At 39.8% G+C, this 57,671-nt stretch carries 45 protein-coding genes and 3 pseudogenes (1 of these 48 running past the window's edge); 15 read left to right on the forward strand and 33 right to left on the reverse strand.

Translation table 11 applies throughout. The annotated features are described in order from the left end of the window. Nucleotides 1-121, forward strand: a 121-nt coding sequence (locus CYLST_RS33890) for a tyrosine-type recombinase/integrase (protein WP_015328363.1), incomplete at its 5' end; no start/stop codon positions are given. Nucleotides 122-127: 6 nt separating this feature from the next. Here CYLST_RS33890 and CYLST_RS30330 read toward each other — a convergent pair. Both CYLST_RS30330 and CYLST_RS30335 read right to left on the reverse strand, forming a co-directional pair. Continuing rightward, entirely contained in the window at nt 128-1,306 is a 1,179-nt protein-coding gene (locus CYLST_RS30330; protein ID WP_015328364.1) for a hypothetical protein, read from the reverse strand. Between the two features lie 27 nt (nt 1,307-1,333). Further along, on the reverse strand, nt 1,334-1,576 hold the full coding sequence (locus CYLST_RS30335; protein ID WP_015328365.1) for a helix-turn-helix domain-containing protein: 243 nt from the start codon (nt 1,574-1,576) through the stop codon (nt 1,334-1,336). A 493-nt stretch (nt 1,577-2,069) separates the two neighbouring features. Between CYLST_RS30335 and CYLST_RS30340 the strand changes: the two genes are divergently transcribed. Next, complete coding sequence (locus tag CYLST_RS30340) at nt 2,070-2,891, forward strand: DUF4465 domain-containing protein (protein WP_015328366.1); 822 nt, start codon at nt 2,070-2,072, stop codon at nt 2,889-2,891. 822 nt (nt 2,892-3,713) lie between these two features. Here the strand turns inward: CYLST_RS30340 and CYLST_RS30345 are convergent. Further along, complete coding sequence (locus CYLST_RS30345; RefSeq protein WP_015328367.1) at nt 3,714-4,346, reverse strand: PEP-CTERM sorting domain-containing protein; 633 nt, start codon at nt 4,344-4,346, stop codon at nt 3,714-3,716. A gap of 111 nt (nt 4,347-4,457) precedes the next feature. Continuing rightward, nucleotides 4,458-7,190 carry a calcium-binding protein gene (locus CYLST_RS36235; protein WP_015328368.1) on the reverse strand — a complete coding sequence of 911 codons (2,733 nt, stop codon included), beginning with the start codon at nt 7,188-7,190 and terminating at the stop codon, nt 4,458-4,460. A 335-nt stretch (nt 7,191-7,525) separates the two neighbouring features. Here CYLST_RS36235 and CYLST_RS30355 point away from each other — a divergent pair. Further along, nucleotides 7,526-7,801: pseudogene (locus tag CYLST_RS30355) on the forward strand (thermonuclease family protein); the annotation flags it as partial. Nucleotides 7,802-8,025: 224 nt separating this feature from the next. Here the strand turns inward: CYLST_RS30355 and CYLST_RS30360 are convergent. Then, nucleotides 8,026-8,646, reverse strand: a complete 621-nt coding sequence (locus CYLST_RS30360; protein WP_015328369.1) for a TenA family protein — start codon at nt 8,644-8,646, stop codon at nt 8,026-8,028. 236 nt (nt 8,647-8,882) lie between these two features. Further along, nucleotides 8,883-9,545, reverse strand: a complete 663-nt coding sequence (locus CYLST_RS30365; RefSeq protein WP_015328370.1) for a PAP/fibrillin family protein — start codon at nt 9,543-9,545, stop codon at nt 8,883-8,885. A 235-nt stretch (nt 9,546-9,780) separates the two neighbouring features. Here CYLST_RS30365 and CYLST_RS30370 point away from each other — a divergent pair, with 235 nt between their 5' ends. Beyond that, a complete protein-coding gene (locus CYLST_RS30370) occupies nt 9,781-10,182 on the forward strand; it encodes a nuclease A inhibitor family protein (RefSeq protein ID WP_015328371.1) in 402 nt (133 codons plus the stop codon). A 239-nt stretch (nt 10,183-10,421) separates the two neighbouring features. On the opposite strand, the gene CYLST_RS30375 is transcribed toward CYLST_RS30370, so the two are convergent. The 4 genes from CYLST_RS30375 to CYLST_RS30390 all read right to left on the reverse strand — a co-directional run bounded on the left by CYLST_RS30375 (nt 10,422) and on the right by CYLST_RS30390 (nt 15,339). Next, the gene (locus tag CYLST_RS30375) at nt 10,422-11,735 is read right to left on the reverse strand and encodes a DNA/RNA non-specific endonuclease (protein WP_015328372.1); all 1,314 of its coding nucleotides are present in this window, start codon (nt 11,733-11,735) and stop codon (nt 10,422-10,424) included. A gap of 206 nt (nt 11,736-11,941) precedes the next feature. Beyond that, complete coding sequence (locus CYLST_RS30380; RefSeq protein WP_015328373.1) at nt 11,942-13,720, reverse strand: bifunctional 3'-5' exonuclease/DNA polymerase; 1,779 nt, start codon at nt 13,718-13,720, stop codon at nt 11,942-11,944. 239 nt (nt 13,721-13,959) lie between these two features. Next, nucleotides 13,960-14,514: a hypothetical protein gene (locus CYLST_RS32655; RefSeq protein ID WP_157162741.1), complete on the reverse strand. Its 555-nt coding sequence runs from the start codon at nt 14,512-14,514 to the stop codon at nt 13,960-13,962. A 126-nt stretch (nt 14,515-14,640) separates the two neighbouring features. Then, complete coding sequence (locus CYLST_RS30390) at nt 14,641-15,339, reverse strand: hypothetical protein (RefSeq protein ID WP_015328375.1); 699 nt, start codon at nt 15,337-15,339, stop codon at nt 14,641-14,643. A gap of 129 nt (nt 15,340-15,468) precedes the next feature. On the opposite strand from CYLST_RS30390, the gene CYLST_RS30395 reads away from it, so the two are divergent. From CYLST_RS30395 to CYLST_RS30405, 3 genes are all read left to right on the forward strand, one after another. Then, on the forward strand, nt 15,469-15,777 hold the full coding sequence (locus tag CYLST_RS30395; protein ID WP_015328376.1) for a hypothetical protein: 309 nt from the start codon (nt 15,469-15,471) through the stop codon (nt 15,775-15,777). Nucleotides 15,778-16,459: 682 nt separating this feature from the next. After that, entirely contained in the window at nt 16,460-18,511 is a 2,052-nt protein-coding gene (locus CYLST_RS30400) for a hypothetical protein (RefSeq protein ID WP_015328377.1), read from the forward strand. Nucleotides 18,512-18,790: 279 nt separating this feature from the next. Next, nucleotides 18,791-19,555: a hypothetical protein gene (locus CYLST_RS30405; protein WP_015328378.1), complete on the forward strand. Its 765-nt coding sequence runs from the start codon at nt 18,791-18,793 to the stop codon at nt 19,553-19,555. A gap of 415 nt (nt 19,556-19,970) precedes the next feature. Here CYLST_RS30405 and CYLST_RS30410 read toward each other — a convergent pair whose 3' ends face one another. The 5 genes from CYLST_RS30410 to CYLST_RS30430 form a co-directional block, all read right to left on the reverse strand. Next, the gene (locus tag CYLST_RS30410; RefSeq protein ID WP_015328380.1) at nt 19,971-21,062 is read right to left on the reverse strand and encodes a DUF5895 domain-containing protein; all 1,092 of its coding nucleotides are present in this window, start codon (nt 21,060-21,062) and stop codon (nt 19,971-19,973) included. A 576-nt stretch (nt 21,063-21,638) separates the two neighbouring features. After that, complete coding sequence (locus CYLST_RS30415) at nt 21,639-22,286, reverse strand: Uma2 family endonuclease (RefSeq protein WP_015328381.1); 648 nt, start codon at nt 22,284-22,286, stop codon at nt 21,639-21,641. 484 nt (nt 22,287-22,770) lie between these two features. Next, entirely contained in the window at nt 22,771-24,339 is a 1,569-nt protein-coding gene (locus CYLST_RS30420) for a TniQ family protein (RefSeq protein WP_015207966.1), read from the reverse strand. A gap of 1 nt (nt 24,340) precedes the next feature. Next, nucleotides 24,341-25,510, reverse strand: a complete 1,170-nt coding sequence (locus tag CYLST_RS30425) for an AAA family ATPase (protein ID WP_015207965.1) — start codon at nt 25,508-25,510, stop codon at nt 24,341-24,343. Between the two features lie 2 nt (nt 25,511-25,512). After that, nucleotides 25,513-28,227 carry a TnsA endonuclease C-terminal domain-containing protein gene (locus CYLST_RS30430; RefSeq protein ID WP_015207964.1) on the reverse strand — a complete coding sequence of 905 codons (2,715 nt, stop codon included), beginning with the start codon at nt 28,225-28,227 and terminating at the stop codon, nt 25,513-25,515. A 287-nt stretch (nt 28,228-28,514) separates the two neighbouring features. Between CYLST_RS30430 and CYLST_RS34980 the strand changes: the two genes are divergently transcribed. Next, nucleotides 28,515-28,766 (forward strand): hypothetical protein, encoded by a 252-nt coding sequence (locus CYLST_RS34980; protein ID WP_015328382.1) that lies wholly within the window; start codon nt 28,515-28,517, stop codon nt 28,764-28,766. After that, nucleotides 28,720-30,585, forward strand: a complete 1,866-nt coding sequence (locus CYLST_RS30435; protein WP_015328383.1) for a type IV secretory system conjugative DNA transfer family protein — start codon at nt 28,720-28,722, stop codon at nt 30,583-30,585. Before CYLST_RS34980 ends, CYLST_RS30435 begins: the two co-directional genes overlap by 47 nt. 216 nt (nt 30,586-30,801) lie before the next feature. Here the strand turns inward: CYLST_RS30435 and CYLST_RS30440 are convergent, their stop codons facing one another. From CYLST_RS30440 to CYLST_RS30495, 12 genes and pseudogenes are all read right to left on the reverse strand, one after another. Continuing rightward, a complete protein-coding gene (locus CYLST_RS30440) occupies nt 30,802-31,986 on the reverse strand; it encodes an ARPP-2 domain-containing protein (RefSeq protein WP_015328384.1) in 1,185 nt (394 codons plus the stop codon). 256 nt (nt 31,987-32,242) lie between these two features. Then, the gene (locus CYLST_RS30445; RefSeq protein ID WP_041234100.1) at nt 32,243-33,700 is read right to left on the reverse strand and encodes a hypothetical protein; all 1,458 of its coding nucleotides are present in this window, start codon (nt 33,698-33,700) and stop codon (nt 32,243-32,245) included. 363 nt (nt 33,701-34,063) lie between these two features. Then, nucleotides 34,064-34,714 carry an N-6 DNA methylase gene (locus tag CYLST_RS30450; protein WP_041234101.1) on the reverse strand — a complete coding sequence of 217 codons (651 nt, stop codon included), beginning with the start codon at nt 34,712-34,714 and terminating at the stop codon, nt 34,064-34,066. Nucleotides 34,715-34,976: 262 nt separating this feature from the next. Next, nucleotides 34,977-36,518 carry an IS66 family transposase gene (gene tnpC, locus CYLST_RS30455; protein ID WP_015328387.1) on the reverse strand — a complete coding sequence of 514 codons (1,542 nt, stop codon included), beginning with the start codon at nt 36,516-36,518 and terminating at the stop codon, nt 34,977-34,979. A 63-nt stretch (nt 36,519-36,581) separates the two neighbouring features. Continuing rightward, complete coding sequence (locus CYLST_RS30460; RefSeq protein WP_015328388.1) at nt 36,582-37,247, reverse strand: hypothetical protein; 666 nt, start codon at nt 37,245-37,247, stop codon at nt 36,582-36,584. Between the two features lie 42 nt (nt 37,248-37,289). Beyond that, the gene (locus CYLST_RS30465) at nt 37,290-37,946 is read right to left on the reverse strand and encodes a hypothetical protein (RefSeq protein WP_015328389.1); all 657 of its coding nucleotides are present in this window, start codon (nt 37,944-37,946) and stop codon (nt 37,290-37,292) included. Nucleotides 37,947-38,351: 405 nt separating this feature from the next. Next, a complete protein-coding gene (locus CYLST_RS30470; RefSeq protein ID WP_015328390.1) occupies nt 38,352-38,714 on the reverse strand; it encodes a hypothetical protein in 363 nt (120 codons plus the stop codon). Continuing rightward, nucleotides 38,695-38,998, reverse strand: a pseudogene (locus CYLST_RS30475) (DUF5674 family protein). The gene CYLST_RS30470 and the pseudogene CYLST_RS30475 overlap by 20 nt, the downstream one beginning before the upstream one ends. Before the next feature lie 210 nt (nt 38,999-39,208). Then, nucleotides 39,209-39,844 (reverse strand): Zn-binding domain-containing protein, encoded by a 636-nt coding sequence (locus tag CYLST_RS30480; RefSeq protein WP_041234102.1) that lies wholly within the window; start codon nt 39,842-39,844, stop codon nt 39,209-39,211. Beyond that, nucleotides 39,823-40,323, reverse strand: a complete 501-nt coding sequence (locus tag CYLST_RS30485; protein WP_085960646.1) for a transposase — start codon at nt 40,321-40,323, stop codon at nt 39,823-39,825. The genes CYLST_RS30480 and CYLST_RS30485 overlap by 22 nt, the downstream gene beginning before the upstream one ends. Before the next feature lie 59 nt (nt 40,324-40,382). After that, nucleotides 40,383-40,769, reverse strand: coding sequence for a helix-turn-helix domain-containing protein (locus CYLST_RS30490; RefSeq protein WP_041234091.1), 387 nt, complete (start codon nt 40,767-40,769; stop codon nt 40,383-40,385). A gap of 32 nt (nt 40,770-40,801) precedes the next feature. Continuing rightward, entirely contained in the window at nt 40,802-42,814 is a 2,013-nt protein-coding gene (locus CYLST_RS30495; RefSeq protein ID WP_245587555.1) for a DEAD/DEAH box helicase, read from the reverse strand. A gap of 263 nt (nt 42,815-43,077) precedes the next feature. Between CYLST_RS30495 and CYLST_RS30500 the strand changes: the two genes are divergently transcribed. Then, the gene (locus CYLST_RS30500) at nt 43,078-43,884 is read left to right on the forward strand and encodes a sacsin N-terminal ATP-binding-like domain-containing protein (RefSeq protein ID WP_015328392.1); all 807 of its coding nucleotides are present in this window, start codon (nt 43,078-43,080) and stop codon (nt 43,882-43,884) included. 3 nt (nt 43,885-43,887) lie between these two features. Here the strand turns inward: CYLST_RS30500 and CYLST_RS30505 are convergent. After that, a pseudogene (locus tag CYLST_RS30505) lies at nt 43,888-44,911 on the reverse strand (IS4 family transposase). Between CYLST_RS30505 and CYLST_RS30510 the strand changes: the two are divergent. Then, entirely contained in the window at nt 44,889-48,497 is a 3,609-nt protein-coding gene (locus tag CYLST_RS30510) for a protein NO VEIN domain-containing protein (protein ID WP_157162742.1), read from the forward strand. The pseudogene CYLST_RS30505 and the gene CYLST_RS30510 overlap by 23 nt on opposite strands. A gap of 461 nt (nt 48,498-48,958) precedes the next feature. Here the strand turns inward: CYLST_RS30510 and holA are convergent, their stop codons facing one another. Then, nucleotides 48,959-49,912: a DNA polymerase III subunit delta gene (holA, locus tag CYLST_RS30520; RefSeq protein ID WP_015328394.1), complete on the reverse strand. Its 954-nt coding sequence runs from the start codon at nt 49,910-49,912 to the stop codon at nt 48,959-48,961. Continuing rightward, nucleotides 49,909-51,408: a DNA polymerase III subunit gamma/tau gene (dnaX, locus tag CYLST_RS30525; RefSeq protein WP_015328395.1), complete on the reverse strand. Its 1,500-nt coding sequence runs from the start codon at nt 51,406-51,408 to the stop codon at nt 49,909-49,911. The genes holA and dnaX overlap by 4 nt, the downstream gene beginning before the upstream one ends. 157 nt (nt 51,409-51,565) lie before the next feature. Between dnaX and CYLST_RS30530 the strand changes: the two genes are divergently transcribed. Next, nucleotides 51,566-52,213: a hypothetical protein gene (locus CYLST_RS30530; RefSeq protein ID WP_015328396.1), complete on the forward strand. Its 648-nt coding sequence runs from the start codon at nt 51,566-51,568 to the stop codon at nt 52,211-52,213. Nucleotides 52,214-52,230: 17 nt separating this feature from the next. Here the strand turns inward: CYLST_RS30530 and dnaN are convergent, their stop codons facing one another. Further along, nucleotides 52,231-53,691 carry a DNA polymerase III subunit beta gene (gene dnaN, locus CYLST_RS30535; protein WP_015328397.1) on the reverse strand — a complete coding sequence of 487 codons (1,461 nt, stop codon included), beginning with the start codon at nt 53,689-53,691 and terminating at the stop codon, nt 52,231-52,233. A gap of 281 nt (nt 53,692-53,972) precedes the next feature. Then, nucleotides 53,973-54,404 carry a helix-turn-helix domain-containing protein gene (locus tag CYLST_RS30540; protein ID WP_015328398.1) on the reverse strand — a complete coding sequence of 144 codons (432 nt, stop codon included), beginning with the start codon at nt 54,402-54,404 and terminating at the stop codon, nt 53,973-53,975. Nucleotides 54,405-54,626: 222 nt separating this feature from the next. Here CYLST_RS30540 and CYLST_RS30545 point away from each other — a divergent pair, with 222 nt between their 5' ends. From CYLST_RS30545 to CYLST_RS30555, 3 genes are read left to right on the forward strand one after another with little or no spacing between them, the layout of a single operon-like run. Beyond that, nucleotides 54,627-54,857, forward strand: a complete 231-nt coding sequence (locus CYLST_RS30545; protein ID WP_015328399.1) for a hypothetical protein — start codon at nt 54,627-54,629, stop codon at nt 54,855-54,857. Next, nucleotides 54,854-55,732: a hypothetical protein gene (locus CYLST_RS30550; protein WP_015328400.1), complete on the forward strand. Its 879-nt coding sequence runs from the start codon at nt 54,854-54,856 to the stop codon at nt 55,730-55,732. The genes CYLST_RS30545 and CYLST_RS30550 overlap by 4 nt, the downstream gene beginning before the upstream one ends. Continuing rightward, complete coding sequence (locus tag CYLST_RS30555) at nt 55,729-56,229, forward strand: hypothetical protein (protein WP_015328401.1); 501 nt, start codon at nt 55,729-55,731, stop codon at nt 56,227-56,229. Before CYLST_RS30550 ends, CYLST_RS30555 begins: the two co-directional genes overlap by 4 nt. Before the next feature lie 132 nt (nt 56,230-56,361). On the opposite strand, the gene CYLST_RS33895 is transcribed toward CYLST_RS30555, so the two are convergent. After that, nucleotides 56,362-57,671, reverse strand: the 3' portion of a protein-coding gene (locus CYLST_RS33895; RefSeq protein WP_015328402.1) for an AAA family ATPase. Its footprint extends 1,153 nt past the window's final position; only the last 1,310 of its 2,463 coding nucleotides appear in the window; its start codon lies off the right edge, out of view — the gene reads right to left on this strand; it ends in the stop codon at nt 56,362-56,364.

The following is a 57,671-nucleotide window of genomic DNA, read 5'->3' on the forward strand; positions in this document are numbered from 1 at the left end:
AGCAGCCCAGGGTCATGATACCAGAGCAATTCAAGATTACTTGGGACACAAGAATATTCACCACACCGTGCGTTACACGCAAATGTCTCCCCAGAGATTTGAATCTTTTTGGACGGACTGAATATATCTACAATCCTTTGTGTGTAACCATTTCACTCAATATGGCGGAATTTTTTACGAATCGTTGCAATACCCCGCTTTGCCCCCTTTCTTCAGCGACCAGCATATTCTCAAACACCTTACCCAACATCTCAGGGTCAACGGCTACATCCTCATCATCAGCAACGTTCTCAGCAACGGTAAAGTTGTAATCGTTGAAAAATCCTAAAATGCTATTTTCTTCACTGGGGTCAAACAAAGAGTTGGGTAACTCAATTTGCGCCGGCGTAACTCTACCTGCTGCGTCTTTAACTCCTTCCCCATAGTCCCTGTCAAACAGACCACCGTTGAGATAAGGAATCTTTCCCCAATCTGATGCAAAGTTGGGGCGTTCTTTATTCAGAGTCTCAAAGAATAGTTCTTCTAATAAGTCTGCATAGTAGTTGGTATCATCTGGTTCTGGCTTGAGTTGCTTGTACTGTTGCGTTAAAAATCGCCTATCCCCTGCTAAAAATTCTTTTTTCTGAAGGAAGTAGAGAAACATAATTCTCCCCATGAGGCGCTGAGAGAATTGATGTAGGCGGCTGGAGTCTTCAAAATAAGGGTCTGGGTTATACTGCTTGATAACTGTCTGAACCTTTTCAAACAAAGTCCTGTAGCCTCTGTAAAAGCTTTTAGTCAGCTTATCAACATCAAAGGCTTCACACTGAACCTGATACAGTTCCTTGGGGTTGAAACTACGAACTGCGATCGCTTCTAATCTATCGCGGTCGTAATTAGTGGGGTTGATGCGGTCAATCAACAGTTTTCTAATGCCGATTTTGGCGCTCATCTGCTGCTTATCAAAGTCACGGCGCGGATTGACCAGCATTAGTTGCTTGTAGTCTTTGGTTCCCAGCAGTAGAAAATCAGTCGGACGCTGACATACACTGTTAGCGATCGCTTTCATTCGACCACTAGCTTTACTGGGAGAATTCCACTCCTCTGGTTTGAGGTGAAACAACAAAACTTGTAGTTCACTATTACCTTGATTGGCAATCATGTAAGAGTGATAAATTGCCTCAAAACTACGGGATGATAATTGAAGGTCTTCTGTATTTAGCAGTTGGGCAGCAGAGTTGTAACCCAGTTTTTGAAACAGAGCAGCTATTTTTTCCGGACTGTTTATAGTTCTTACATCACCAAGCTGTAATAAACGCTCTGCCATCCTCACTCCTCAGATGAATTACCTCGATTAGCCAAAATACTTCTGCTTTAAATCCTGACCTTGTTCACCAAATTCCTGTAGCTTCTGGTAAATCTTTTCCATTGCCATAGGTGATGGTTTATAGTGTCCATTCTCCCAACGGTTAATTGTGGGGTAAGTGACACCTATATGTGCTGCAAACTGCTCTTGTGTAAGTCCAGTCAAGGTGCGAAACTCACGTATCAGTCTCCCGATTTCCGGCTGTTTGACCACCAAAAGTTTGATTGTCATCTGCCTCAAGACTTAATTTAACAAGTGATATATCACACAAAACAATAGTTGCAATTATGAGTAATCACGACAAATAGTTTATGAAACTTTACGCAGATATTTCATCGTTTCTCAGTAAATACCCCTCAGCAAATACCGCAAAATTATAAATTTTAGATAAATTGATGTCTATTTTCAATCATAAAAATAACCCATAGATAGCACAAAATTGACCGTCGTCTATTAAGCTGTTTAATCTTTTTCCAGAGAAAAACATTTAACCGCCGAAAGAGAGGCCACAACTTGCTATGAACAGAGTTGTCTGTGTACTTATCAGGGCTAAATCAACTCTTTATGCAAATTTCTGAAAAAAGATCGTAGTAGTTATTTTGTACTACTAATAAATTAGACATTCCCACAATTAAGAAAGCAAATTAAACTGGTAATATTAGGCAATCTGCGCCATCGCGCCCGCCACGGTACAATTTGTATAGGTTGTATGGAGAAAAACTTTATGAAAATTAAATGGCTCTATTTCTTACCGGTTTTTTGTTTAGCAACTGTAGCTTCGCCATCAGCATCTTCTGCACAAGTCGTTGATTTTGAAGATTTAACCCTTTCATCAGAATCTTTCTACAATGGTGCTGATAATGCTGGCGGTTTCACAAGTCAAGGCGCATTTTTCAACAACAACTACAACTCAACATATCAAAGCTGGTCTGGGTGGTCTTATTCCAACACTACTAATACGACCACACCAGGATACCTTAACCAATATAGTGCTTATACTGGAGGTGGCTTTAATGGTTCGAGTAACTATGGAGTTGCTTTTACCTTCAATCCTGGCAGTGCTTATATCGATTTACCAACAGGTTTAAGTGCTAAGTCGGCTCAAATTACCAATACAACTTATGCCGCCTTATCAATACTTAACGGAGACCAGTTTGCCAAAAAGTTTGGTGGTGCTAGCGGTAACGACCCTGACTTTTTTCTATTGAACATTACGGGTCTTGATGCTGCAAATCAACAAACAGGTAGCGTCGATTTTTATCTAGCAGATTACCGTTTTACAGATAATTCACAAGACTATCTTGTTGATACATGGAATTTTGTGGATCTATCGAGTTTGGGAGGAGCCACAAGGCTTTCTTTCGCAGTCACTTCTTCAGATATTGGGCTATTTGGTCTAAATACTCCAGCATATTTTGCCTTAGACAACCTTACTTTGGAACCCTCAAATGTGGCAACAGTTCCTGAACCGTTTTTCGTGCCTAGTTTATTAGGTTTTGCTGCTTTCGGTATTGGTTCACTCAAACGCAAGCTGAAACAGAGTTAATTGCAACAGGCATGGGGTTGAGCCACAGCATTAAATCAATTGCTCACAACCATTTTAGGCGATTGCCTCCGGCACAACCGTATGCCAATCGCCACTTCGTACTCTTGATGAGGTGATGTCTACTGATGCGGCACGAAAGCTGATATAAATTGCCGCAACAAATAGTCGGTGAATATGGGAGCATCAAGGGTACATAATTGCTGTAACGCTTGAAATATCTGGTGTTTAAGGACTGTTAGTTGCGATGGCGTTCCGCCCGCCTACGGCGCTCGCTCGCGGCTGTTTTTGGGGAATTTACACTATTGATTTTGACTTTTACCAACTTTTGATGATTGAATAGTCTCTTTCCTTATACCCAAAACCCCTAAAAAATCAATGTTACTCTGCTCTCAAATACCAACATTTGGGTGAAATTTGGTATTTGAGAGAGTAAAAACCACTTTTTTAGTAAAAGCGTACTAAATTCTGACTCCTTGTTGCCTTCCTATAATTGCGTAAAACAGGAGTTCCTCAAAACGCTGAAAGCTATATATAACAAGCTTTTCTAGCCCCTATTTCCGCATTTGCAGGGATCTCGGCTCAATGCCTACAAAAGTCAAAAAAACGGACGTATTCATTCCGTTTCTACAGGCGTTGAACCCTCGTAAATTGGCAGAGGTATTGCAATCGTTAAAAAGCGTACTTCTTTACGTAAAGCTGAACAGAAACATGCTTGATTTGTAACTTTTCTACTTTTTTACTTTGGTTCTTCTCAACTCAGCTTCCCTGAGTTATTTTGTGCTTCTTAGTCTAAAGTCCAGTTATTTGGCTAAAATTTTTTATTTATTTTCTTTTTAACATAACTCCAAAGCAGCCAGCCAAAATAGAACCGAGGATAGTTGAAGGTTCAGGTACTGTTTGATAAACAGTATTCGTCACCGTTAATTTTGAGGAGCCAATATTATCAATTACATCGATCACACCGATGCCCACGTTATAATTACCAGAGTTGGCAAAGGTATAGCTAAAAGAAGAATTTCCGGTTAGAGGGATAACTGAGTTGCTAATTGTCACAAAAGCACGATCACTGGAGAAAGTATCATAGGTTAAGAAGGAATAGTCGAAACTGATAACATCCCCAGCCAGAATATTAAAAGTTTTCTTGATAGCAGAACCTTCGGTAGCATCAAAACCAAGGTCTCCTGAATTGAGACCTAAAAAAGTTTCTAGGGAGTTAATATAAGTTGAGTCATTGCTGGAGACATTGTAGTTGTAAGCGTCATCACTGCCATCGGCAAAGGCATTGGTTAGCGTCACCTTACTAGGAACTGCAATAACATCACCTGACCTGCCCCAACTACTCAAATCAAGACTGGCAGCAAAAGAGGGGGAGACAATGGTGAAGCTGCTCAAACTCAACAAGCTGAAAATCACAGCCTTGTGAATTTTTCGTGGCATAAAAGTTGTAATTAACATATCAAACTCCTACAGTTAAACTGAAATAGGTTGTGTGTAAATCTACGTCTAGATACAAGCCTTTCTATTACCATCCAAAGTAAAGGAAAACTTAGAGGGTAAAGTAAAGCCCTAAAACGCGAAGTTGCTGGGGCTATCGAGGATGCCTGGATTTGTTAAGTTCACCGTGATAAAAGGTCTGAAGATATCACCAGCAGCGAGTCCATCACTGTCAATTTGCACGCTGAAATTGCTAGCACTATTACCCAGCACAACTTTCACATAGTTATCAGCTATGGCGTTAGTGCCGTTGTAGCCACCTGCAACTAGGCTATCGAGCAGTTGAGTGAAGACAATATTATCCTTGCCAACCTCAAAATCTGTAATCGTGTCTCCGCGATCGCGAATGCTAGTGTAGACAAATTGGTCATTACCGCCACCACCTGTAAGTTTATCTGCACCTTGTAAGCCGATGAGGTGATCGCTATTTAAAGTGCCAGTCAGTTCATCACGACCTGACGTACCAAGAATTTCAGTTTTCGTATCGAGCTGGATTGTTCCATCACTGAACTCTATAGTTTCAATAGATTTCAATACATCAATACCAAGACTAACATCACTTAAATCTTGTAAAAGATAAGAACTATTAGACTGCTTTATCAGCGATATTTTTGATTGGGGACGGGAAATACGTAAAGTATCATTTCCAGCGCCCCCATCAATAGTATCATTGCCAAAGCCACTGTCAATAATGTCATCACCTATACCACCGTTAATGATATCATCACCATTATCACCGTACAGAGTGTCATTACCCGCGTTCCCATTAATAGTATCGTCTCCACCAGAACCAAAGATAATATTAGAAAGATTATCTCCCTCTAAGAGTTCTCCATCATCAGTTCCTGTTTCAGGTTCAACAAAGAAAAAATCATCGCGGACGCTGAAAACAGAATTGCCATTAAAAGAAGCAGGAATAATATTACCAGTAGATGGAGCAAATAACTCTATTGTCCAGGTTTCTTCTCCTTCTTGTAACCCGTCTTGTTTTAGACCCCAGTAATCATTAATAGGTCCAATTATATCCAAAACTTCTTGTGATAAACCAGTTGTATCCAAACCTTCAAAATGTATATCAACGGTTGTCTGAACACTAGGTAATAAAGTCAGTACACCTTCAGGCAGAGTACCAGACTCAAAATCATTTGCGGATATTGGACTATCTCCTGTAGGTTTGACACGCCATCCGATTTCTTCTGTCTGATTTGTATCGCCATTCCGATTAATACTGAATCTGATGGCTTGCCCGGTATCATAAACTTTACCTTCAGTAAGAACAGAGCTAGTATATGTATTAACTACCCACTCTGGTTGAATAGACTTAGCTTCCAGATAAGCTTCACCTTCACTAACAATAGAGCTAGTATATGTATTAACTACCCGCTCTGGTTGAATAGACTTAGCTTCCAGATAAGCTTCACCTTCACTAACAATAGAGCTAGTATATGTATTATCTACCCGCTCTGGTTGAATAGACTTAGCTTCCAGATAAACTTCACCTTCACTAACAATAGAGCTAGTATATGTATTATCTACCCGCTCTGGTTGAATAGACTTAGCCTCTGGAGTTACAGCTAATGGTTCTGGTTCTTCTAACAAAAGAGGTGAAAAATTATTTAGTAATCGTTGATTTCTGGGTGCAAACCCGCCTGAAACTAAGGAAAAGTTCCAAAGTGTCCCGCCTAAAGCAGCCTGGACTGTAACAGTAATATTACCTTTACTATTATCAGGGATTCTAAAATCAATTGGCATTCCAGTAACACTAACAGTTCCTGTATCAAGGAGGGTTGTATTACCATCTTTAATAATTAGTCTGTCTGGAATAGAATATGATGTAAATTGACCTGTAATAATTTGTTTGGGCGCAACTGGTGCAGTAAATGTAAAGTTTCCTTGACTGCCACTTTCTATAAGTTTGTCAAATATTTTTTCTTGATTTTTTAAGTCAAAATTAATAATATCATTACTACCATTAATGGGAAAAGATCCTTCTGATTTATAAAAAACTACTCCTGAAATATTAGATTCTCTACGAATGACATAGTTATCAATAGTCACTTTGAATGTTTCTGTCTCCTCTTTTAAATCGTCGAAAATAGAACTAAGAGCAACAGTTACTTTTTGCTGACCAGCACTAAGTTTTATCCATTGGTTATCATTTTCTAAGCCCAAACTTCTTGCTGGGGATGGCAGACTAGCTAAACTATTTGACTTTAAATCGGATTTAAAACTGCCTGTGCCGCTAAAATCAAGATGAAACCAAATATCTTTTGATAGCCCACTAGCAGCACCAGGACCCGTCAGGGAAATTTCGAGTAAGATATCTTCGCCCTCAATATAACTTGACTTACCACCGTTTATGGAAAGCTGAACACCATAGCTGAAGTCATCGGTTACTTTTATATCTATTGGGGTCCAGCTTTTATTATAATAATCATTAGTTACTCGACTTGCCAGCATTGCTGGATATTCTGGTGCTAAATCTTGGACTCGTAAATATTCATATACTCTGCCTACAAAATCATCGGCATCAACAAGGCATCCTTCGGTATTACCAGTATTTATTCCACGATGAAAAACAATTGATTTACGGTTTGGTATTGGATCAGGATTTGTCGGCGTTCCAAAACGAAAAGAACTAGAAAATCTTTCAAATAACCAATAGCTAGCTTTGTAATCTCCAGCAGCCCAAGGAGTAGCATCATCCCAAAAGCCACTTCCTGTGATTATTTTACTTCCGTCAGTAAATGTGTACTCAGCCAATCCATTATCTTTGCGTGTTACTGTGATGGTTGGATTTGCCATAAAATTTGCAGTAAAATTTATCTTTCTTAGATAAATTTACTGAAAATTTTTGAACAAGTCAATAATTTTAGATAAATTAATAACTGCTTTTCAATAATAAAAATAACCCATAGATACCACAAAATTGACCGTCGCATATTAAGCTGTTTAATCTTTTTCCAGAGAAAAACATTTAACAACCAAAAGAGAGGCTACAACTTGCTATGAAGAGAGTTGTCTGTGTACTTATCAGAGCTAAATCAACTCTTTATGCAAATTCCCGAAAATAGATTTCAGTTGCAAGATATCGCCCCCTCTTTCCTCGTTTCCCCTAAGAAAATTTCCCAAACCAGCCAGGGCAACCTCACGGTAATGAGGCTTTTGTGAAACTGCGATCGCTGGTGGCGAAGGCAAAGAACCAAATAATTATCATACCTGTGGGAACAGACCCTTATGGGCGAACTGTGGCTGAGGTAGTGGCTGACGTTTCCGATCCTTTGGGAATTGAGTTGAGCTTCCAAGAAGAAATGCTCAAATCTGGTAATGCTTACTTTGATAGTAAGTATGCTCTTAATTGCCCCAACCACGATGCTTTTGAAAATGCTGAAAAGATAGCGATAGCGTATCCCTAACGGGATGCCCTGCACTCAGCGCTCCGCAGGAATCGCCAATGGTGCTGGTGTATGGGGAAAAACCGGAATGTCCAAGCCTTGGGATTACCGCAAACGATTGAGGGAAAAGTAACCTGGAATAAAGGTTCAAACGGTGACTATGCCTGCAACCACCCTGAAACGGTTGGGCAACAGCAATCATCTCATTTTTTCCTGGCCCTCTATAGCAAGTTTCCATAGCTCGTCTAACCTGCCCACGCAGCTTGAAAAAAGTCACGCTCACAAAGCATAGCGTAGCGGTATGTTGAGTAGACTAATGTTGTAGCACTAGCGTAATTTTCGACTAAACTTTCTAATTGTTGTGCCAGCGGTTGAAAGTCTGCACTGCTGTAAGTGCGAATCCAGTCTGCATAGGAGTGATTGGGGATGTTATCAACAGCTAACTGCTCTCCCAAAAAAGCATACAAACGCATACAGGGGGACATCGCCGCAGCCGTTAAACCCACGTCTCCACCCCAAGCAGTAGCTAACAAAAAGTCAGTGTAGCGACGGGTGGCGGTTCCCGGTTCTACTGAGCGCAAATTGACTCCCCACTGAGTAGCATAGCCTTCATGTAGACGTAGTTCTTCCATAACTCCACCAGCTAGGTTGTGAAATGTAGTAAACCCTAGCCAGTCTGGCGCTTTAGCAGCAGCTACACTGTAAGCACGAGCAAAAGCTTCCAAGAAAAAAGCATCTTGTCCAACGTAGTAGGCAAATTTATCAGGCTCCAAAGTACCATCACCAATACCCTGTACAAAGGGATGCTCTAGGCAAGCTAGGGCCAAGTCTTTATTTGCTGCCCATAATTCAGTAAATAGAGTCATTAGTCAGTTATATTCTCCTTTGAGGAATAGCGGGCGGGTAGGCGATCGCTTTGCACCATCGCGCTCCATCCCCTAAGAATGATTTGCAGCACCACCAAAAATCAATTACCCTGATAAATCCATTCTCTCCCCGCCTTCTCTGCCGCTAAATATAGTGAGCGGTTTTTGCTGTCTACCTTAATCAAAGCATAGTTAGTTGAAAAAATCAGTCAGGATTGCTTGTGTCTGCTAAATTTTTAATAACATCTCTTGCCATCACCCAAGGAATTTGGTAGACCATTAGTTTTATTCAGAATAAATAAACTTTCATCTCCACCACGCCCAATTCGTAAAGTTTCATCTAAATAAGTAATATCGAGAGTAGCAACTCTACCTTGAGAATTATTCGCCGCTACAACCTTAAATGGATTTAATTTAGGCGTATCTATGCCGAGAATCTTTTCAATTGCTAAATAACGCTTATCAAAATCAACATTAATCCGTTTATCTGCTAAACCTGATATATCATTTATCGCAGGCTCAAAGCTAGCTGTCACCTTAACATATCCCGATACTAGCCCCAGAGGATGGGTAACTTGAGCTAAATTAAAAAACAGTTTGTCTGCAATATTAATCACTTGATAAACCTTACCCACCCGTAAACCCAATGGCAGAAAATCTAAAGAACGAATTTCTCTAGCGGTGGAGTATTGCAGTTGCCAAGACCCTTCTAACAAAGCAGTAGCATGGAGGAGAGGTTGAGGATGAGGATTGAGACTTTCTAGTTCCGTTGTCAATTGTTCAATTTCTGCGGCTAAAGTTTTATCTAGCTTCAAATTAGTCACAGGAGAACCATCACCGTTAGGTTGAATCTTCTTAAGTAGCGCTTGTAATTTATCCTTCAAGAGTTGATTATTCATCAGACAAAATAGTTATAGTTGTGGAATACGAAAGAAAAGTGTAACCCAAAACCGTCATAATATCCTTGGTGATTGCTTTGGGAGAGAGAAGGGTAACAGCTATATCGTCGGGCACTTTGCACCATCACCTTTCTCGTGAGTCGAGCGCCAATTGCACCTTAATTACCTACTAAAGACGCATGGAGTAAAAGTCTAGATGTGATAAATTGTAGACGTTGCTAACAACCAATAACCAATGACTACCGAAGTTGTCCAAAAATTGGAGCAAGCCAGCGCTGGTCTGTTAATGATGAGCGAGTCTGACTATCCTTTTAAAGTAGTTTCTTGGAAAGGTACGGTTCAAGAGGCTTTAACCCCTGCAAAACTTTTAGAACTGACTGGTCATTCTCAAGATGCACCTGTTGAAATAGTGGATATAGATTATTTCTTCCGCAACTGTGCAGTAGAAAAAGAGTGGCATAATGAGCAGCTAAAAGAACAAGTTAAGCAATTCAAAATTTTAGTAGATACAATAAAATCTGAGTTAAGTGATATTAGTGTTTACCGTGTAGGAACCATTAGCATTGATGTCTACATAGTTGGAAAAACTGCATCTAATGACCTAGCGGGGCTGGCTACAAAAGTTGTAGAAACATAGTTATTAAAAGTTTAACATTTTATTTCTAATAAAAAATCCAAAACATTGGTAAATCGTTAAAGAACAGGACTTACGCACAACTGCATTTCTGTCACTGCGAGGCTGACGACGCCATCCCAAACCCCTATAAAACCGTTATCATGCGTAAGTCCTGAACAATTCAAAATTCAAAATGCACAAATAAATAAAAAAGCCTGTTCTTGAACGTGACAGGCTTAAAAATGTGAAATAATTAAGAGTTACAAATTATCTACTCTTGCCTCAATCATATCTTGAGTAGATACAGGAACATTGGTTAAAAAGTTATAGCCAGTGTTACCTTCAATTGAATCAACAGAAACTCGGTAGGTTTTCCAGTCGTTGTTTCTGATGCCTTGTGCATTGGGCATATCAACAGCAATAACCCGTGTGTTTGTCGTCACCCCACTTACCCCAGACCCTGGAGTGTCTAAGACAACGATGACCTTCCAGGTTCTTGCAGGCACTTGGATTTTGCCACTAGCGATTGTGCTGGCAGAACCATTGGAACCTGTACCTCCAACACCGTAACCACCAGAGATTATATAAAGCTCCTTGCCTTGAGCTACCAAATCCCTAGCGTAGCCTTCCAGTATTGCCCAAGGGCCCTGATTGTTATCGGGTGCTTGGGGAATCATGTTTGTCATCAGAAACGTACTGGAGTTAACAGCAACTGTGCTGGTTCGGTCGCCGGAAGGAGTCATGTGTCCCCTATCAAATCCGCTACCTTGATAATCAGTTGCCAGCACCTGATACCAACCACTGGGCAAGGTAGTATCATTGCGAAAATCATCTTGGCGGGGTGTAGTTCCTAACCAAGAATTATTTAATTGCCACGACACCCAGTTAGGGATTCTCGTAGTGTTGTTGTACGATAGCGCGTACTGGGCTTTTTCCATCAGGTAATTCCCAGGATAGGAAGTGCTAGTTACCGCACCGCTGGGATTACCCATAGTTAAATGTACACTTGCACTACCACCACCAGAAGTCCCGTAATCAGTGATAGTAATATCATCAATGTTGGTTCTATTGGTAGTGCCATCAGTCTTGCGGACTTCACAGCGCACCGTGCCAGATAGATTCGGCGTAAAAGTTGCTGTGGCTAGTGTTGTGGAACTAGTGGCAACTGTGGAACCTACTTGCGACCATGAACCACCGCTATTAGTAGAACACCACAAACTCCAATTGGTACTAGCATCACTACCATACTTGCCGTGTTTAATGGTTACTGTACCAGCCCCGGTGGTACGGTTAAACTTCATCGTTGCTTTGCCGCTGTTGCGGATGCGGACAGATTGGGTTCCGCTTTTAGCATCGGCTGCTAAATTACCAATCAAAGCATCATCTAAATTCCACACGCCTGTGCTGAGGGTGACATCAGCCGTTGCATAACTGCCCTTTGAACCAGTTTCAAAACCCTCAACAGTGGTGGCACCTTTTGCACTAAATAGCGTGTTGAAGGTAACTAGTAAAACTATTACTATCCCCGTCAACCACCCACTACGATAGACTTTCCGCCAAAAATTTGCTAACATAGGTATGATTTAACCTGCGTTTGTCCAGCAGTTTGATTCCGATAAACACAGCAGGATGATAACTAACGGCAAAGAGGATGCAGGTTAAATTCCTATTAGGCTTAGATTATGGTGGTTCTTTAAGCGTTGCGCGTTGTGTACCGTTTTTGGAGAGAAGATTCCCCCCAAAACTTGCCGAGTATGGGTGGCAAGTTGGGGTAGTTCACTTACCAGCTATTTGATGTTTTAATATCTATAACAACTGGAATATGGCTGAGAAACTTTTGGGCAGCAGCAACCATACAATTGTGTAGTATGTGGCTAACTTGGTCAACTTCAGTTTCTGGACATTCCAGTACAATTTCATCATGTCTTACACAGATGAGTTTTGTTCCGAATTTAGCTAAGGTCGTTGAAAGTTTTACCATAGCTAATTTATTGATGTCGGCATTTAAACCTTGTACTGGATGGTTAAGTAGCTCTGATAGTCGGGGCTTGTTTGCCCATCTCCGTCGTCTACCTGCTAGTGTACGACTTTCCTTAATGCCTTGGATGTATTTACGTTTGATGTTTTCATGCCACCTAGCTATTCCAGGATAAGCCTCAAAGAATCGTTTTCTGAAAGCTTTTGCTTGTTCTAATGTCATTGCCACTCCATATTTTACTTGGGCGTAAATTTGGAGTTTGGCAGCGCCCATACCGAAAATCAAGCCAAAGTTAATGGCTTTTGCTAGTCTGCGGTCTTCCTCGGTCACTTCATTGATGGATTTCCCGGTTACTAGAGATGCTGTTAATCGATGTAAGTCAGCACCCTGACGATAGGCTCGGCACATTTTTAGATCACCACTAAGCCGAGCCATAATTCGTAGTTCTATTTGGGAATAATCGGCTTTGATAATTTTGTAGCCAGGGGCAGCAATAAAGCAGCTGCGAGCTGCTTCATCACGGGGAAGAGTTTGCAGCGGTGGGTTACGACAAGAAAATCTACCAGACCTAGCTCCTAATTGATAATAGTTTGGATGAATTCTACCAGTTTTAGAGTGGATATGTTGGGGTAGTTTGTCGGTAAAAGTGCCGAGAATTTTGGATAAACGGCGGTAATCCAGCAATGCTTGAATTATTGGATAATGTGCAGCTAAAGGAACTAATGCATTTTGGTTAGTTGATTGTAATGGAATACCAAGGGATTGGAGAGATGCTAGAACTTGCTGCGGTGAATTTGGATTTATTGTATCTGTTAGCTCTGGTAGCAAGGACATTTGAGAGCTAGCAATACGCAGTTGCTTAAGTTGGTTTAAAGTATCTGTTTTTTCAGTCTCTAATTTTGCACCTATCGTTTGCCATCGGGACAAGTCAAATAGCATCCCATTAAGTTCCATTTGAGCCACAACGGGCATACATCGAAATTCTAGTTGGGCAATTTTGAGTAACTTTGCCTGCTTTAATTTTTTGACGAGAATTGGGTAAAGGTCAAGCAATATGGCAGCATCTAGGGCAGCATATTGCAATTGAGATTGGGTTAGAGGTTTACACCAATCGCTGATTTGTTGAGTTTTATCTAGTTGAATCTGTAGTAGCTTTTGCACTATATTTTGTAAGGATGAGCTTGTTTTTAAGCCGGATGTCAAAACTTTATAAGCAAGTTGGGTATCGAATAATCTACCGGAGAGATGAAGTCCTGCCTGGCTAAGAAATTGCCAGTCAAACTTGGCATTATGAGCAATTTTCAGAGCAGAGTTACTGAGCAATTTTTTGAGCAGCAAACGATTTATTTTGGGAATAGCTGGTAGCTCAATCAGCACTACCGGATAGTTAGGTGCAGCTATTTGAATCAGTTTAATAGAGTCAATAAGAGGGTCGAGTCCTGTAGTTTCACAGTCAAGGGCTAAAACTTCTGCCTGAAACAAAGGTTTGAGTGCAGAATTAAGAGTTGAAACATTGGATACTAAAGTGTATCGCAGTGCAGAATGGCTAGGATTATCTATATTGATTAAGCTTCTAGACATAGCAAATTAAATTTTAATTTATCATCTAGGAGCGATAGCTTGTTTATCGGCAACAGAAAACACTAATTTTAGTTATACATGAGAATAAAAAGGTGAAACAAATAGAGGTAATAACCCTCTTTCATCAAAGTAGAGTCAAACCTTAAATCTTCGTTATCTGTATCCTCAAACAAAAATTCGTAGATTTATCCAAAAGTGATGAAAGAGGATTACTATAAAAGATTCCTCTTGTTATGTGATTAGCTAGCTTGACGCTTACTTACTTTTGCAAAGTTGGAATGCTTAATATCCTGTTGTTCAGATATTGTAAAAGCAGTAGGAGCGAATTCTCTAATAATTGGTGTGATAATTTCTGGTGCAAGCTCTAAACGATGCTTAATTTGTGCTTGCAACCAGGCTAACGGAACGCTTTTACCGTTGACTTTTTGTTTGATAATTAAGTCAGAATTTGGTTTTGAAGCTTTTTTTAAGGCACTAGCGATTTTTCTGGCTGTCCGTAGGTCAATTTTGTCTATGTCAATGCTCACAAAATTTTGTGGCTCAGGTTTTAGTTCTAATGACAAGTAGTTAGGTTCTTGATGTAGATGTTCATGTTCTCTCTTGATATGTTTATCAGTATCACCAGATTCTAAATCAGATTGAGCAGATGTTGTTTTGATGGTTGGAGATTGTAAATTTAATGGAACTTGATGCCATAAATACACCAATCTACCAATTAAATCAATTACCATCAAACAGCCGTATAAAGTAGTAATACCAATGATGAGAAAAGTCAAAATCTGTTGAGTATTCATCTTATTTGTTTTGTAACCTTTGTTGACCATTTAATTCATAATTAAAGAAGCGTTCGCTTCTGTTAGCTTCTATTAAACACAAATATCCCCAATCTAAGATTCCAGACTGGGGATAGATGGTGAATTTTAGAACAAGCTGATTTGCACCGTTGAATTTGATGAAGGTTGAGAAGTTGGAGTGCTTTGGGTCGAATCTAAATTTGGCTTGGCATTTACACGACGTTTACCCCATCCCTCTTGTGCTGCGTGTTTAACTACACTGCGTCGAATCGACTTACTCAAATAGTTGAACTCGTTTTGAACCTGATTGAATTGGACAACGCGATTACCCCCAGCACTGTAGGTAGCACCATCACCTACTAATTCAAAAAAGCTGTTGCAACCAGGTGGTAACTTATTGTGTTTGATTAGCACTTCATTACCAACCCAAAGATAAAGGTCAGCATAGTCCCTATGTAAAGGTGCGTCGTAAGTTGCAGGCATCATATAAGTGAGAACTTCTGTAGGTGTACTGGAAACACCAACTTGATTTTGTTCGTATTCTGTGCAAATCAGTTCTAAACGATCTTGAATACAAGCAAACTTGAGCCATTGGGGAACAGTGTCACTCCAGGAACTGCCATGAATAACTAACGGGCCTGCTAGATAGCGAATATGGTGTAGGGAAAATTCAGCTATTTCCAAAAGGCACGCTAATAATTCTTTAGGTGTGTTTAAACTTGCCAGAATTTGCACCATTTTTAATGTGTTGGATGGCAGTTTAGCACTGTGAGCATCACTGATAGCAGCCATCATTTCTGGCGGAATAAAATTTATTTGCTCCATTTGTCATCTCGATATAAGCGCATCACCAAAAATAGCCAATCGGCTAAAAATTTCATGTCCAATAGGTTGATGCTGAGGTTAGGTGAATCCTTTTATGCTGGCATTAGTGGAGTTTTTTAGGTGATACCAATGAATAATGAACCCACACTTAAGCAAAGTCTCGATAATGAAGACAGTGGTGGTTATCAGTCAGCCGCTGGCTATCAATCTGAAGGCTACGGTATTGAAAAAGCAAGTTCAGGAGATAGTAGTAATCCCTGGCAAACAGACCAATTTAGGGATGGTTATCAAGAGAATGTTTTTGAAGTTAACTTTGGGGATACATCTTACACCGAATCGGCTGTTAACCCCAATCCTCAATTACCAGGATATAGTTCTAGTTCGGGGTACAAGTCCAAGACTCGTCAACAGTCAGCATCGCCAGAGTTAGAGTTATAAATCGTAAGCATAGTATACCTAACGGCAGGCTCTGTCAACATCTATCAGCACTCAGCTAATACCCAGTAATTGCTCAATTCAGAAGTGTTGCTCTAAGAAACCTGATACTAAGCAATTAGCTATCATTGGTTAGATTTCAGCCTTTTTGTTTTGCTGCACACCACGTCGTTGCCGTTAGGAATAAGATATTGTCATACCTGCTGCTAGGCATAACCTGACGTCTGAATGCTTACTATAAATCATTTTTTCACTGAAACTTACACTCCACAATTGAGATCAAATATAGTTTTGATTTCAATACCATTCAGCTAAAACACTAAAATCAACATTTGCATAGGTTGGTTTGACGCCAGGAGACCCAATATTATCAAAACTTTTGTTGGGTTACACTATCACTTAACTCAAATTACCATTTTATTAATTGAATCGAATTGGTTATTAGTCTATCAAATACTCTCAAATACTCTGCTGATGGATTTGGGGAAATTATCTGGACAAAACTAGACAAATGTCGCCTGAACAGCGGGTTTTGATAGTCAATTTGTTGCAAGAATTTTATTAATGATTCCCGTCAAAATGCACTCCTAATTTCTGTGCAGCATAGAGGATTTTAGATTCGGCTGTCTAGTTTTATTAAAACAAATTAAGCGGGTGTAATTATTGTGATTTTAGAATCTGAATTATGAACATTCCAAAGGCATGGATATTTGTTTTAGTTGTCATTAGTTTTATTATTTACAGTGTTGTTGCACAAGCTACAATCAACACATTTGGTGATGGCAATTTACCGACTCGAATTGTAGAAGTTGCAAATCCTCAGTCTCGACTACCCGCTACTAAAGTTTTGCTACCAGACTGGAGCCGCATTTCTCTTAGTCAACTGCCAGGTATTAGTCAATCTGGTACAATTGATGGCAGCCCCTACAGTCAAGCACTGGGTTATGACCTGAGTCGCACTTGGAATGTGGGTATGACTCCTGACCAGTATTTGAAGCTGGGAGATATCAGTGAAGCATTGCAGACAGAAGAGTTTTCTTTGCAAGCAATTGCTCTACGCACAGTACCAGAGGCGAACGCAGACATTAATAGTACAAATTTAAACGAAATTGCCTTGAGTGAGTTTCCCCTGGCCGGGGAGCAGACATTAAGTCATTTAGCTCAGGTTGTTCCAGGGTTAGATCAGACAGAAGTAAAAGATATTGCACCTGTTACCACCCTACTCAAATCTAAGGGAATTGCTGCATCTAATTTAACACTATCTCAGGTGCTGGCACAGTATGAAGTTGGGCAAATGAAGCTGGAAGAAATCGACTTATCAAAGTTTTCTATCTCTTCAATTCCTAATTTAGACGCCGTACCAATCCAAGATTTTACCAATTGGATGAATAGCAATGTTTCGGATATTCCTGGTTTGGGACAAGTGCCTTTAGCATCGATGCCTAATCCCATCACTGAAATCGGTAACTTGGTAATGCGGATTGATGGGGTTTATGGGCCAGCAGAAAATCGGCGTAACAACACGATTTCAGGTTCAGACGTGCAAGGGTTTTCTCTGCCTTGTAACCAAAAATACTGCGCTTACTTAGAATTGGATGATTTGGAAAATGCAGGTCGTAGCGATCACCGAAGGTGGGCGTTCCGCCATCGCAATTTACTCGAAGGTAAGCAGTGGATTTCCGGGAAATACCAAGAGGTTGAGGGCGGACGGGGTATCCTGAAGGCAGTTAACAACGGTCGGGAACCAACAGGACGTTTACCGTTTGGTAAAGCTTTTAAAGTTGTGGTGATGGAACCGGATGAAACCACAGATACAGTAGATACGGCTTTATACTTTCGTTTCTGCGCTTGGCGAATGGGTTGCACACCTTATTTTATCGGGCCTGTTCCTTTTTTCAGCTACAAGGTTAATGCTTTGATGTTTGTGGGCAATTTAAACACTGGGAATAAGCAGAGTCTCAAGAATAGTTCTACACCAACAGGTGCAAAAAGGGAGGTGCGAAGCAATCCTAGTCACAGTAGCACGGTGACAAGTCAAATTAATCATTGCACATTCAGCAGTGCTAATCGTCCTATTGTCAATCAATCATTTTACGGTATTAATTTGCGCTTACTAGGAAATGCAATTGCCCAAATTGAAAGTGCTGGTAGTGGGGATTACAAAGCTATCGGTGTGCATACTTGCGCGGATGGCGGTTTAAACTGTGGTCGCGCTCTCGGTCGCTACCAGTTCATGAGTTACAACCCCTATGCAGTGCGGTTAATTGCTGCCAAGCCAGGAGGTGAAGAGTTTCTTAAGCGAGTGAAACAAGGTTATAAACCTACTGAAGCTGAACTGTTTGAGTTCTTTCCGACCGCTGACCAAGATAGGGCATTTATGGCTGATATAGCCAATAAAATTCAAGTAACTCAAGGGGAAATCGACCCCACGACAGGACAACAATTTACTGGTAAACGTCTGATTGAACGAGTAGCTCAAAAGCATTTCGGTGGTGATTACAGCAAAGTTGATGCAAGTAGCTCGGATGTTTTTGGTCGTCTTAGCCTTAAAGATTACGGCAAAACTGCTTTAGCTCTCTATGACAATAATAACAGCGATAACGGAACGTTGACCTGCATTCCTAGTTTCACTTCTAGTAACGCTTCGCAGAATTTAAAATTCAAAATGCACAAAGCTTATGATATAGGCTTTTTGTTTTTTTTGAATGGTAGCTTTATTTCCGCCGTGACGTACTAGATACTTTAGCGATGCTCAAAATCCTGTTAGAGGATGTTTTAAAAGGGTCTTTTTGTCTTATGGTGGGCACAATGGCGTATCTCAGTACATGGCTAAAACCTTGATTTAACGTTGGGTTTGACCCAAGTCGGAAGGGTAGAATTATACCTTCAAGGACTTTTAAAATATCCTCTTAAGGAGAGGTAGAAAATAACTTTTCACGACAAATAAATTAGCCTGAGCAGTGTTTCCTCCGCGCTCTAAAAAGTTGCGGTTTCCATACTTAACACAGTGATTTTTATGACTAATTTATCCACAACCTCTGTATCCTATGAGCAAGAGACAAAGGAAATTTTTGATGCTGAGTTGCATTCAAAAATGCAGTTAGGACAAGCGGCGGAAAGAATGGGGGTTTCTCCTTCTTTAGTCTCTTCTAGCCAGTCTCAACAACTGAAGACAACGGCATATCAATTACCTGAACCTCCCATGAGGGTGCGTTACTGGGTGTATTGGTTTCGCGTTGGTTTAAGTATCTTTTTGCTGCTTTCGGTTCTGATTAGCTTAGGGGGCTGTAGCTTAAATGCGGCAACCGTTACTTGGAACAAAGCTGTTAACGTTGTTTCCACTCCTGTCGTGGAACAGGTGATTGTAGAAAATACAGAGTTGAATGCCAAAGTATCTGCTAAAAATATACTGGCTTGGAGTGTGGAAGGAAAAGACGGCAAGTTCACAGTTTTTAATTTTAACAATCCTGATGTTTGCGGTGCTTTAGGATGCCTGTATACTGGTTATTGGCTAAGACAGAATCAACCAATTACTAAGGTATTCTTGAGTTACTTGAATCCCAATCTGCCACCAGGTAAGCATTTATTACAAGTGGGAGAGAACCGAGGTCAGGCATTACCGTGCATTAAGGTACTGCAAACAGAGCAAGAGCAACTACGCCAATTAAATTTTTGTTTCAATGGCGATCGCTATCAACTTGCTGATAGTCAGCTTTTCACAAGAAAATCGCCAAACGGCAACCAAGCCACTCAATACGGTTCGGATCAGGTTGATAATTGACATGGTTATCAAGAATTGAACGTAAGAATCGACCTTTTGGGAATTCTAAAAGGTCGATTTTTGGTGAACCGAACGATATTGGGTGAAAACAAGATTCTGAAAGCCGCTCTCTAGCGTTAGCTGACCAATTTTGGACAGTTTTTTCCCTAGGGTAGCCTAGCCACTTGGCTTGATTACAGTGGAGTTCGTGCCAACAACGGTTAAAACCGCAGCTAGGAAAAAACTCTGCCATAGTCTTTAGGACTAAAGCTGCGTGTCACAATAAACATCGATTGTAGGGTGCGTCAGACTCGATAAATCTGGCAAATAAACAGATTTTTGACATCTGACGCACCCTACTAATGTGCCAGTTGCGTAAGTCCTGGTCTTGTTAGCTAAGGCAGGGTATTTTTATCCGCACTATAGTTGCATTGGGCTATTCCTCATCATCCAGTTCATCGTCTTCCTCATAATCATCAACGTCTAACTCAGCTTCCAAATCGTCGGTTTCATCAAGGAAATCTTCATCGTCAATAAGTTGAATTTTCCGAGGTGGCTTGGTTGCTGGTTTAGATTTACGGACGCTTTGAGTTTTGTTCCTGTTCTTGTTTGGTGGCAAGACTTCCACGTCTACAGATACCGATTCTCCCGGTAAAGTAGGTAGAGATTGCGGTTCATTGAAACCTGCGATCGCATTATGTTGTTGCCAAATTAAACTTTTAGCTGTGACTGTACCCAAATACAGTTGCGGCAGATTTTCAACTGTGGGTTTAGTGTAAGCTACAGTCTTGCAACAGTTGTGTTTATTCTTACCTTCACCTTCTTTTACCGCTTTAAACTCAACTTCCAGTACACCTAAACTCCGCCATTTATCACTTTTACCACTAAATGGCACTTGGAAATAATCAGCGAAGGTTTTCTCTAATGAACGGTAAAATTCCTCACGTACTGATTTAAAACTCCAAAGAGCCACGTTTTTAAACCGGACTACAACAGGAGTAGTATGTAATGGCTGATTCTTGTCATCAAGAAGCATTAGTGCGTGTTCTGAACACACATCCATCGTTTTCTTGTCAAGGCTATGTTTATAATCATCATAAAGTCCAACAAACGAACCACCCAAGTCTTCAACATCTGATTTATAGCGGATATACTCTGGTGCAAAAGCTAAAACCAGTAACCGACCTTCAGTAATTAATAGTCCGGTAACATCTTCAGTTAAAGTGACAGTAGTTAGGTCGTCTTCTCCAGGCATTTCAAGCCAACCAGCTTTTTCTAACTGGTCTTCTGGAATCAAAAGTCCAGCAGGTTTATCGTTAACGACAATGCCATAGGGAAGAATCGGTTTGCGAACCTGGTTATAATTATCATTGAATAGTTCTGGGTCTATTTCAAATTCTGTTCCTTCAAAGTCATAAGCGTCAGTATCAGTTGCTTTAGCTTTGGCAGATTTAGGTTTGGAAGCAGCAGTTTTGGCTGTAGATTGATTGGTACGATGAGAATTATTGGTAGCTTTTGATTTAACCATTGGACTGCATAAATATCATTGCCCAAAGCATGAGGCGTTAGCCTCAAAACTTAGTTGCTACCTTGCCTAAAATTGTAGCAGTTTTAAATGCTGAAAAATGCAGAATCTTTCCTAATTTAATTCGTTACGAACTTATAAAATCCTTGTTCAGACTCTTTCTACACAGATTCTCATACTTCTCGGATTCGGATAAGGATTAAGCAGTACTGATATTATTGAAAATAAGTGACTATTTTATGACTCCAGTTATCTGTAAATTGGTTTATTTGAAGGGAACTTTGAACCAAATTTTTTAATACCTCTAAGATTACTTCTATTTAGGATAGTGGTAAATATCTAATGATACTAAAGCCTGAAAACCTTATTTGGCAAGAGTTGAACAGCAAAACATCACTATATTCTCTACCACTATAGGAATAATATTTGATTCCTGAAATTATTTGCATAGGCAGGCAAGAGGCACTCATGCAAGAGGCAAAGGGATTCTAGACGATTAAGGTGTACCGAGTTTTTTTTAAATCAAATATGAGTCCTATATTCACAATCTTTTCGAGTAGGCAGTTCTGATAATTGCAACTAAATTGCTCCTATTTGCTGCCTAACCCACGCACGAAATGCTTTCATTGTCGCATTTCTACCATCAGTTTTACTCAGCATCAAATATTTAGGAATTGCTTGACAAATTGGTAGATTTGTAAAAATCGAACTGGTATTTGATTCTACATACTTACCATCTACTAACAGGTTTATTTCCAACTTTCTTCCATTCCATCGCCACAGTTCCGGTACTCTTAAAGCTTGATAATTATTGAAACGAGTGCGGGAGGTAATATCAATTTCAATGGCCAAATCTGGAGGCGGGTCTGTTTCTAAATTGATTCTATCTTGTCCCCTAACCCTAGCTTCATTTTGGATATAAAAACAATCATCTGGCTCTACCCCAGCATCCATGTTTTCTCTATCAAAAGTTGTAGAACCCAAACTCCAAAATTCCAGATCGAGTTCTTCTAATAAGGCTTTTACCAAGTCCCCAATAATAACTTTAGCTACTTCATGCTCTGGTAATGGAGCCATTATTTCCAGCACCCCTTGACTGTAACCTATCTTATAATTGCGATGCTCTCCAAATTCTGCCAAAATACGTTTGTATGCAGACCAAGAGATATCTTTAATCAACAACTGATGACCGGGTTTAACAATTAGTTGGTTGAGTTCAAGTAACATACTCAATTTTTTCCTTTTTCTTAACCTAACTTAGCCCAATCAGTATTTCTCCAGTATAGTTCATATTTAAGATGAAGTTAACATTCATGTTCAGTATGTAGCTGAAAATAGAGTATATTTCTTTACTGTTGCAGTTATCTAATTTCTCCCATAAGGATTTATTGGACAGGTTTAACAGTAACGACTCATAAAGCTGTCATGTATCTGACACTCCTCTAGAAATAGAGTTTCTAATACCAATTCTATGTGAAGCTGTGCCAAATAAATTTTGTAGAGACTTTCCATGTAACGTCTCTACAACAACGGATAAATTGGGGTAAAAGTAGCGAAGCTGTCACCAGCCGCCACGTAATGGCTGAAAAGATTACTGTTGTCGGTGGAAGGATAAGATTGCCGTTTTTACGTGCTTATGCTTCCAATTGATTTCGGCAAAATTATGCTTCCAAATAAACAAGCGTGCCATTCATTCCGGTATAGATCATGTTCATTCATAGCCGAGAGAGCTTTGAACATCACGTAAAGTCTTCTTAGCATACCAACTCAGCATGACTCCTGGCCTAGTGAGAAGCTTAGTCACCCTAGCTTGAGTCGGCTTGTGTCCTGTTTCATGAAGAAATTGAGCAATATCAATAATTTCTTGGCATATGCGTTCTCTTTTCTCTTGCCCACTAGCTTTCTGGTACTCTTTATACCGCTTAGAGATTTCGCGAGAAAGTTCAGAGAAATATCGGTATAAATAGCTGTTATTTTTATAGCCAAGTCGTCGATTAATGGAAAGAAGTGAAGGAGGTGGAAATTCTTTGAGTGCTGCTTCCAGAATAGGTTGTATTTTTTGCTGTTGACTTACCTTTCTGTACTCAGTATGTCTAATTTTTATTTCCTCACATAAAGAAGGAAAATGATATTGTAGAACTAAAGGACGATATCTCAAACGAAGTGCCACATTTTCCAAAGAAGGTGCAAGATATTCCTTGAGTACCTCTGTTAGAACTACATTTAAAACTTGTTTTCTCTCCAAATCTAAGTGCTTATAAGATTTTCTTGGCTGCTTAACTACATTCAGTTCCGTTTCCAGAAAAATGTTTTTTGAGTCAGCTAATAATACGTCTGTTGTTAAGAAATCTAACAGCGATATTTCCAAATAGTGAGTTAAAACCAAAAGATTATCAATTTGAGGTATTACTTCTCCTTTACACCACAAACCAATTGTTGCCTTATTCATCCCAGATTGCCGAGAAAATGCAGGGATACTAGATTTCAAAACTTGCAAAATGTAGGTAGAAATTGTATTACTAACTTTCTGAAGATTAGGAGGAGAATTGAGAGTAGGTGTTACTGCAACTAGCTCTCCCAAATTGTTAACTATATTCAATTGCCGATTCTGTTCTGCTTCTGACTTTATCTGGCTTGTGACAACAGTTTTGTGTCGGTTATTTCCCAGCCATTTACCACATTTATTACAGTGTCCGGTTCGGGAGTCCCCAGAAATTGTCAGTTGTTGTTGATGACAGTAAGGACACTGCTCTTGCAACGGTTGATGATGGTAAGGACAGACTTGGGCAGTATTGATAGACCAGAGAAGTGGTTCATAAACGCTTGTGTGATTGTCATGCCATTCTTGGTAGCATTTGGGACACCAAGCCCGGTGACGACGGAGCAAGCCTCTTTTAGAAATGACCTGCGCCCAAGGTAACAGGGTAAGGTAGTGCAAGTCCAAACGCCTAGTTAGAGCAGACATTGCACCCACAAGATTAGTTGCCATCAACCCTGTTCCATTAAACGCTGTTCTATCTCTGCCAGTCCCAAATACTTTGCTAATACTTTCATCTTGCAATTTTGCTTCTTTGCCCATAAGTGGGGCAATTTCGGTTATAGTCAACCGTCTAACAGTGACGCAATGTTCATGAGCAAGTCTTTGCACATAGCCTGTTAAGCTTTCTACATCAGGAGTTCCTATACCAATTGGCTCTAGATGATATAAGCGACTTCTTTGTGGGATGGCAGTTTTCTCAATATCCCACGACGGGTAAAGTTTGAGCGTCTCGGAGAGCATATTACTGATTGCCTACTTGATGCCGCTTGGGTTTGGGTTGTCCAGGTTTTCTTCTTAAACGTCCTTTTTGAGTACCTAATTGTAGAGTTTTCAATGTCTGTGACTCCGAATCATCTGCAACGGCTCCTAAAGATGGCAAACCAAGTTCTGCACGCAGTTGAGAAACTTCTGCTTCAATTTGTGCATGATTGTTTTCACCTTCCTTAATTTTCTTGAGAATGTTCCGGCATTGGGCAACAGATAGGGCACGCCGTTCTAAATGTTGAATTTTAACGGTGTTCGCACCTTCAGTCATGGCATCGAAGAGCGCATTCTGAAACCAATTTTTGAGAATCCCTACGCAGCCGAGACTTCGCTCATAACAGTAATCCCAATGAGAAACTAAATCCGGCTCCTCAACAAGGGGCATATTCAGTTGAAAACCCCACACCACGCTTTGAAATATCTCCCTGTCCTGGGTGCAGTCAGCACGGTAGCGGGGAAAGTGTACATAGGCACTACGCCGACTCAATTGATCCCCTACATCGTGTAAGGTGAGCAGTTCATAGGTGCCAACTAACCCATGCACAACACTTGTTCTATTGGCAAGGGACTTAATAGCTTCTGGTAAATCTGTGAGCTTGCGCCCGGAAGCTATCATCAGCATGTGATGAGCTTCATCAATAAAAAAAATTTTGGGTTTACGATGCTTGAGAGCTTGTTCTAATGCCCATCCCAAGTCAGTTTCAATAACTTTTGATTCAATAACAATTTGCCCATTGCTATTACGATATATACCTCGCGTCCCATAGTCTATTTTCTGGTCAATTAATGGTTCATGAAGGGCAAATAAGCAGCGTTTGATATGATCTTTTGAATTGAAAAGTCCAGATTTTTGAACTACTGCCTCAACTGATGCAACTGGCAACCAACCTCTGTCAGCTTCTAATTCGTGTTGGTTCGTCTCAATCAGCCACTTTTCAATCAGCAGCCGCAGGGTTGTTTTACCAACTCCAGTTGGCCCGTAAATAAAAATAACTCGTGATTCACCAGAATTACTAACCAAAAGCTTGAGTAAATTGAAGGTTTCTTCTAACCGAGGGTGTGCCATTGTATAGTTATCGAAGAAAGCCAACCGCACTAGCGGTGATTGCAACAGTAGAGATTGAGGGAATTTAGAGGATTTAGACATGATTAATAAGAATCGAAAGATTGAAGCCGATGAGGTTTAATCGCTATATTTTCGGATGTAGGAGACGATTCTGAGTTATTATTGTTAATCTCTTCTGCGATATTCAATTGCTCCAAAAAACTTTCTTTTTGCCTGACTCCATTAATAACTTGAAATACTTCCTTACCTTGAGCATCTCGCAAACGTTGCGTGAGTAAAACTTCCTCTGCTTCAGCAGTTGATAAAAATTCCGCTAACTTTTTAGCTCTCACTGTTAATTGTTTGTCATGGTTAGAGTTACGCTTTTGTAACTCAGCAGTCGCCAGCCAAATTTCTTTTTCTGAGCGTCCTTTGAAAATTGCATAATATTCACTAATACATTTAACCCATTGACCACGGATATAGGCATAGGCAATTCCAACATCAAACGGGTCATATCTGGCTTCTACATCAGTTTTCTGGATTAAAGGGTCACGAAAGGCTGAATTCCAGTAGTGAATGCTCCTTATTTGTATCCCTTTAGCTGGATGCACTTTTACCTTCCCGGATTGTGTCGTTGGTAAGGTTAAAATTCTCCAGGTTTCGTCATTAGGTATTAGTCGGTGAGCGCGACTTCCGTACTGGGATATTCCTGAAGTAAAAGCCTGTTTTGGAGAAATTCCTAATGCCGGATGTTCTGTTGTGTCGTACTCAGAGTAAGCCCATTCGCAGAGATATAAATACAATAAGCCAAGTGTCCAAACTGCCAAATTTTTAGGATTGACAGATTTGGTCATCAACCTAATTTTTTTAGTAATCTGTGTATTACCAGCCAAGTTGTAGAGCAACTGGGTGTTTGCCGTTCCAAATAGGCGTTCACAAACTCCACTAAATCGAGAAGCAGCAGGAGGACGATGTTTGAGTGTACACTCAAACAAAGCCAACAAGCTCTCAAAATAGTTACTGTGAAACTCTTTGCCGTTGTCCGTCACAATTATTTGGGGTAGGCGAGAGTGACGCATCACGCAAATCCGCAGCACCATCATGCAGCTGCGGTAGCTGGGAGGGTCAAAAGTCAAATAAACCGCCAGTATTGAACGACTGTAAGCATCCACCAAAAATGTTGCCCAAGGTCTGCCAAGAACTTGACCTGTAAGTGAACACCGTAACTCTATATCCATTTTTGTGTGGTCAATATGACCAACCTCAAAAGGGCGGTCTCCGTGACGCGGTGTCGTTAGCTCTAATTCCCAGTAAAAAGGTTTTTGTGGGTAGGCAGCCCGATGTCCAACGCGTGCCTTTGTCTGTTCCCAACCACTACGCCGTTTTATTTCGTTAATAAATGTTTTGTAGCTGGGAATTTGGTCTGGGGAAATTCCGGCGCTTACACAGGCATTGCTAAAAGCTCCATAGACTTCATACTTGCGCTTCTGTTTGTGCGTTTCGTAGGCTTGTGTTATGAACTTGTCTATTAATTCTAAGGTCTGTTGGGGTAGCTTTCGGTTGCGGTTGCCTTTTTTATTAGAGCAACTCAAAAGCCCGATATACCCATAGCCGAATTTTTGTTGTGCTTGCCGATATTTGGTTAACCAATCCCTTAAGGTACGTTCTGATATTGTGGAATTCTCTAGTGGTTGTCCCAGCAATATTGGTTCAATACTTCTGTAGCGGTGATTAGCCTCTTCTAAATCTTTTGAACTGGCTTGGAGCAGAATAGACTTTATTTGGTCATCGTTACAGTTGGACTGTTGGAGTTGAGAAGCTGTGATTTTTCCTTGCCGAATTTTACTTTCAAACTCAGAAATGGGCAAATCAATAAAGTCTCCTTCTCTGGCACGCAAAGTAATCTCGGTATGACCAATTTGAACCACGTTGTAGCTTTGACCATCCCAATTAATTGGCGTGTTGGGAATCAAATTTATAACTGGGGAACTGATAGAATCAGCGATGGTCTGCGACGAAACCATCAAGTTGTAAGTTGTTCCCGAAAGTTGGTCACAAAAAACTCTGCACCGTTCTGGCTCAACCAAGAGGGTTGCCTTTAAATCCACATAAATTTTTTCAGTGGCAACCAGTTGGTAAATTTCATCTGCACTAACTTTATTAGCTTTATATAGCAATTCCCGAAGAGTTATTCCAGGTTGTTCCTGAATTATTGCTCTTATAAGTTGTGTTTGATTCGGATTTATACTATCAACACAATTTCGGTAATAGTCTTCTAGGAAGGTAATGTTGCGATATAGAACCCAATTAATTTGGTCATCTGACTGGATGTGAAAGTCAAATCCAAACTGCGCTGCGTGTTCAGATGCTGGTGGCGAATACCACTTCAAATCTTCTCCCTTACTGTAACGATGGGGGTGTTTAAAAATCAGCGATTTGAGTTCACTTAGAGTTTTACACTCTACCCAACCAGCACTGTTTGTTCTGATGACAAAAAAGTCTGGGGTGTAAAAGAATCCAATATTTCGCCCAGAGACTCCTTGATAATTAATCTTGAATGCAGGGGGTTGGTCGTAAAATTCTAAGATATCTTCATCATGCTCCAGTGAGTAAATGAAGGGAAGCTCGACTTTGTGGGACTCAAATTGGATGGTTTGCCCCATCTTTTTACTGGGGTAAAAACCTGACACATTTTTTCTCCCTCCTCCTACACGCCGTGCAGGTTCTTTTGAACGGATGTCGGCGAGAGTTTTGCGCCCTAGTAGCGATAGGTTTTGACGACTACACCAGCTATCAAACTCGTCAGGTGTGAGCATTTTTTCTCCCCCTGAAATTTGAATTGAAGACGCAACTCACAACATATGTCTTGTTGTTATAGCAGTGGTAGGAGTGCTGTCACCCAATTCATTGCTCTCGACACTGGTCTGAGCGCTTCAGTTCATTGTAATTCTTACTACCGATTTGAAATCTTAAGAAAGTACATTTTTGGCAAGCTTATGGTAACAATTTTGCTTGACGGCAATATTATGGTTCTAATTGCTGAAAAATGACTAAAAGTGTCTAACGGACACATCAGCATTTCAGCCACTGTAGCGGCAATATTATGGTTCCAGGCGTGGCAATCTTATCCTTCCACCGACACAAAGGTTACAGCCGTCGCGTGGCGGCTGGTGACAGCTTCGCTACTTTTACCCCAAATTGCATCTTCATCAAGAAACGGTATAACACCTCAAAAAAATATCCAAAAGGTCAATTCCCTAGCTTTGACTTGGTAGCTAAAATTTCTGGTAAACGCAATTTTCATCGTTATGAGCCTTTACCAGAAAAATCTACCAGACAACCAGATGACGGCTAACTCGACATTAATTGAGGTGTCATCTTTAAGAGCACCCCTAGCCAGTATTGACTTTGGCAAGTTATTTCAACAGTATAACAATCCCCAAGGTTGGATGATGGTTGGCGGAATGTTGGTAGTTTTACTGTTGTTGCAAATCAGTGGTACTGGTAAAGGCAAAATCACTACTGGTAGGGTGTGCGGTACTGCCGAGAAACTAGCAGCAACTAACCTAGCACTCAAGCACATCGAGGAGCATAAACACAATAAAGTTACTCTGTGGTCTGGTACTCCTCGCTATTGGGTAAAAGGCAAGTGGCGGGGGTTGCTGGCTAATCTGCAAACTATGCTTGGTGCTGCACCTACAGTTTGGTTTCCCAATGCCGAAAGGGGAACACTGGTAATAGGTGCGCCTGGGTCTGGGAAAACTTACTCAACCATAGACCGGATGTTAGAAAGTGCGATGCAGCAAGGTTTCCCAATTTTACTTTACGACAAGAAGGGCGACCAGATGCGATTACACGCACCCCTAGCTGCACGTTATGGCTACAAAGTACGAGTATTTGCCCCCGGTGAACCCTTTAGCGGTGTTATTAATCCCTTGGATTATATGCGTGATGCACGGGATGGGGTGATGGCGGGGGAAATTGGACAAGTGATTAACCGCAATGCTGCTAGTGGTGGTAAAAGTGATGAGTTCTTTGCTAAAGCTGGGGACTTGTTAGCTAAAGCACTATTGCAGTTAGTTAAGGGTTCACCTTACCCAGATATGGCGATGCTTTATGCTGTGCTGCGGTTGCCAAAATTGGTGCAGCGTCTTGACCATGCGGTACAGTCTCAAAGGTTGGATGAATGGGTGGCAACTTCGTTTATTCAATTTTTGAGTGCCAAGGATGCAGAGAAGACTATTTCCGGGATTTTGACGACAGCAGCAGGTACTTTCTCATCTTTCATTCAAGCTGACTTGCTGAGGGCATTTATCGGTAAATCAGATATTCCCACTAAGTTGTCAGGTAGAGAAATGGTGGTGTTCAAGCTGGATGATGAACGCCGCAGTGTGGTTGGCCCTCTGTTGGCAGCTGCAATGCACTTGATGATTGTTGGTAATTTGAGCCGTCCCCGCAAAGACCCGTTGATTATTTCTTTGGATGAGTTGCCATCAATTAAGCTAGACCGGCTGCCACAATGGATTAATGAATATCGTTCTAATGGTGCTTGTTTTATTCTGGGTATCCAAAGTTTAGAGCAACTTTACGATATTTATGGGGATAAAATGGGAAGTGCGATCGCATCGGCTTGCAGTACCCACGTTTTGTTCAACCCTGGTAACTACAAAACGGCTGAGGATTACTCAAAGCGTTACGGTGAGAAAGAAGTGCTGATTAAAAATCGTACCACGGGGCGATCGCTTGGCGGACAAATGAGCCGTTCCATTAGCTGGAGTGAGAATTTGCAAAAGATGCCTGTCATCAGTGCTGACGAAATTTTGAAGTTTCCGCAAGGTAAGTGCGTAATTACCAGTCCTGGGTATGGTTCAGGGGGACAAGCTTCTATTCCTTATCCTTTAATTATTCCTGTGTCGAAAGCCGATGAACAACGAGCCAAGGAAAGTGAGGCTCTTTGGGACACACAAGTTAGACCTGCTTTGTCAAGTCAGGTGACAATTCCTGATATTAAAATGCTAACACAAGCATTACATGAACGGATTGAGGAAGCAGGGCGGATGTTGCCATTGCCAGATGAAGATGTAGCAACAGCACAGGAATCTAGTAGTAGTGAACCTGATGTTTTGGACAATTTTACTAGGCGAGTTTATCAAACACCAGGATTGCAAGGATAAGAGGTTGGTAGCTTTTTAAAAGCAAAATATTGTTGGATTTTGGGTTGCTCACGGCGTAGAATATTCAGTGCTTGCTGCTGGATTTAGACAGATTTTTTTCGCTTGTTTAGGTTGTATTTTCCCAGTTTAATTCGGTGTTATAAGCTATCGTGTCTGTAATTTTCCAAAGCATTACAGAGTTACCAAAAATTAATACTGAATCTCATTAAGAGAATATCACCTTTTGCTCTTAACTTTCTTCAGTGCTGCTTGTCGTATTTCTGCATTGAGCAAATAACCAAAACCTACCTTTTCTAAACGCAGCACAAATTCCTCTCGTGTATTGCCCAATTTACTAGCTGTAGCATCCAAATTCCAATTATGCTCCGCTAACTGACTCAGCAAATAAACTCGGCGAGTCTGCATTCCTGATAATCGGTAAGTCTTCAAGTACTCCAATTCACCATTTTCTCGAATAATCGCTTCCCCAATATGATTTTCTTCCTTGGGGTTGAGGTCAGTAATAAATCGTTGTAACATGAAGGAACCAGCAGTATAGACTTTTTGGGAAATTAACTTGCGTCCTAACAGTCCATCTGCCATGAAACCCTGAAACGATGCCCAATCTGAACGCATATCTTGTACTGCTGCTCTCAAAGCTGTTAAATCATTAATTTTCGACTCATCTAAAGATACACTCATGGGGAAAGTAGTATCGTGCAGTAAAGCGTATTGATATAATAATTCACCATAAAAATCTTCTAACAAGCTATTGTGCAAAAGCCGATAATCCTCTGGTGTCGGGACTACAAAAGCTGATGCTAATGCTTCGGCAACAAATACCAATACCCCAACCTGTCCTGAGTGAATTTCAAATACCCGCAAAGCATCTTCAAGTCCAGCAATATAACGTCCACTAAAAGAGCTTTCCATTCGGCTACCTAGCCCATGAGAAAGGGCATATTTAGAATATTCACTCCAGGCAATATCAGGGCCAGAAAAAAACATTGATAAAAACCCTTCCATTGCCAAGTGCAGTGGCAAAAATCTCAGTTGATTACTAGATTCCCGCTTCACCATCCGGTGCATCAACCGCACACTGGCACAACCATAGTTGAGCTGCTTACCATCTGTTTTAAAAAGCTGTCCCCCAAAAGCCCCCACAGGACTGCCGTCATCAGTCCAAGACAACACTAGTCCGTGAGGAATATAGGAAAAATATTTCATGCCTGGTGCTGTCATTTCTCCTGCTAAGGAAACAACTGCTAAATCTTCATCGTAGCTACGACGCAGCAAGCGCAAGTCGTTACGTACTTGATGGCGCAATAATGGCACAATACGCACTGCTCCGCGTATTTGAGAAGGAGCAATTTCTAGCCCTTTGAGTGATATATCTGCTAACAGTTTGCTTTTGGATGCCATAAGGTAAGTAAAATTACTCGTATATTTCCTTTTTTTTCTTCTCTCTAGCAAATCAAGGATGCAAAATCAAAAAATGTTTAATTAATTTTGCATAATTAATTGTCAATCAAGATTTAATTTTTAATTGTTTAAGTAGGTGAACGTGAGATAACCAAAATGTGTAACATTTTGTAAAATTGCCTTGATGCGTTATTCTGGTTGAGTTTTAGCTATTTTACAAAACGATATATATTTTGTTTTTTCTCCGTCTACCTACTTAACAGTCCTGGAGTTTGGGAGTTTTTGTTGCTGTACCGCTTAACATCTGCTTTACTCGCTCTGCTAAATATGCTTCCAGTTCGGCTAAAGATGCAGAACCTTCAGCAAACCGAGCAAAACCCAACATCGTAGGTAAATCTTCTGCATCTCGTAATCCTACTGTGGGAATTGCGGGACTCAGGGGATGTAAAGAAAAGTCATCAGCATTGTAGACAGGATTGCAATGAATAATGGAAGTTTTTTGTTTAGAGTCTAAACGATGACGATATACACGCAAAATTTCCGATGCTCCACTGGGAGGGTCGTTTTCCCAACCATCAGTTACAAGTACTACCAAATCTGCACCCCAGTCCAAAGCATCCAGTAGTGGTGTAGCTAGGTCTGTTTGTCCACAAGGTAGAATCAGCAGTGGATCACTGGTTGATGCTGTCCAAAACGCTTGGTATTCCTGGGATGCAGCTTTTAGTAGGTAATGAGCAGCTAAGGCTACCCCTAGAGGACGACGATGTTTTTCGGTTGAACCTGAACTGGAGTAACTGCAATCCAGGACTGCGGCTACTCGTCCTAGTTTGAGGGGTGATTTTCTTAATGTGAAGGCAGCAGATTTCTCTAATGCTTGGTTTAAGATATCCCACTGTTGTTTGCGAGTATCCAATGGCAAGGATAGGATATAGAGGGCCAAACGAGTTAGAGGGAGACGACCTAAATTGATGTCGATTTCTACTTCTGTGCGGTTGGCTGAACTTTGAAAGCGCAATTTTTCATTCAAGGTCATTTGCTCTTGAATACGGGATAAAAAGACCTCTCGCTTAATTCCATGTTTCGCTGCTAAACCTTCGGCAACTGTAAAGGGTAGTTGATAAATTGCTTGAGCGCTATAGTGTGCTTGGCGAAATGTCTCGAATAATTCTGTTTGATAAACTTGCTGCTTCCATTTTCCAAAGAGAAAATTACCTAATTCCCCTGGTAGGCTTAGGTGAGCATGGGAGGCGATCGCTCGAAATTTGGAGCGATACTTTACAGCATCAAAGTTTATGTCACGTTTTTGCTGGAGATAATCACGTGCGATCGCTCTGCTACGACGATTATTAATACTTCTTTTCCGTAATTGTTGCAGTACGTCCCAACCTCGTTGTGGTGGTAAGGCTGTTAATGCTGCGGCAATTAATGCACCTTCTTCTTGGCGATGTTCTGGAGGTGTATGTTTTCCTGTTGCTAGTAACTTGAGGATAATCTGCGCTTGGTTGAAGTGGTTAATCCCTGCTGCCAATGTTCGGGTATAGAGTAAGCGGTAATTACCTAAAATATAGTCGTGCAAAAAGTCAATAGATACGCGCTGCCCATAACTATCACCGTAGAATTCACGCTGTCCTGTGCAAGCGAGGCAGGCATTAATGAACATGACTAAATCTTCCCTTGCCACTTGCTGATGTTGGTTAGCCCAATTAATGTCCATTTTTGGCATAGTGGCTTTCTTTGAAGGGGGTACTGTTCGGGGAATGACGGCACGACAAGCTAGGATAGCATTACAGGCTAGGTTCGGAAGTCGCACCAAAGTCCCGCAAACAGTATTAATCACTATTTTACGTTCTCAATTAGAAAATGGCTATAGGAATCCAACTTGAATCTTACTAAGTATACTGAGGTTCTAAGCTCTATCACGCAAGGCTTCGATTTTCTCAGATGCATCAAAAATTCATTCAATAGAAATCCTATAGTAGTTAAAGTAACGGGAGCAAATTCATGAGATACGCCCTGAATTTACCCATACGCAACTTGCACAGATAACTTTTACGGCACTAGTACACAGCAAGTGCTGTTATTTATCAACATTGTTTTGCCACACCTCTTTGAGAAACTTTTTTAACTCTTCTAAAATCACAGGTAAATCGCTATCAATTTCTTGGGTTTCTTGCCCCTTTGTAATTCGATGGAATAGACGACCTCGACTGTCAAAACCAATTTTATCCGCAACTGCCATAAAGATTGAGTAGTCTTTTGGTACTGGTAAATCCCCACCTTTACGTTTAAGAATCAAAAAGCTGGTGACAATTCCTAATCCACATTCTACCTGAAAATTTTCAGAAGGTAACTGAACGGAAGCAATTAGCAAAGCCATATCTTCTAATAGCCATCTGCGAAAATATGCTTGGTTAGATGAAGAAAGAATCCCGTTAGACACCAAAACACAGACGATTTCACCAGGTTGCACTTGATTTAAGCATTGTTCTACAAATAAGCATTCCTGCTCTACTTGGGTTTTCAACTTAGATGTGATAACGTAGCTTCCGTTTTCTTGTTCTTGCCATTTGTAAGCCATTTCAAATCGAGCTAGTTCTAAATCTGAAGCAGGATTAATTTTGCAATAAGGAGGATTGGCAAGTGCTACAGTAGGTAAGGAAATTGGCAGAGGAGGATTAATAACACAATTTTGAAACAGTTGTTTCCAATCATTAATTGTACTTTTCATCAGAATAAACTCCCTTGCAACGTATTTACTGTTTTGTTTTTTTCGTATTTAATGCCATTAATAATTAAGCTATTACTTCGCCGAGGCTTAGGTGTCGATGCTGGAATTTCGTATGTTAAATTTGGTCGTATAAAAGAAATACCTCTACCAGTCAAGGTGTCACCTATTATTAAATCTCCACCTAAACTAGGAATAGGCAATGCGTAACCGTTCAGGGGGTATAAAGAAGACGAAAAACCATCCTCAAAATCAAGCAATAAAATTAGGCCGCATTCAACAAGTCAGAATCATCAGAACAAGTAGCAGTTTCTGGAAGTAAAGAAGGTGCAGTTTTAGCACCACGAGCCGCAACAACAGCCTGAGTCATAAACTCCAAAACATTGCGCTTTTGGGACTTGAGAGTTGTCAACACAGTTAACATCCGAGCCACAAAAACACTACCAGCCTGAGTTTGAGAGCCAAAACTAGTCCGTCGCCAGATTACAGCAGGACGAATAGCTCGTTCAGCAGCATTATTAGTGGGTTCGACACTAACAGTTGTCACAAATAACCACATCGCTGACTCAACTTTGAGCAGTTGACGACAAGTGCGAACTGTTTTTGCCAAGGGTGTTTTTTCCCGTGCTGTAATCTGGTATTCGTCAGCTTCAAGCAACGTGGCTCTGATGGATGAGCGAATCTCCTGAACCAACTCCACAAAATCACCACGAGATAAAGTACCATCTCGGACTCGATGCCAAAGTTCAAACAACTTCTCTTGTTGTTTCACCAGAATTGTTCCCAATTCTGCCGAGACTCCAGAACGTTCCGATATTTTGATAAATTCCCGACGCAGATGCGCCCAACACAATTGCCGTCGTTCTAAATCTACCCAGTTGTAAGCCCCATGACGGTCAGAGTTCAAAATTCCCCTGAAGTTTTCACCCAATAAATTTTTTGCCCCTTGGGTACAACGGGTCAGGGCTATTTCAAAAAATGTAACTAGGGGGGTGACTGCAACCCATAACCAGGCTCTTCGTTGTTCAGGATTAAAGCCGTCAATATTTCCTTGATTAAAGCTGGTTTCATCCGCTCCGACGATGTTTGCGTTTTGAATATATAGTTTGGCTTCATCTACACAGGTTGCCACGGCATTACTCGCTTCCAGCCGCAGTCTGTTGACGGTTCCCAATGATATTGAGATTCCAAATACTTCTTGCATGGCACTTTGTACCATTCTTTGACTATTGCGGTACACTCCACTCAGAAGTGCCACTAGTGCTACTACTCTGACTCCGTAACCACTTGGGTTCACATCTTCTGGTAATATGGCACGGGTCTTAGTGCCACATCCTATACAGGTCAATTGATGCAAACGATGCTCGATGACTATGGGACTAATGGGTGGAATTTCTACTATCTGATGCCGATAGGGGTTTGTGTCAACTCCCGTAAGGGTGGCTCCACAATTACCGCATTCTTCTGGATGATGATCTATTACTGAGCTACATTCTTCGATTGGGTACAAGTCCCGACTATTTCCTTTGTGACCGGGCTGACCCCCTCGCTTTTTACCGCTTTTTGTCTTTTGCCACTTTTTTCCAAATCCTGGTGGGTCACTTGAGGGTGGTGATGATGAGTTAACGGAAGTCCGATTGATTTTTTCTAATAATTGTTCTTGAACACTCAGGACTTCCGTTAGTTTCTTTGACTGTTGTTCTATTTGCTGCGCCATCTCCTCCACCAGTTTTTTGACACTGGTTGGAGTCTTTCCCCAATCTTCTGCGGGTATCTGCTCTACATGATTTAGGCGCTTTTGTTCCATATCTCTGAATTTATCAGATTTTGGGGTCATCTTTAACGATCGCTCTTCTAACCCCCTGAACGGTTACGGCAATGCAAAATAGGGAGCATAAAGCATGAAGTTTAAACTCGCTATTTTCATTAGCAGTACATCCAATTCCCAGCCTGTCAAACTAATGGCATAATTTGACATCTCCAATGCTAATCTTCCCGTACCTAGTGCAGGTTCGTAAACATGAACTGGTGGTCGAATAGTAGAACTGGAAACTGTTGCAATAGCCATTGCTCTTGCTGTCCAAGTAGGAGTAGGATAAAACTTCGCTCTTGATTGCCCGTAGCGTTCAGTAGCTAATAAATGACCTAAATAGTCGAAAGGACAAGTTATTAAAAGCTTTAATTGCAATTCTTTCACAAGGCGGTTTTCTGCACCAGCACATCCTTCTGGTTCTGGAGAATTTATAGTAATACTGGGATGCCCTAAAGCATAAAGTAACCAGTCAGTGAAATAGGGAATGAACCTGACAAAACTACCATATCCACTTTTGGGAATAGCTTGCAGACAGCTTTTTACCATCTGCAAAGCTTGAGGATGCCCTAAGTCTAAAAACTCAGTTTGTGGGATTTCTGTAGGTAGTTTTTCAGTTTCCATTGTCCAGCGCCATTGTTCCCACCTACCCTGATATTCATCGTCTAGTTTGAGTAGTTCTGGTAGTAGCCACCCATGTTCACAAGATTTGAGTATCATTGGCATTAGTTATAATCTGTATTTGCCAATGAGTGAGGCATTAGCCTCTTAAATTTTGACTTCCGCAATATCTTCTAAATCAATCATTGAGGATAATTCAGGAATAACTAAATTTGATTGTGGTTTATTTTTTTGAGATTGACTCAGTAATTTAATTAACCATTTTTCAGTCTGCCTATGAGCCTTTTTATTCCAACGTACATCTAATCTTTGGGCTGGTTTAACAGGATGTAATGCTAAAACCACGAGTTGTATTTGGTTAGGTTCTACTGAGTATTGTCTAGCCGTAGTCCACAACTTTACCCGGTCTTGCCAGCTTAAATCTGGATGGCGTGCAGCCCATTCATAAAGTCTAGGGATACCTTGTTTGAAAGCTATATTTGTTAATACTTGAATAAAGTGGTTTTCGTTATTAATCGTTAAAGGTGCAATCACTGGATTATCGACTAATAGCTTCTTGCGAGTTTGAAATATTTCTGGTGCAAGTTCCTCTACTTGAGAAACCCACAAAGCTATTTGAGGATAGGCTTTGAATAAAGGTTCTATAGGAAGTCCTAGAAATATTTGTCTCATCACTAATTGGAAGTTGGTTGCAACTGTAGGGTCGAATGCAGAACTATTTGGATGAGATTTTTGACTTGGAAATAAGAGTGATTGCTGTGTTTTAGTAATTTGTTGAATATCAGCAAGATTAATTATCGGCATGGTTGGGATAAAATTACATCTCTCCCATGCAGCGATAAGCTGCTGTGTTCTTTTTGTGTAAGCATTCAGCTATCAGCAGTCAGCTAAACAGGACAAGTTAGGCTACCTGCTATTAAGAAACTTGATGATTTTAGCTAAGTACCTGTACAAAATTAATTTCCTATCTTTTCATTCTGTGTCCTTCATTAGATAAGGCACACAGGCAAAAGAGAGGTGCAATTTATTTGGCATGAGTACTTATCAGAACTCTTCAGGGCTACTAAAAAATCACACCGGACTGACAGTACAGTGTGGGTAGTTTATTAAGTACCTGGACAGCATTAATTACATATTAGTTATGTACCAATCCTTTGCCATTCAAGGATTTCAGACGAGATTTTTGTGTAATTAATTTCGTCCGATTACTTATGTTAAAGATTCAGACAGCAAGCCCGACATATCTAATACTCGCTCAGACCAAACACCAGACTGTTCTGCAACTTCAGTACGCACTTTTTCATCCACCCAAATGTCATCCCAACTTAATTCCCACATTGCCAGTTGAACTTGAATATTCACCAATTCCTCAGCTTGAAGAGGTTCTATTTCTGCTGCTGTCCACTCGATAAACCACTTGGTTTCTGAAATTATACTGGTCACTGCTTCTTTATAAGCAATATGAGAAAATGATCTAATACGTGCTAAATTAGCAGCTATATGTCCTAAGCGATTTGGTATATTGTTGTCGCGTTGAAAGCGTGCTTGTTTTTCATCTAAATTCTGGTTCATGACCACCTATTAGTCTTTGAGTAATTTGCGTCACACGTTCTCGTATTGCAGGGTCTTGAATTATCATCGAGCGATTATTTTGACGCTTGGCGAATATTAATAATTAACTCGTAAGCCATTTTTTGTGTAAATGGTATCCAGTCTGCACCCCAAATGTCTTTCTGCTTGCTACCATCTTTCAATAATGCTGCTTCGCACTCAGCGTGTTGCTGTCCACCTCCTGCAAGAATCCCTTTCTCTACATCTACTGCTATTTTGATATCAACTTCCAAAGTTTGCAGCATTTCCTCAACTTGTTTGAGAGTCGCACGCTCCTTGATAATAAGTATCAATTTTTTACCTCATTTTCCATATTGTTACTATTTTTTACAACACAACCATAAGATAAAAGGTTGGTTATTTTCGCTTTGCTACAATAGCTCTTTAAATCCTACCCTGTGAGTACGTTGTCGAGGGTAGGTATTGCCGCGAAATAATTTAACAACTAGAAGATGTTAAGTTGCAGGTGTAGAAACTGCATCTAACAACACTAAACCCATTTGCTTCAATAAAGCAGTGTTACCGTCAGGGCAGCCATGTTGAATTAGGCACTTAGCACAGCCAGTATCGCAATTGCAATCTCGTGCTATTACCCCAGCAACCTCAGCAAGTTTTGGCAGATGCTTAAACACAGCCTCAGCCGCACCATTCCCGCCATCACTGGTATCATAAAAATAACTAGTGTAATTGTTATTTTCCCCTATTTCCTTCACCACTGTAAAATTCACCTGTTTGGGGTCAACTCTAGCTATAAGCTGTAATGCTCTCATAATTTGATGCCCAAAGCTGTGGATGGCAATTAAGGTACTGGAATATTCCCACAATTGTTGATAACCAGAAGGAATTGGTTCTTTACTGCGGGTTAAACTACTTCTAGTTTCTTTAGCAAACTCCTGGATGTATTCCCGCGCACTTGAGTTAATTCCTACTTTAACCATTGGGGCTGAAAACTGGGTCCGGAAAGGCTGCTCAAACTTCTCTTCTGACAGGGTTTTGACAATTACGGCTTTGCGGGTGACTTTGCGACACAGGGGACAACGCGGTTGTTTAGATACAGCGTTTCCGGCTATTATGAGGTACAGTAGCAGCAACTAGCAAACCAGTTTCTTAATTGTTGAGGATTTATTAAGTCGAGTGCAACTGAGATTAGTTTATCAACCATTTCCGTTGTAGTTGGAGCGAAACGGCGTAGAAAAGATTTAAGTTGTGACCACCATAATTCAATTGGATTAAAATCGGGAGAGTATGAGGATAAACAAATAACTTTCGCGCCTACAGCTTCAATCATTAGCACAATTGAATCTAGTTTATGTGCGGATAAATTATCCATGACTACTACTGCTCCTGACCATAAATTTGGCACTAAAAACTTCTCAACAAATAATTCAAATGCCCTGCCATCCATTGAATTATTCATTGTCATTAATGCAACTACTTTGTTAATACTAATTGCTCCAATTACTGTAACTTTTGAACCTCTATAGAAGGGGTTAAGAGAGTAAGCTCTTGTTCCCATTTGTGAACGGGCATGAGTCCTCGTTAACCCAAGTAGAACGCCAGTTTCGTCCAAAAATACTAAATTTTCTGGCTCTATATGTTTGACCTTTTCCCAATAATCTAATCTTAAATTTAAGACTCTAAGAGTCCCGGCTTGGGTACTCCGCTTTGTTTTTTTTTACGATTTAATCCTAATTTCTGTAAGGCCCGACACATTGCACTTCGACCCACCCAATTACCAGTCTTGTCTGCCAAGAATTCACATAACTCTATCAATGTTGCATCTGGATGTGCTTCAACTAATTCCCTTAACTCTACTTCCGCATTTGTTAAATGACTAAATTGTGGTTTCCCTCGCGGCTTTGGTTGTAAATTTCCTTCAAGTTTTTGTTGCTTTACAAGCTTTTGCACTAAACTCTTTGAGACGGAAAATATGTTAGCTACTTTCCTGATTGAGATGTTTTTTTGAAGATGTGCTGCAACTATTTTTTCTCGAAACTCGACAGAGTATGACTTCATTTAAAGGTATTTATATTTTAATTTAGTGTACCTCATAACAGACGCAAGTGCTGTAAGGGTTCTTTGTAGTTAAGACAGCGTTTATTTAAACAAGTCTGCTCGTAAATTTGCGTCATTAAACTGTAACCACTGGTAATGTGCTTAACTTCACCAAAACTTAGTTCCAGGGTTAAATATTCTTTACAGTCATCAACTTCACCATCTGGAGAAAACAGCAATGGTAAATTCACTGGGTCAGTCAGCACGGTGAGGCTACTGGTTTGTGATTCTGTAGTTGCAACTGTAAAAACTGGGCTATCTGCTGTCTGTTTTAATATTGCTCGTTTACTGTTGAGGTCTAGCGAAATACACTGATAAGTTAGCATTTGTCCATTGGTATCTTGTCGTTTGTAGATGGCTTGGGGATGGACTTCCCGGTGAGCAATATCTTCTGAGATTTCCTCTAGTTCTTTCCCGGATGTAGCATCTACTAATTTGATGGTAGTTTGAGATAAACCACCACGAAAGTTAACATCTTTATGGGGATAACCTTTAGCCCACAAGCCATTGCGACCTTTATGTAAATGTCCTTGGGCTAACAACAACTTTGCTACCTCAAAAGCTGCTGTACCGAAGTAGTGTTTGATTTTGTTGGTGGGGATGCCTGTTTCTGCGGCTGCACACATCAAATGTTTGGCTGCAAAGATGGGATATTCGTCGTTAAAGAAGACTTCCTCAGATTCTCCAGATACGAGCATTTCTGGATGTTCTGCTACGTAACAGTCTATGGGGTTCAAAGCATTGGGAAGTAACACTGTTAGTCCTGGTTGTGAACGTCCGGCTCGACCACTGCGTTGCTGATACGCCATTTTGGAACCAGGCCAGCCACGCAATACACAACATTCTAATTCTGGTAAATCAATTCCTGCTTCTAATGCTTCTGTGGCAATAATCCACTTGATTATACCAGACTGAAGTTGATTAACTACTTCGGCTCGACGCTCGGCAGTAATGCCACTGTAAAATGCGGTGACTTGGTTTGATTTTAACAGTTCTGTTAATTCTCGCACACTGCGCCGGGAATTACAAAAAGCGATTCCTGATTTATTTTGATTGAGTAAAAATTGAATTATCCGCGCGGTGTCAGCAGTTAAATTGTAACCGGGTTGAGTGACAATTACTTGTCTTGGTGGTGAAGCTGCTCCACTTTTACGAATCCAAATTAAGGGTTTGGGGTTGAGTTTAGTTGGTTTTAAACCGGAGATTTTTAAAGCTAATTGTTTAGGATTACCACAAGTAGCACTGAGGAATATAAATTGCAGTTGTTTGGAGTCACCACCGTAATTATCTACTGCTAGTTTGATGCGCCGAATTAACCAAGCCATATTTGCGCCATAACTACCGGAAAGGGTGTGAGCTTCATCAATTAATATGTAGCGCAATCGCTGATAAAAGTTTGCCCAACTTTGAGATTTCCAAACTTGTTTGAGTTGGAAATGAATTAATTCTGGAGTTACACCTAATATATGCGGTTCACTTTTGAGAATTTGTTCTCGTTCTTCTGATTTAACATCTCCAGTGATCATCGCCAGCACTGGTCGAGATTTTTGGGGTATGGTAGAAAGGAGTTGTGAGATTTTATGAAATTGGTCTAGTGCTAAGGCTCGCAGTCCATAAAATGCTAATGCTCGGTGTTCTTGATTGATGCAACCTTCGATAATGCCGGGGTATGTGCTGAGGGTTTTACCACTGGCTGTAGGGGAGGTGAGGATTAAACTTTTACCTCTTCTAATTGCTTGTAAGGCTTTGATTTGATGGGAGTAAAGTTGGGTAATTCCTAATGATTGCAGGGCTTTTATTAATTGTTTTGGTAGGTCATTGGGGATATTTTTTAGGTTGGGATCTGTGGCAGGGATAGTTTGTTGCCAAAGTAATTCTTCACCTAGAAATTCGGTGATATCTGTAGGTTCAGGGGCATGGTGATTTGAGTGGGAGTTTTCGGTAATGAGTGTAGTGGGTGGTGTCCAAAGGCTTTGCAGTAATAAGCTGTAATTGGGCGTGTTCATGGCGGGGTTTTTCGCTCTTTGCCCTAATAAATCCCCCAGTGGGGGAGTGATGTTGAATTAAAATACATAGTATTGTTTGCTACTATGGTTTTCGAGTAAATTATTTGTTCTCCCATCAGCATCTGATGACTCAAAATTTTTTGATGCGTTTCTGGAATACAACATTTGCGTGTAGTAGTTAAGTTGAGAGATTGCACGAGTCGATCTCTACCCCAAAGTAAATTTTGAGTTTTGTATCAGAAATTAGACAAAAGAGTCAATAAATGATTAATCCCAAACAGCTTATTGAAGATATCCGTAAAAACACTTATGGCATTGGTTTACAGACTGACCAAGCAGCTCAAGGAGTTATTGACAATTTTAGGAGAAGTCTGAACAGCGCACTCGAACGACTTTCAGTAGACCTTTATTCTAAAGAAACTCATTTCGTTTTAGAACTTATTCAAAATGCAGACGATAACCAGTATCAAAGTGGAGTAATTCCTACACTAAACTTGACAATAGAACCGCAAAAAATTATTGTTCAAAATAATGAGCTTGGATTTAGTGAGGATAATGTCAGAGCAATCTGTAATGTAGGACGTAGTACAAAAACTAAGGTAGAAGGATACATTGGTGAAAAAGGAATAGGATTTAAATCAGTATTCCGCATCAGTGATGAACCTCAAATATTTTCCAATGGATTTCAGTTCCATTTTAAGCGCCAAGATAATGAGAATCAACTGGGATTTGTTACTCCTTACTGGATTGAAGCAATTCCTAATTATGTTGATTCAACTTTAACCAATATTATTTTACCACTTCGAGAATCAGCTAAAGATGAGTTAAGTAAGTTAGGTGAAATTGAACATACATTAATTTTCTTTCTCCGCCAACTTAAAACTGTCACAATCGAGAATAGAGTTAATAATGAATCTCACCAAATCACACGCTTAGATAAAAATGGAAATATAGAGATAGAAGAAACTAGGGAACTGATAAGAAAAAAATATTTAAATAAAAATGCAGAAACGTTGAATGCAGCAATAAAACTTTACATACTAAGATGTAATTGTCCTATCAAGGGTTAATTGTCAACATTTCATAATATCTTCCATCCAATGTACATAACTAATTTGTTGACACATACAGGCTTGTAAATAGCGGAATTTATCTAATATTTTTTCACCCCATTGTTTAGGAACAGATACAAGTTGTAAAATCAGATAAGCAATGAGACTTGCATAGATTTGTATGGTAATACCATTAACATTTTTGGTAATTAATTTATCAAGTTTTAGGTGCATCTTTAAAAATTTCCATAACAATTCAACTCCCCACCTTAAGCGATAAATATCTCTAATATCATCATCTCTAACTGCTGCATCTCCATTAGTTGGTAAATTAGTGACTAAGCGAAATTCAGTTCTCGTTTCTAAATCACAAAAATTAATCACTCTATAAGCTTGTGCATCTGTTGATGAGCCAATTTTTACCAGTCCATTTTCTGATTCAAATTCTAACTTCCAATTATTTTTAATCCGTAACACAAAGTATTTATTTTCTTGAACTAGTTCTTGAATAAAATTTAAACCTGCAAAGCCCCTATCCATTACTCCAACAGCATCTGCTGGCAAATTAGACATCATCTTTGAGCCAAATTTATAATCATGATTATGACCAAAGTTGATGAAATTATCTTCTGGACTTCCTGTAGCAAGATTTAGGGAACTAAACAGTTTAACTTGATGATAATCCAGAATCCATAACAGCTTACTTGTCAATGTAATAATTGTTGAATCAATTGGACATATTGCATATTTATTGTGTAACTTCTTTCTGGACTTTATTCTGGACTAATTGATTTAATTGATGATAAATCTTCTGGAATACTTCTTGACTTCGATGAGTGTTAGCTTTGGAAAACGTGGAAATATCTACATCAAATCCTGTATTGTTTAATCGTTTAAATAAATCCCTCATACTCGTTAAGCTATTATCCAGGGCATAAGCTAACCAACACTCGACAAAAAGACGGCTGTTCAAAACAGGATAATCATTTTTTGGTAGCCCTCCCAGGATATTTTTGACAATCTTGGGAAATGAATTTATAATCATCGTTAATCGAAATATTTTAATCCTTTGCCCAAAATCTAACATATTTTGGGCTATTCTTATCGGAATTTTCTTAACATTCAACACTTCTGATAAAAATGGAAATATAGAGACAGAAAAAACCAGAGAAGTAATAAATAATAAACATTGTTATAGTTTGCTTAAAAAGAATTTAATTGTACCCGAACATATTCAGGAATCAAAAAGAGAAAACGTTAAATATACTGAGCTAATTCTGGCGTTTAGCTTGCAAGAGGATGGTTCAGCAGATACAAGATTAGAACAAAAAGTTTTTGCTTTTCTTCCTACTCGCAGCTACGGATTTAAGTTTCTGATTCAAGCTGATTTTCTAGTCCCAGCTAACCGGGAAGATATTCATAAAGATACACAATGGAATAAATGGATCAGAGATAACATTGCAACTACATTTCTCCTAGCTGTAGAGAAATTTAAACAAGATAGTAATCTGCAAAAAACCTATTATAACTATATTCCACTAAATAGCGAAATTAAGGATGAGTTTTTTATTCCTGTAGTTAGCGAGATTCACAATAAACTAAAAACTAGTGAATGTATTTTAACTGAATCAGGAAAATGGGAGATTCCTTCTCATGTTGTGCAGGTAGATGAGCAAATTAGGAAGTTAATTTCTAATGCTGACTTACAAAAGCTACTCAATAAAGAGTATATCCATCCTGAAGTTAAGGCTAAAACCTCTATTCTCGAATCTCTTGGAGTTAAAAAATTTAGCTTTGATGATTTATTGCAGTGTTTACAGAATAATGAATGGTTACAGAAACAAAGTGATAATTGGTTTGTAGAACTCTATATTTATTTAAAAAGTTGTAATTTAAATGATTACTCTGACTTACCAAAAATCAAGAAATTAAAGATTATTCCTTTAGAGAATAACCAATTAGCTTCAATTGCTGAAACCTCAATATTTTTTCCATTTAATAATGTTGGAGAATATAGTTTTGAACTGCAATTTATTAAGAAAACGCTTTTAGAGTCAAATTCTAAGTTTGCTGTAACAGAATTTCTCAAAAAATTGGGCGTTCAAAATGCTTCGTGTTATGAAATTATCGAAAATCATATTTTACCCCTTTATAAAGGAGATAGTTGGAAAAGTAAAGCTAATCAGCTTTTAGAATATATTTGTTACATTAAAGACAACTTATCGGAATACGAAAAAGAGTTTAATAAAATAAAAAATCCTTATTCTTACTCGTATTCCAAAGAAGATCCTCTAAAAAGCTTGAAAGAATTGCTGTTGATAAAAACAGATAAAAATGGCTATTCTCGCCCAGGAAATGTTTACCTTCCTGCTAGTTATGGGAATCCAAATGAATTGGAAACATTATTATCAGGAATACAAGATGTCTGGTTTGTATCCCCAGAGTATATTCAAGATTTAATGCAAATTAAAAATCCTAGCGAAAAAGCAGAAAAAATTAGAGAGTGGAAAGAGTTTTTTATTAAGCTAGGAGTACATACTGTACCAAAAATAGATGTCAAAATACAAACTGCACGTGGACGATCTAATCAAAAAATAGATTATTACAAGGAATACCCTATTTATAGTTCACCTCACATAATAAGAATCTTAGAAACTAAAAATGTAGAAAAAAATCAGAAATTGGCTAAATTTTTAGATAGCAATTGGGACTATTACAAGCAGTATAAATCTTGGCAAAATTATGCTTATGCTAATGGTGGTTTTTATTCTTACAATCCTAATGATGCAGACTGGTTTACCAAAATTAAAACAGCAGCTTGGCTTCCTACTACGAAAGGAAAATTAGCTAATCCTTCTGAAGTTTTTCTGGATAAAACAGAAACAGGCACAATACTAGGAGATAGCGTTCCATACTTAGCCATTAGTCTCAATAATCCAGATTTTATTAAGGACTTAGGAATAAAAGAAAAAATAACTGATTCCAAGGATTATGCTGATTTATTGCTGGCATTATCCCGTAAAAAAGAGCTTGATGAAAAAGATGAGGAATTAGTTCTTAAAATTTATCAGGAATTGAATAAAGTTGGTATAAATTTAAAAGATTGGTGGAAAACCTTTATCATTGAAAGAATATTTTGGACAAATAAAAAAATATTTTGCACAGCTAGTAAAGTTTTGATAAATGATAATGATGAGGTTTATGAGTTGTTTAAAGACAATCCTCAAATAGCTTTTCTCAAACTCCCCCCAAACTACTATCCTAAACTTCAACACTTTATTAAAGGGACTGATATTCGCTATCTTTCTCAGATTATTAAGACTGAGTTAGCAATTGGAGAAGTACCAAAAGTTGAAGAACAAAGCGTAACTGAGCAAATTAAAGCTTTTACACCTTACATTTTACGTTATCTTTACCAAGTAGAACAGCAAATTTACCAACAGCTTAAAACCAATCACACCCTAATACAACTCAAAGATTTAGTGTGTTACAGGGTGGAAAACCTGCAAATTAAATATCTTCTTGATCAGCAATCAGCTTATACTCAGAGAAGTGCTTTCTTGGATAATGGAAATCTCTACATCCAATCCGGTAGCTTGTCAGATATGGATTATTTAGCCTTGGAAGTTTCTCACTTATTTGGTAATCCAAAGGGGTTAGATGATTTCTTGATTTCGCTGTTTGAGAAAAGAACATTAGACAAAATTGATAGCTTAATGAAAGCGAAAAAGATTCAGCTACTACCTAATGAAGAAAAGCAGTGGTTTGAAAACTCAAATATTTATCTAGGAGAAACTAACTTTATAGAAATAACAGCAGAAAATGATAAAAACATTGAATTTACAGCTAACAAACATCAAAAAATAGAACAAAATAACCGTTCTGTTAAATCAGAATTAACAACTATATTTCCCAAAGATGAAGTTGATGATGCTCAATGGCTACCTGAGTGCGAACCTAGAGAAATTCTAGAACTTGAGGCTATTCAACTGACAAAGGCAAAAATTACATCTAAAGGATATCCTAGCACTGGAAGAGTTACTGAATCTATCATCACTCCATCTTTTGCTGAGTTAATCGAAGACAAAAGTATTTCAATTAAGACTACTTTTAGTAATAGCCAATCGAAATCAGCACCACAAAAAATTATTCAATTAATCACAGAACTACGAATAATAGATAGAGATGAGCCAAGTGAAAAGCCTAAACTAAGCGGTATCTGGGGCGAACAATTTGCCATTGAATATTTAAGGCGACAGTTTAGTGCTAAGTATCCCAAAGGAAATTTAGAGGAAAATCAATACGGATTTTCTATCAAAATTAATAGTCAAGTAGTAGTTGAAGTTCAATGGCTAAATGAAGTTCAAGAGACAGAAGGGTATGATATAAAATTAATTGAAAATGGGCGGGAAGATTATATAGAAGTTAAGTCTAGTAAACCTGGAGCTAAGAAGTTGATAAAGCTATCAGGAAGTCAATGGAAATTGGCTCTTGACCTGGGAGAAAATTTTCATATATATCGGGTTTATAATGCAGGAACTCAACAAGCTACACTTATTGATATTTCTAATCCCAACCAACTTTTGTCTGAAGGTAGTCTCCGTATGGATTCTGTTTATCTTCGGATATAATGTATATCTACCAGCAAAAATATGTTGTATATACCGTTGTAAAAGACAGATTTATGCATCATTCAATTTTTACTTACAATCTTACTTACACAGCGAGAAAGCCAATTTGAAACAATCTGAAACGAGGTGATGGGTAGAAAATGGCGCTAAAGAAATACGCGATGCAATTCAGCTAATGCGAGTTAATGTATAAACAGAGTGATATAAAAAATATCATGCAAGCATACATACTCAAGGGTAAAATAGACCTATCTGGTAAATTGGTAATTACCGAAAATATCAATTTATCCCCCGGAGATGTGGAAGTGATAGTCTTGCAGAAATGTTGATATTGTTGATAACACTACAGTTTCAGCAAGTGAACCAGCACTGGAAACACCAACAAGAAAATCTAGGGTGAAAGCATTTGAGGGTTTATTTGAAAATGCTCCACCCTTTCCACAAAACGTTGATGCAGCTGATTAAACTAACTTAAATAACCTGCTAACATTAAGAATTGCTGGTAGTAAATCCTTACCTTCAGCACCCCTCTTAATAGACATTTCCAAATCCAAAATCATGGACACCGCCCTAGCCAAAGCATTGATACTTGTATTTGCTACTTCCTGACGCAAATAGTAAATACGATGAGGATTGCTGATACTGCACAATTGAGCTAATTCACCATCCTTCTTCACCCCAGAAACTATCGCAGACTTCACCCATAACCAAGTTCTAAATTGCGTTAAAAGAGTGCTGACAATCACCATTAAAGGTTCACAACGAGATAGTAAATCATCCAACAACTGCAAAACTTGATGGCTTTTTCCTTCACGCATAGCCGCTGCCAATTGTAGGCTATTCTGAGTTTGACATGGCACTAATTCGTTGATCTCCGCAAGCTCTAATTTTCTGCCATGAGCATAAATAGAAAGTTTGCGTAACTCAGAAGCTGCACGGGTCATATCGTTACCAATCGCTTGTGCTAAATATTCCACTGCATCCTCTGACAGCAGCAGTTTCAATTTTTGAGCTTGAATAGCGATCGCCTTTTCAATCAAATCATTCCGCCAAAGTGGTATCAACGAAAACTCAAACGACTTCGCATACTTGACCAGGTGTTTGTAAATTTTCAGCCGCTTATCTACATTAGTAGCAACAAACACCAAAATCGTAGAATCAGGCACTTGCACCAACTGCTGCAAAGTTTCTAACTCAGGATCACCCCATTGCTTGAGGCGGCAATTTTCCACAATTACCAGTTTTTTACCATCAGTGAGGGAACGAGTGCGAGCTACACTCATGGCTTTGTCAAGCTTATCATCTGAAAATCGGTGATAGCATAGTGTCAGCCATTGGGCATCAATCTCCGCTTTGTACTGGTTTAACTGTTCCTGAATAGCGTGTTGGTCATCACCTGTGAGCAAGACTATCATCCTCTCACCCTCCCATTATTACTGAGACGGGCAGTTTTAATCAACACAGTCAGAGGTTTTGGACTTTGGGTAGCTCGTTGCAGCATTTTAGCGATCGCCTCCTTACCACTCTCAAACTTTTTCAGGTAAGCTGGTGTCACCTCTAAAATTGCCTTTGACCCTTGCAATTTCACCAGATGAGCATGAGCCAACAGCTTTTGATAGTTGGGTTTAGCCTTATCCATCACCTGCTGCCAAATTTGAGCCAGGTTAGCAGTATTGGTTGCAACTGCTGGTAACAAGCTATCCTCACCTTTGCCATCTCCAGGTTTATCAGTCACCTTGTTGATGGTGTATGTGCCATAAGTTGGTAACAATTTGCCATCATGCCCAGGTTTAACATTTACCGTCTTCGTTGCACCGACAGGCAATAAACCGGGCATCAAGTTGAGTAAACAAACCTCCAGCCACACCGCCGCATTTACCGTATACCGCAGATAATTTTCGGCTTTTTGTAACTCTGCTAGAGACAAATTCAGCGTCTCGAAATTCCAGTGATTTGCAAAAGCTTTGAGTTGGGTATGGCTGACACAACCAGTCAGTAAGGCTTGTTCCTTTGGCACAGACTTGATAACCAGTAAATCTCGGTATGTTTGCAGTAAGTTGGAGAGAATCAATTTGGGCGTTTTACCAGAGTCTACTAAAACTCTTGCGACTTGCAGCAAATTAAAAGTGTTGTTGGTGGTGATCGCCTGTAAAATTGCCATTAGCTCTGTTTCTGTGACACCACCAACGATTTCCATGACATGATGGGCAGTGATATCTGCATTCAAAAGACTTGCCTGACCGAGTAATTGCAGCGCATCCCGTAAACCACCATCGCTGAGTCGTGCGATCGCAATCAGTGCCTCATCATTAATAGAAATAGATTCCGCATCTGCTACAATACGGAGATGCTGCACAATTGTTTTAACTGATAAAGTGCGGAAATTAAACACCTGACAACGGCTGACAATAGTAGGTAACACCTTGTGCAGTTCTGTAGTGCAAAGAATGAAAACCACATGAGGTGGCGGTTCTTCAATACACTTGAGTAAAGCATTTTGAGACTGGGTTGTGAGTTGATGCGATTCATCTAGAATAAAAATTCGGTAACGTCCTGCTACTGGCACTAAAGTACAGCGTTCAATTAAAGCACGGGCATCATCTACACCATTATTGGAAGCAGCATCAATTTCACTGACGTCTAGGCTATTACTGGTTTCAATTGAACGGCAGGATTGACAAATCCCACAAGGTTTGTCAGTTGGTTTTTTAGTATTAAGACAATTAAGAGATTTAGCAAATATCCGCGCAGTTGAGGTTTTACCTGTGCCTCTAGAACCTGTAAACAAATATGCTGGTGCAATTTGTAAATTTTTGACGGCATTAGTCAGAGCAGTTTTGATGTAGGGCTGTCCAACTAACTCTGCTAAAGTTTGGGGTCGATATTTTTGATGTAGAGCGACTGTAGACATAGGATTCAATAACCTTAATTTGTCGCCCTTACCCCTGTTAAGGGGGTGTAATTTTGAATCCAAAGTAGGCTGATTTGCTCAATTCTAATAAGACTTACCGATACCAGAAGTTGAGTACGCCTAAAGATGCACGGGTTATGGCATTTTACTAGAGTATATGGACAAGACCCCTAGTAAAAATAGGGAAAAGTTACAGATATCCCCTAGTAAAAATCGCCGACGAAAGGGCGATGGTAACGGGTTTATTTATTGGCGCACCATCACCAAGAATGGTAAAGATTACCAGCAAGCTTATTACCACTGGAAGGAAAACGGTCAGAAAAAAACTAGGTACATATCCAAAAAATTACTGGGGGATATTCAAGAAGCTGAGGCTGCTAAACGTCCAGTCAAAGAAATTCTGCTTTTTTTAGGCATTTCTATCACCCCTAGTAACAACAGCCCTAGTAATTTACTGGGGGATATCCAGTTAAGCCCTAGTAAATCAGATATATCCCCTAGTAACAACAGCCCTAGCAATTTACTAGGGGATATTCCATCAAGCCCTAGTAAATCAGACATCTCCCCTAGTAAAATGCGGCGGCATAAAGAAGAGGGGAGCGGTAACATCCACTGGCGTATCATCACCAAAAAAGACAAAGATTACCCACAGGCTTACTATCATTTTGAGTTTTGGACTCAAGGCGATCGCTTGATAAAATCTTCTAAGTACATTCCTAAGCAGTTAATACATCGAGTTGAGCAGTTAGAGCAAGAGAAAGCACCAGTTAAAGAAATTTTGCAAGTCTTGGGTGTAGAATTGTAAGCATTCAGTCGTTAGCCTTAACTATTTGGAATATACAACGGTAGTAAGAAATGACGCATAGACATTTCCAATTCTGGATTTGGTCTATCTCCATAAGGGACTAACATGGCAGGATGATCTGATTGTTGCAAGTGCATTTTGATACCCGAGCTAGGAATTGCTTTAGCAGCTTCGATTAAATACTTGAGATTAAACTGGATATTCAATGACATTTCTGCTGGTAAATGAGCAATAATAACCTGATCTCCTTTACCAAATTCTCGTTCAATGGATAACCGTAACTGCTGTAAATTTCCATCAAATTGTAAGTAAATTCCTTTCTCTTTCTTATCCGTTAACACAGCTAACCGTTCCAATGCTTTGACTAGCGGTGCTTTTTCTAAAATTACTTCTCTCTCAAAGATGAATTTAGCTAATAATTGCTCACAATCAGGGTAAATTCCTTCCACAACTTGACAGCTAAGAATGACATCTTGCCAAGCAAAACCCAAGCGATTACTTTGAGAATCATACAGCAGATTAATGAATTCCACATCGTCATTTAAGTTACGCGCTATTTCTCTCACCACACGACCAGGAAGAGTAAATTGCATAATTTCCTCAGATGTAACTTGTTTACGAGGTTTTCTGCCAATTCCTTGGGTAGAAAGTTCAGTAATAGCAACTCGATGCCCATCAGTACCAATAAACTTTAACTTCTCCTGTGCAAGTTGTATATGAACTCCAGTCAAGATATATTTATTTTCATCAGTACTGACCGCATAAAGCACTCCTTTCAAACCATCTTTGAAAATTGTTGTTGGCAGAGGTATCGGAGTAGCATCAATTGTATTAGTAGGTGGAAACTCTTCAGCACTGATGCCTCTAATTTCATATTTTCCATCGGCATCAGATAAACTGAGGGAACTGATTTTTGTTTGCTTATCGTCATTAGCAAACTGTGCAATCTGAGTTTGACTATTGAGGTAGATATTACCGTTAGGGCAATGCTTGACTATCTCAAATAGGATTTCTACTGGCACAGTAATTTCACCTTTAAGCAGCACCTGAGCTTCAAAACTGGTCTGAATTGTTAATGCTAAATCAGTGGCAGTTAGATATATCTGTTGTGTTTCGATATCTGCAACGATTAGAGCATTAGCAAGAATAGGATGGGTAGGTTTAGCTGGGGTAGCACAACTAACTAAAGAGAGCGCATCGTGAAATTTAGTTTGTGAGCAGATTACCTCCATTTCTGACTCTATCAGTGGTTGGAAGTTTAACTCTAATTTGGCAGAACGTTTCTTAGCACGTTTATTTGAAGATTCAGTTGGAGTATCAGCATTTAGAGATGTAGGCTTTTTCTTTTTACCTACAGGCATTTCCGGGATATTTGCTGATACTTCATATTCAGTTTTATCGGTTTTAGGAGTAGCTGCACTGGTTTGTTTTGTCTGCTTTGCAGGATTTACCCTTTGTTTTGGCGCTGTTTGAGTCATGATGATTTCTCTCTGGTTGCGTCATTACTGGAAGGGTGACTGCGATAGCAGAAAGAAAGAACTTGACATCCTCCTATAGATAATTTGGATTACCGAATATAGCGGTGGATTTTGGATTTTAAAGATTACTTTCTAAGCTTTAGCGCAGTAAATGATAATGCAATCCGTTTTGGCAAGCCTTTTTTCTCTCTCTGCTTCGTCTACCTACATAGGAAAGCTTATAACCCAATTTCTGCTTGATTGTAATTGTTATGCGTGAGATTTTTGTTTCTCTATGGAAATCACGCGCAATTATTTACATTCATCAAAGATTGAGCAGGAGAAACATCCGAAAAGTTACGCAGCAAACGAAACCGATTGGCAATTTCAGCCATTGCATCTAATAGTTCATCCTCATCCGCAGTCTGAATTACTTCAACGAGCGATCGCTTGAGGGATGCGGGTGACTGATTCTCTTTGCCTAACACCAGTTGATAAAAGAATTGTTTGGAACCAGGAGCTAAAACTTCCATGCCATCCAACAACTTTGACAAGGTGGTAGTACTAACGTCACATTTTCCCCGACGAAACTCGGAAATGTGATTTTCTGAGACCTTTGTGTCACCAGACAACTGTTTGGCACTGATCCTATACCGCTTTATCGTCGCATCGAAGGACTGGGACAGGGGGGACACCGGGTAAGAAATAGCCGAGACAGAATTGTTAACTTTCATTACTAAAATTAGCCAGTAGGCTAATTGATCGTTACTTTATACAGCGATAGGCTAATTCACAGATTAGTAACCTCCGATTCAATGTTAGATCAACATCAACAAATAAGCATCAGTTGCCATTAGTCATTTTTTTGTCCTTTAGCAATGATTAATGACCAGGTAGAAAACAAGCCCCTGTTTAGGTGAACAGGGGCAAGGCATGAAAATTTCTCTAGAAAGATTATGACACAGGGAATTCCAAAATTACAGGGCGTGTTCTACCCTCTCCAGCATGAAGAATGGCTGAGAGCCTACTGTGAACTCACAACAAGAAAGCAAGCCGCTTTCTACTGTCCAGAGCATCAAAAGCGCATTCATTGGTTTGGAGAATGCATTCCAGAAAAAGCAGCCCTTATTAAGTCTGGCTGCTCAGAATTCCAAGTTAACATCACTTTTGAGGAGACTGAGTCATGATACCAAAGCCTCAGAGGGACGATCATGGAAAAGTTCAGGGTGAATTTTACCCACTACAAAAGGCAGAGCTTATTGCCCTTCGTAAAGCCAAGCTGATAAACAATTCTGCTTATGTTCACTTTGCTCTTAGGTATGAAAATCCATACTGCGATCGCTCCATCACCATTATTCCCAAAGAATTTGCTACGCGGTGGCAAATACCAGAAAGTAGCGTTTACGAGGCAATAGCCAAGCTCAAGGACAGTAACACTATCAATATCAAGTCAGGCAGAATCACCATTGAGTGGGCTAATTCTCAACAAGCCGAAATTGTTGAGAATCAACAAGCAGACGTTATTGATTCTCAACAAGTAAACAATTCTGGGAATCCAGAAAAATTCTGGGAATCCAGAAAAAATTCTGGGAATCCAGAAAAATTTACGGAATCCCAGAAAAATTTACGGAATCCCAGAAAAAATTCTGGAAGTTCAGAAAATTGCAGTCCAGAACCCTCTCCCAGCAAGGGTTCCAACTCTCCTCAGACTATTCAGACTTATTCAGACTTAAAAAACTCTCTCTCAGATGGTGAGAGAGAGAGTTTTTTAAAGTTTGGATTAGAAAAAGCTAGAAAGTTGCCTAAACCCCCAGAACTTCCCCACAAGTGGATAGAAACACACTGGGAGGAAATATCAGCAGAGTGGATGAAGGTACAAGGTAAGATTCCTGAAATTCAGAAACAAAAATGGAAGAATCACCCCTATCGAGATGAGTGGTTAGAAAAAATTCGCTCTCTTGGACAATTTGGTTTTTACGCTGAGAACCGTCAAGAAGAAAAAGAACGGCGGGAATTTTTCAAGTGGGCGGATGCTAATAACTTGATATGGGGTCAATCATGATTGATGACTTACCCCAATTTGAACCAGTTCCCTTGCGTCCTGAAGAGGAAAACCAAGAAGAGGAAATTTTCTATCCCCGGTGGCGATGTTTCTGTTGCCAAGATTCTGGTCTAGTCTCACGGGATTTAGTTCAGTTAATCATGCCAAAGTACAATCCAGACCGAGATAAGTGGGTACTTTGCCAGGGAGCCAATTGCGACGCATCGAAACGCTGGGAGAATGTACCAATTGAAAATTTTGATATCCGCTTTATTCCCAGTATTTGTCAAAAGCTGGATTTAATCAATCGAGAAAACTGGCGTAACACTGTAAAACAACAAATTAACATTCGCCAATTGGCTAAAAAACTGAAAATGCCTGGAAGTGGGAATCGCACCGAAAATGACAACCGTGAAGTGCAGCAACAGAAACAAGAAATTGAAGCAATTTATGAAGAGGAATGGATGAAAATGTCAAATGTACATTTGAGCCAAGAATACGAACAAAAAGAAGATTAATTCTATCGAACTACCAAAATTATTGTGGTGTAAATTGTAGGCACGATAGCTTAATAACCTTGTTATTGTATCGCCCGTTCTTTAATTTTGGTTTTGGTGTAAATGACTGTAGTTATTTCTTGATTTTAGGCATCACCGGATAACTAATATCCGTTGTCTAGCTCGCGAACTAGCAACATAATACAACCGATTAAACTCTCTAATCTTTGCTAGGACTGAATTACTGTTATCTCCTCGTTCTGGATTAAGTCGCTTACTCAAATCTTGACCATCAATACCAGCCTCTAAGAAAGTGCTACCTTGGCTATTGTGAACAGTTAATGCAAAGCAGTTTCTGACGTTAGCAAACTGCTCGATATGTCTGTAGTACTGCTTCCACAAAAAGGGATTACGCTTGGCACTTTTGAGTAAGCGTTTGGTTTCTTGGTCGAATCGTGTTTGCTCATCTTCATGCAATACGTAGATTTGACGCACAATTCCGTCGTCTGTCTTTATCTTTAACCTCCAAGCATTATAATTGTTATAACGGTCTACAAAGGCATCTAAAACAGTAAATTCCATAGATGTCGAAAGAATTGCAGTTTTCCCATCAGGAGCCATCACAGGATCTCTGGTGATTAATCTCTCTCCAGAAATAAATCTATTGGCATCTTCACCATATAAATATGTCCGAATCTGCTGATTGTAAAAGTCAACTTGAGCATTCGTCCAGGACAAAATTCGGAAACAATCTGGGTTTTTAGCAAATTCTTTAGACATCTTTTTGCAGGCATAACGCAGCAAAGTTTGACGTTTAACCATCAGCGCCCCGTTACTTTTATCAGGCAAATAATTAGCATAAGGCTCAAAAGGAAACTTGCTCTTGGTGACTGCATAGCGAGAGGCTGTGACAAACTCTAACAAAGGGCTACCAGTTCCTTGACGCACAACTTGAGTCAATACTGCTTTATCTGGTACTTGAAAACTAGGGGATTTTCCTTCATTAACTGGATTTAACTGTGCTGGGTCGCCCATGAGAATAATTTTGAGCTTTGTCCAGGTGGATGATTGATTAGCAACATTCTCAATCCAGCGCCAGAGTTGTTTACCAATCATGGAACATTCGTCAATAAAGACAACATCAAATAGATTGATGTAAGAGGGGCCAGTCTGGTCAAGTACTTTCTCTTTACCTCTAGTCACCATACCCAGTCCTAGCAACTGGTGAATGGTGAAGAATTCTACGCCAGTTACGCCATTTTCTGCCGCCGTGCGTTGCAGCACACCTACAGCTTTATTAGTGGGTGCGGTGACAGCAACTCGCTTATCTTGAACCAATAGTTCTCGAATAAGTTGCTGAACACAAGTAGTATTATGAGTTACAATGCAATGCTCTGTCACATAGAGATGTGACGGATGCTCTACAGCAATACACACACATTCTTCCTCACCTGCATTCTCTG

Origin of the sequence: Cylindrospermum stagnale PCC 7417, from assembly GCF_000317535.1 — a bacterium.
Taxonomy (GTDB): Bacteria; Cyanobacteriota; Cyanobacteriia; order Cyanobacteriales; family Nostocaceae; genus Cylindrospermum; species Cylindrospermum stagnale.

What these genes read in the sequence shown, in the direction of transcription:
- CYLST_RS30335 (WP_015328365.1), bottom strand. Translation starts at nt 1,576, where the DNA reads ATGACAATCAAACTTTTGGTGGTCAAACAGCCGGAAATCGGGAGACTG.
- CYLST_RS30345 (WP_015328367.1), bottom strand. Translation starts at nt 4,346, where the DNA reads ATGTTAATTACAACTTTTATGCCACGAAAAATTCACAAGGCTGTGATT.
- CYLST_RS30420 (WP_015207966.1), bottom strand. Translation starts at nt 24,339, where the DNA reads ATGCTCTCCGAGACGCTCAAACTTTACCCGTCGTGGGATATTGAGAAA.
- CYLST_RS30465 (WP_015328389.1), bottom strand. Translation starts at nt 37,946, where the DNA reads ATGCCGATAATTAATCTTGCTGATATTCAACAAATTACTAAAACACAG.
- CYLST_RS30330 (WP_015328364.1), bottom strand. Translation starts at nt 1,306, where the DNA reads ATGGCAGAGCGTTTATTACAGCTTGGTGATGTAAGAACTATAAACAGT.
- CYLST_RS30550 (WP_015328400.1), top strand. Translation starts at nt 54,854, where the DNA reads ATGATACCAAAGCCTCAGAGGGACGATCATGGAAAAGTTCAGGGTGAA.
- CYLST_RS30375 (WP_015328372.1), bottom strand. Translation starts at nt 11,735, where the DNA reads ATGTTAGCAAATTTTTGGCGGAAAGTCTATCGTAGTGGGTGGTTGACG.
- CYLST_RS30530 (WP_015328396.1), top strand. Translation starts at nt 51,566, where the DNA reads ATGGACAAGACCCCTAGTAAAAATAGGGAAAAGTTACAGATATCCCCT.
- CYLST_RS30430 (WP_015207964.1), bottom strand. Translation starts at nt 28,227, where the DNA reads ATGCTCACACCTGACGAGTTTGATAGCTGGTGTAGTCGTCAAAACCTA.
- CYLST_RS30470 (WP_015328390.1), bottom strand. Translation starts at nt 38,714, where the DNA reads ATGAACCAGAATTTAGATGAAAAACAAGCACGCTTTCAACGCGACAAC.
- CYLST_RS30340 (WP_015328366.1), top strand. Translation starts at nt 2,070, where the DNA reads ATGAAAATTAAATGGCTCTATTTCTTACCGGTTTTTTGTTTAGCAACT.
- CYLST_RS30435 (WP_015328383.1), top strand. Translation starts at nt 28,720, where the DNA reads ATGAGCCTTTACCAGAAAAATCTACCAGACAACCAGATGACGGCTAAC.
- CYLST_RS30450 (WP_041234101.1), bottom strand. Translation starts at nt 34,714, where the DNA reads ATGAAAAGTACAATTAATGATTGGAAACAACTGTTTCAAAATTGTGTT.
- CYLST_RS36235 (WP_015328368.1), bottom strand. Translation starts at nt 7,190, where the DNA reads ATGGCAAATCCAACCATCACAGTAACACGCAAAGATAATGGATTGGCT.
- CYLST_RS30545 (WP_015328399.1), top strand. Translation starts at nt 54,627, where the DNA reads ATGACACAGGGAATTCCAAAATTACAGGGCGTGTTCTACCCTCTCCAG.
- CYLST_RS30390 (WP_015328375.1), bottom strand. Translation starts at nt 15,339, where the DNA reads ATGGAGCAAATAAATTTTATTCCGCCAGAAATGATGGCTGCTATCAGT.
- CYLST_RS30405 (WP_015328378.1), top strand. Translation starts at nt 18,791, where the DNA reads ATGACTAATTTATCCACAACCTCTGTATCCTATGAGCAAGAGACAAAG.
- CYLST_RS30365 (WP_015328370.1), bottom strand. Translation starts at nt 9,545, where the DNA reads ATGAATAATCAACTCTTGAAGGATAAATTACAAGCGCTACTTAAGAAG.
- CYLST_RS30440 (WP_015328384.1), bottom strand. Translation starts at nt 31,986, where the DNA reads ATGGCATCCAAAAGCAAACTGTTAGCAGATATATCACTCAAAGGGCTA.
- CYLST_RS30370 (WP_015328371.1), top strand. Translation starts at nt 9,781, where the DNA reads ATGACTACCGAAGTTGTCCAAAAATTGGAGCAAGCCAGCGCTGGTCTG.
- CYLST_RS30415 (WP_015328381.1), bottom strand. Translation starts at nt 22,286, where the DNA reads ATGTTACTTGAACTCAACCAACTAATTGTTAAACCCGGTCATCAGTTG.
- CYLST_RS30410 (WP_015328380.1), bottom strand. Translation starts at nt 21,062, where the DNA reads ATGGTTAAATCAAAAGCTACCAATAATTCTCATCGTACCAATCAATCT.
- CYLST_RS30445 (WP_041234100.1), bottom strand. Translation starts at nt 33,700, where the DNA reads ATGGACATTAATTGGGCTAACCAACATCAGCAAGTGGCAAGGGAAGAT.
- CYLST_RS30540 (WP_015328398.1), bottom strand. Translation starts at nt 54,404, where the DNA reads ATGAAAGTTAACAATTCTGTCTCGGCTATTTCTTACCCGGTGTCCCCC.
- CYLST_RS30360 (WP_015328369.1), bottom strand. Translation starts at nt 8,646, where the DNA reads ATGACTCTATTTACTGAATTATGGGCAGCAAATAAAGACTTGGCCCTA.
- dnaN (WP_015328397.1), bottom strand. Translation starts at nt 53,691, where the DNA reads ATGACTCAAACAGCGCCAAAACAAAGGGTAAATCCTGCAAAGCAGACA.
- CYLST_RS30500 (WP_015328392.1), top strand. Translation starts at nt 43,078, where the DNA reads ATGATTAATCCCAAACAGCTTATTGAAGATATCCGTAAAAACACTTAT.
- CYLST_RS30490 (WP_041234091.1), bottom strand. Translation starts at nt 40,769, where the DNA reads ATGAAGTCATACTCTGTCGAGTTTCGAGAAAAAATAGTTGCAGCACAT.
- CYLST_RS34980 (WP_015328382.1), top strand. Translation starts at nt 28,515, where the DNA reads ATGGTTCCAGGCGTGGCAATCTTATCCTTCCACCGACACAAAGGTTAC.
- CYLST_RS32655 (WP_157162741.1), bottom strand. Translation starts at nt 14,514, where the DNA reads ATGAATACTCAACAGATTTTGACTTTTCTCATCATTGGTATTACTACT.
- CYLST_RS30425 (WP_015207965.1), bottom strand. Translation starts at nt 25,510, where the DNA reads ATGTCTAAATCCTCTAAATTCCCTCAATCTCTACTGTTGCAATCACCG.
- CYLST_RS30400 (WP_015328377.1), top strand. Translation starts at nt 16,460, where the DNA reads ATGAACATTCCAAAGGCATGGATATTTGTTTTAGTTGTCATTAGTTTT.
- tnpC (WP_015328387.1), bottom strand. Translation starts at nt 36,518, where the DNA reads ATGGAACAAAAGCGCCTAAATCATGTAGAGCAGATACCCGCAGAAGAT.
- CYLST_RS30460 (WP_015328388.1), bottom strand. Translation starts at nt 37,247, where the DNA reads ATGCCAATGATACTCAAATCTTGTGAACATGGGTGGCTACTACCAGAA.
- CYLST_RS30380 (WP_015328373.1), bottom strand. Translation starts at nt 13,720, where the DNA reads ATGTCTAGAAGCTTAATCAATATAGATAATCCTAGCCATTCTGCACTG.
- CYLST_RS30495 (WP_245587555.1), bottom strand. Translation starts at nt 42,814, where the DNA reads ATGAACACGCCCAATTACAGCTTATTACTGCAAAGCCTTTGGACACCA.
- CYLST_RS30395 (WP_015328376.1), top strand. Translation starts at nt 15,469, where the DNA reads ATGAATAATGAACCCACACTTAAGCAAAGTCTCGATAATGAAGACAGT.
- holA (WP_015328394.1), bottom strand. Translation starts at nt 49,912, where the DNA reads ATGATAGTCTTGCTCACAGGTGATGACCAACACGCTATTCAGGAACAG.
- CYLST_RS30555 (WP_015328401.1), top strand. Translation starts at nt 55,729, where the DNA reads ATGATTGATGACTTACCCCAATTTGAACCAGTTCCCTTGCGTCCTGAA.
- dnaX (WP_015328395.1), bottom strand. Translation starts at nt 51,408, where the DNA reads ATGTCTACAGTCGCTCTACATCAAAAATATCGACCCCAAACTTTAGCA.